Genomic DNA, 57372 nt, shown 5'->3' with positions numbered 1-57372 from the left:
AGCTCCAGGGCGCGCCACTCGTCGGCCTGGTTGTTCAACTGCTTGATCAGCGGCACGACGTGGCGCTGGTCCATCCAGTGCACGAAGCTCTGCACGCCGGCATCGATGATCGCCTCGGCCTGGGCCACGGCGGCCTGGCGGTTGGCGTGGCCCGTCTGCACCACGTGGGCGAGGTCGTCCACGGTGTACAGGTAGACGTCCTCCAGGGCCTTCACCTCGGGCTCGATGTCGCGCGGCACGGCCAGGTCCACCATGAACATGGGGCGGTGCTTGCGGACCTTGAGCGCGCGTTCCACCGCGCCCAGGCCGATGATCGGCAACTGGCTGGCCGTGGAACTGACGATCACGTCGAATTCGTGCAGGCGCGAGGGCAGGTCGGCCAGGCGCATCACCTCGCCGCCGAAACGGGTGGCGAGCTTCTCGCCGCGCTCCAGCGTGCGGTTGGCGATCGCGATGGCCTTCGGGCTCTTGGCGGCGAAGTGGGTCGCGGCCAGCTCGATCATCTCGCCGGCGCCGACGAACAGCACCTTGACCTGGCCCAGGTCTTCGAACAGGTTGCCGGCCAGGCGCACGGCGGCGGCCGACATGCTGATGGAATGGGCGCCGATCTCGGTGGAGGTGCGGACTTCCTTGGCGACGGCAAAGGAGCGCTGGAACAGCTGGTTGAGCGTGGTGCCCAGCGCGCCAGCCTCATCGGCGACGCGCACGGCGTCCTTCAGCTGGCCGAGGATCTGCGCTTCGCCCAGCACCATCGAGTCGAGCCCGCTGGCGACGCGGAAGGCATGCCGCGCGACGCCGGCATCCTGCAGCATGTAGCTGTGCTCGCGCAGCACACCGCTTTGCACCTGGCCGGACTGCGCCAGCCATTCGACGGTGGAGTCGATCTCGTGCTGGGTGCCCGCGCAGTAGATTTCGGTGCGGTTGCAGGTGGACAGGATCGCGGCTTCCGGCTGGCGCCCCAGGCGGTTGCCGATGTCGGTGCGAAGGGAGGTCAGCGTGGGTGCGATCTGGTCGAGCGCGAACGCAAACCGCCCCCGGAGATCCACGGGGGCTGTCGTATGGTTGATGCCGAGTGCCCAGACTGCCATGCGCCGAATTATAAAATTCGATGCCTATTCAAGCACTTACCATGGGTTCCCGTCCAGTTGTTCCAGATCAATTGAGCACGTCTTGGATTTTCTCGACCTTTTCGATCACTTGCTGAGCTTTGCCGCCCCGGCCCTGGCCGTGGCCCTCCTGGTCACCCTGGTGGCGCCCCTGGTCCTGCCTCGTACCGCCAGTGGGCCCGGCTGGTGGGCGCGTTTCGCTATCAATTCCGCAGCAGGCCTGGCCGCCCTGGGCGCCGGCCTGTGGTATTTCGGCCGGGACGGCAAGGTGGCCACGTATGCGGCGCTGGTGCTGGCCGTGGCCACCGCCCAGTGGCTGGCGGCCCGGGCCTGGCACAACTGACATGCTGTTCCTGCTCTCCCCCGCCAAGACGCTGGACTACGTCTCGCCCGTCCCCGAGGTCGCCCATACCCTGCCGGCCTTTGCCGCCGACGCCGCCCACCTGATCGAGGTGCTGCGGCGGTATTCGCCGCAGCAGGTTTCCAGCCTGATGGAGATCAGCGATCCGCTCGCAGCCCTCAACGTGGCGCGCTACCAGGCCTGGTCGCCCAAGTTCACCCGGCGCAACGCGCGCCAGGCGGTGCTCGCCTTCGACGGCGACGTCTACGACGGCCTGCAGGCGCGCCGCATGGGCGTGGCCGACCTGGAATGGGCCCAGCGGCACCTGCGGATCCTGAGCGGCCTCTATGGCGTGCTGCGGCCGCTGGACTGGATGCAGGCCTACCGGCTGGAAATGGGCACCGCGCTGAAGGTCGGAACCACGGCGAACCTGTACCAGTACTGGGGCAGCCGGATCTCCGAGTCCCTGAACGAGACGCTGGCCGCCGACAAGACGCCGGTGGTGATCAACCTCGCCTCGCAGGAATATTTCAAGGCGGTCGACCGCAGGGCGCTCAAGGCGCGCGTGATCGACTGCGTGTTCGAGGAGTGGAAAGGCGGAACCTGGAAGATCATCAGCTTCTCCGCCAAGAAGGCACGCGGGCTGATGGCCCGCTACGCGATCACCCGGCGGCTGGAGACTCCGCGCAAACTGGAAGCATTCGACCTGGAAGGCTACCGCTTCGACGCCGCTGCATCGCAGCCCGAGCGGATGGTCTTCCGGCGCAGGACCCCATCATGAGCATCACGGGAAGCACGCAGCAGGTCACGCCGGAGCTGCGCAAATGGATCGTGGAGCAGGCCGAGGCCGGCCACAGCGCCGACTCGGTGCTCAAGGCGATGATCGCCTCGGGCTGGAGCGAGGACGTGGCGATCGACGCCATGGAAGAAACGCTGCGCGGCCACCTGGAAGGCAAGGCGGTGGCGCAGGGCCTGCCGCCGGCGGTGCCGGTGCCGGATCCGCCGCTGGCCGAGTCGCCGCTGTACCTCGACGCCGGGGACCGCCGGGTCGCGGTGCTGCAGACGATGGTCGCTCCGCGCGTCGTGGTGTTCGGCAGCCTGCTGTCGGACGAGGAATGCGACGCCCTGATCGCGCTGGCGACCCCGCGGCTGGCGCGCTCGCTCACCGTGGCCACCAAGACCGGCGGCGAGGAGGTGAATGCCGACCGCACCAGCAACGGGATGTTCTTCCAGCGCGGCGAGAACGAACTGGTGCGGCGCATCGAGCAGCGCATCGCGCGGCTGGTGAACTGGCCGGAGGAGAACGGCGAAGGCCTGCAGATCCTGCAGTACGGGCCGGGGGCCGAATACAAGCCGCACTACGACTACTTCGACCCGGCCGAGCCGGGCACGCCCACCATCCTGCGCCGCGGCGGCCAGCGGGTCGCCACCATCGTCATGTACCTGGGCGAACCGGCCAAGGGCGGCGGCACGGTGTTCCCGGACGTGCACCTGGAAGTCGCGCCCAAGCGCGGCAACGCCGTCTTCTTCAGCTACGAGCGGCCGCATCCGACCACGCACACCCTCCATGGAGGCGCCCCGGTGCTCGAGGGCATCAAGTGGATCGCCACCAAGTGGCTGCGCGAGCGCCGCTTTGACTGAGCGGCGATGAAGGTCGCGGCGAACGGCCTGTCCTTCGAGGTGGAAGACAGCGGGCCGGCTGGCGCGGCCAGCCCGGTGCTGCTGGTCATGGGCCTGGGCATGCAGCTGACCGCCTGGCCGCAGTCGCTGGTCGACGCGCTGGTGGCCGCGGGCCACCGGGTGATCCGCTTCGACAACCGCGACATCGGCCTGTCCACCTGGCTGGATCACCTCGGGGTGCCCAACCTGCTGTGGGAGAGCATGAAGCTGCGACTCGGCTTGCCTGTCCGCGCGCCCTATGCGTTGACCGACCTCGCGGCCGATGCCTTCGGCGTGCTGGATGCGCTGGGAGTGGCGAGCGCGCACGTGGTGGGTGCCAGCATGGGCGGCATGATCGCGCAGCGCATGGCCCTGGCCGCGCCGCAGCGCGTGCGCACGCTTGCCAGCATCATGAGCAGCAGCGGCGCGCGGGGCCTGCCGGGGCCGCAGGCACGCGTCCTCCAGGTCATGATGAGCCGCCCCAAGGACCGCAGCGAGCCCGCCGTGCTGGCGCACTACGTGCGCCTGTTCCAGGCGATCGGCAGCCCCGGCTACCCGGAACCGGAACCGGTGCTGCGCCAGCGCATCCTCGACTCCGTGCGGCGCGGCGGCTACCACCCGGCCGGCTCCGCGCGCCAGCTGGCCGCCGTCGCAGCCGACACGACCCGGGCGCAAGCCCTGCGCGAGCTGCGGGTGCCCACGCTGGTGGTGCACGGCGCCGCCGATCCGCTGGTGCCCGTCGCCTGCGGCGAAGACACCGCGCGCCGCATCCCGGGCGCCCGGCTGGTGACCGTCCCCGGCATGGGGCATGACCTTCCGCAGGGGGTGGTCGAGCGGCTGCTGCCGCCCCTGCTGGAACATCTGCGGCTAGGCTCTCCCTGATGGATTCCCCTGAAGAGTCGCAGCTGGGCAAGCCGGTCCGCTACGCCGACCAGTACGACGCCAGCCTGCTGTTCCCGATCTCCCGGGCGCCCAAGCGCGAGGAGCTGGGGCTGGCCGGTGCGCCGCCCTTCTTCGGCGCCGACCTCTGGACGGCGTTCGAGCTGAGCTGGCTGAATCCCCGCGGCAAGCCGCAGGTCGCCATCGCGCACTTCACCGTGCCGTGCGAGACGCCCAACATCATCGAAAGCAAGTCGCTCAAGCTCTACCTGGGCAGCTACAGCGGCACGCCCTTCGCATCTCCCGACGAAGTTCGCCACAGGCTGCGCACCGACCTGAGCGAGGCGGTCTGGCGCGGCGCACCAGCGCCGGCGACGATCGGCGTCAAGCTCCTGCTGCCGGAGCTGTTCGACCAGGAGCCGGTGCAGGAACTCGATGGCCTCAACCTCGACCGGCTGGACATCGAATGCACCGACTACATGCCGGCGCCGCAGTGGCTCAAGACGGTGGCCGGCGAACCGCCGGTGGAAGAAGTGCTGACCAGCAACCTGCTGAAGAGCAATTGCCTGGTGACGGGGCAGCCGGACTGGGGCAGCGTGCAGATCCGCTACACGGGCGCGCAGATCGACCAGGAGGGGCTGCTGCGCTACCTGGTGAGCTTTCGCAACCACAACGAGTTCCACGAGCAGTGCGTGGAACGGATCTTCATGGACATCTGGCGGCGCTGCAAACCTTCGCGCCTGGCCGTGTACGCGCGCTATACGCGCCGCGGCGGCCTCGACATCAACCCCTTGCGCACCAGCCACCCGCTGCAACTGCCGGCGAACACCCGCACGGCCCGGCAGTAGGCGCTCAGCGCACGCCGATCCAGTCGCAGCGCAGGCGGCGCGCCCGGTGCGCGCGAGCCCGCCAGGTGACGTACATGGTGGGTGCCGACATGGCCACGGCCAGCAGCGGCGCGCTCCAGAGCGCGTCGAAGGTGAAGGCCGGGATCCAGCCGACCCAACCGACCATCCAGAGCGTCAGCATCACGTCCCAGATGTGGTACTCGACCGGATGGTCCTTCGCGTTGGCGACATGCCATCGCTTGATGCGCTGCAGTGCGTCCAGGTCCATTTTGAAGCTCTCCCGCTGCGCCACCGCTGCGGCGGGGCTCGAGGACCAGTGTAAGTTCCGCGTCAGGACGGTCAAGGCACCGGTTGGCGGGTTCGCCTGTCAGCCGACGTCCGGCGCGGGTCGTGCATCCTGGAACAGGTCGGGCGTATGTTCGGCCACGCGCGGGGAGCTTTCGTCCGACCCGGAAGGTGGCGCCGGCGTGGCAAGCGCTTCGGCCCGCGCCAGCTTGCCGACCCGCACCCCCAGCAGTCGAAGGCGCTGGCGCAGGTCGACCCGTTTGAGGCACTGGCCGGCCGTGCGGCGGATCAGGGCCGCATCGGCCGTGTAGTGCTCCAGCGTGTGGTCGCGGGTGGCGGTGCGGAAATCGTCGTAGCGCAGCTTGATGCCGATCGTCTTGCCCACGTAGCCCTTGCGCTGGAGGTCGTCGGCCACGCGGGTGCACAGGTCGGTGAAGATGGCGCCCAGTTCGGCGCGGTCGCGCACGGCGTGGAGGTCGCGCTCGAAGGTGGTTTCCCGGCTCATGGAGACCGGCTCGCTTTCGGTGACCACCGGCCGGTCGTCGCGGCCCCAGGCGGCGTCGTGCATCCAGGCGCCGTAGGCAGCGCCGAAGTTGTCGACCAGCCACTCGCGCGGCTGCGCGGCCAGTTCGCCGATGGTGTGGACGTGCAGGCCGGCGAGCTTTTCGCCCGACTTGGGGCCGATGCCGTTGATCTTGCGCACCGGCAGCGGCCAGATCCTGCTGGCGAGATCTTCCTCGAACACGACCGAAATGCCGTTCGGCTTGTCGAATTCGCTGGCCATCTTGGCGATCAGCTTGTTGGGCGCGACGCCGATCGAGCAGGTCAGGCCGGTCGCCTCGAAGATCGACTTCTGGATCAGGCGCGCCAGCACCCGGCCGCCTTCGCGCTGCCCGCCGGGCACCTCGGTGAAGTCGATGAACACCTCGTCGATCCCGCGGTCCTCCATCACCGGCGCGATCTCCCGGATCACCGCCTTGAAGGTGCGCGAAAAACGGCGCACCTCGTCGAAGTCCACCGGCAGCACGATGGCCTGCGGGCACAGGCGCGTCGCCTTCATCATGCCCATCGCCGAGCCGACGCCGAACTGGCGGGCCGGATAGGTGGCCGTGGTGATCACGCCGCGGCCGACGTAGTCGCGCAGCAGCGGGAAGGCTTCCACGGGGATCCTGGACAGCGGCCGGTCGGCGTAGCGTTGCAGCAGCGCGTCATCCGCGCCCCGCCGGCCGCCGCCGATCACCACCGGCAGGCCCTTCAACTGGGGGTACCGCAACAGCTCCACGGAGGCGAAGAACGCGTCCATGTCGAGGTGGGCGATGCGGCGGCGGGCGGTCACCCCCGCATTGTCCACGGCCGGAGATCTGGACCTTTCTGCTTACGCGCTTGACGTAACACAAACCGTTCTCGTTCCCTTGTCCGGATGATCCGCCCATGGATCCCTGGGACCAAGCACACGGCGCCGCGAGTGCCGAAGGGCCGGTGGCGCGCATCATGTACGCCAGCCAGGCCGCGATCCGCCACTCCGTGTACCAGGAGATGGAGCGGATCCGCGCCAGCGCCGTGAAGCACAACGAGCCGGCCGGCATCGCCACCGCGCTGCTGCACCAGTCCGGCTGGTTCGTGCAATGGAAGGAAGGTCCCGCGCCGGCCCTGCAGAAGATCATGGACCGCGTCGCCGGCGACGTCCGCCACTTCGACCTGCGCGTGGTGCACCGCAGCCGCGGCCCGCGCCTGCTGTCCGGCCCCTGGTCCATGGCCATCGTGCAGTGCGGGGAAACGCCCGCCGACATGGAAATGCGGGTGCAGCAACTGAAGCACCAGGTCGACGAAGGACTGCAGTTTTCCCCGGCCGCCGTCTGGCGCCGGCTCTCGACCCCGATGAAGCATCCCGGCGCGACGCGCCAGCAGGACCCCGACGCGTTCCAGCGCGTGCTGGTCTGCGGCGCCTCGGGCATGGGCTCGTTCGACCTGGTGGCCTGGCTGGGCGAGGAGCACCAGGTCGACGTGGTGCACCGCCGCTTCGCGGGCGCCGTCGAACGCGATGTCGGCACCGACTACGTCGACTTCGAGCAGGAAGGCCGGGTGTGGCGCGTGATCGCCATGGCGCGCCACGGCCTGCACCTGCCGCTCACGCGCGCCTTCATCCCCGACTACTCGCACTTCGTGCTGCTGCTGTCGATCGACCAGGAGCGCAACGAGCAGCTGCTGCAGCGCGTGCTGCGCGCCTACGAATTCCTGCCGCATCCGCCGGCGCTGATCGGCGTGGTGAGCCGCCCCGAGATGCATGCGCTGCCGGCGGCCCTGGCGCGCCGCCACGGCATTCCTTATCTGCGGGCGCTGGCGGATTCGCGCGACCCGCAGGCCAGCTGGGCGGAGGTGCAGCCGCTGCTGATGCACTGGCAGCAGGCGGCCAACAGCTCGCTCATGTCCGGCACCGGCGGGATGCGGATCGGTCAGTAGTTCGGCGGCAGCAGGATGCTGCGGTCGACCTCGCGGATGTCGGTGCGGCCGCAGAAGGCCATCGACAGGTCCAGCTCGTTGCGGATGATGGCCAGCGCCTTCTCCACGCCCTCCTGCCCCATCGCGCCCAAGCCATAGAGCATCGCGCGGCCGATGTAGGTGCCGCGTGCGCCCAGGGCCAGCGCCTTGAGCACATGCTGGCCGGAACGGATGCCGCCGTCCATGTGCACCTCGATGCGGCCGCCCACCGCGTCCACGATGTGGGGCAGGGCGGCGATCGACGAGGGCGCGCCATCGAGCTGGCGGCCGCCGTGGTTGGAGACGATGACCGCGTCGGCGCCGGAGTCGACGGCCAGGCGCGCATCCTCCTCGTCCTGCACGCCCTTGAGGATCAGCTTGCCGCCCCAGCGCTTCTTGATCCACTCCACGTCGTTCCACGACAGGCGCGGGTCGAACTGCTTGGCGGTCCACTCCGACAGCGAGCCCATGTCGCCCACGCCCTTGACGTGGCCGACGATGTTGCCGAACTGGCGCCGCTTCGTGCCCAGCATGCCCAGGCACCAGCGCGGCTTGGTCATCATGTTCAGGACATTGGGAACGGTCAGCTTGGGCGGAGCCGACAGGCCGTTCTTCAGGTCCTTGTGGCGCTGGCCGAGGATCTGCAGGTCCAGCGTGACCACCAGGGCGGAGCAGCCGGCTGCCTTGGCGCGATCGATCAGGTTCTCGATGAAGGCGCGGTCGCGCATCACGTACAGCTGGAACCAGAACGGGTGGCGATCGGTGCCTTCGGCGATGTCCTCGATCGAGCAGATGCTCATGGTGGACAGCGTGAACGGGATGCCGAACTTCTTCGCCGCGCGCGCCGCGAGGATCTCGCCGTCGGCATGCTGCATGCCGGTCAGCCCCGTCGGCGCGATCGCCACGGGCATCGCCACGTCCTGGCCGACCATCGTCGTGCGGGTGCTGCGGCCCTCCATGTTCACGGCCACCCGCTGGCGCAGCAGGATGCGGTCGAAATCCGCTTCGTTGGCGCGGTAGGTGCTCTCGGTCCACGAGCCGGAGTCGGCGTAGTCGTAGAACATGCGCGGCACCCGCCGCTGCGCGAGGACCCGCAGGTCCTCGATGTTGGTGATGACTGGCAAATCGGTCTCCTCCTCGGCGGACGGGCGCCATCGTAGCGGCTCGCCGCCGCGCTTCGCTGTTGCGTTGAAACAACCCCTGCCGCCGCCGGTCGCGCATCGCTGACCGCCTGGAACGCGCCTGCCTGTGTTTGCCAACAGTGTAGGTCGATCACTTAATCAAACTGACGTGAAATCACCCCCAAGGTAGAGGTGAACGTAAATTCCCGCCGAATTCAGCTTGCAATTGACACATGTCGTTACGTTCTCGTATCGTTCGCCTCCGCCGTGTGCCCGTCGCCCCTGCTCGCCGACTGTCCTTCATCGCAAATCCGGAGACCATCCTGTGACAAGCCATCGATCCACCCTCCGCGCGGCCTTGGTCGCGGGAGCCCTTGCGGCGCTCGGCTGCGCCGCCTGGGCGCAACCCAGCGTGCAGAGCCAGCTCGTCGCCGAGAAACTGGTTGCCGCGCCCTCCGGACAGCTTTCGAGGACGAAGGCGGACAGCGTCAAGCCTGGCGACCTGGTCGCGTACACCGCGACCTACCGCAACACCGGCAAGACCGCGGCCGACAAGCTCGCCGCCACGATCCCGATCCCCGCCGGCACGACCTTCGTCGAGGCCAGCACCGATCCCGCCGGCGCGCAGGCGTCGACCGATGGCGCGCGCTTCGCCGCCATGCCCTTGATGCGCACCGTGCGCCAGGCCGACGGCAGCACCCGCCAGGAGCCGGTGCCGCTGGCCGATTACCGCTTCGTGCGCTGGGACCTCGGCGCGCTGCCCGCCTCGGGCCAGCGTGCCGTCGCCCTGCGTGTTCGCATCGACGCTGCCGCGGAGACCGCGGCCGCCAAGCCCTGAACGGCAGGCACCCGCCAAACCGATTCCAACGATTCCCAGGAGAAACAAGACCATGCATGCTGTGCCTCTCAGCCCACCGCGCCCGGCGCCGTGGGCCCCGTTCATGCGCTGGATGGCGGTCGCCGTCCTGATGCTGCTGACGCTGTGGCTCGCGCCCACGCCAGCCCGCGCCGCCGCCCCGACGGCCGGCGTGTCGATCAGCAACCAGGCGTCCGCCACGTACTCGGACGGCTCCGGCGTTTCGCGCACCGTGAGCTCCAACGTGGTGCAGACGACGGTCACGCAGGTGTACAGCCTGCTGCTCGCCACTGACGGCGTGCAGACCGCCACCCCGGGCAGCGTCGTGTACTACCCGCACACCCTGACCAACACCGGCAACGGCAGCGACAAGTTCAGGCTGACCACGTCGCAGACGAACAGCCCCGCCATGTCGGCGATCGAGATCTATGCGGACAACGGCAGCGGCGCGCCCACCGGTGCACCGATCACGTCGACGCAGGACATCACCGTGGCCGCCGGTGCGACCTTCAAGTTCATCGTGCGCGGCACCGTGCCGACGACCGCGACGGCCGGCAACACCAACACGATCACCGTGACGGCGACCAGCCAGGGTGACACGGGCAAGACGGGCAGCAACACCGACACCACGACGGTGACCGGCAACGCCGTCATGCAGTTGACCAAGTCGATCAGCGTCTCCAGCGGCCCGGCCGGTACGAACAACATCCAGTACACGCTGACCTATACGAACAACGGCAACAGCGACGCCAGCACGGTCGTCATCACCGACATCCTGCCGTCCGGCATGTCGATGAATGGCGGCTCCGGCCTGTGGAGCGGCACGGGCACGACGGCCCTGACGGAAAACGTCACCGCCACCAGCGGCACCCAGACCCTGAAGTACACCTACGACGTGGCGAACCGGAAGTTCGTCGCCACCATCAACAAGGTGACGGTGGGCCAGTCCGGCCAGGTGAAGTTCACGGTGACGGTCGCCAGCGGCACCGCCCCCGGCGTCCTGAACAACACGGCGAGCGTGGACTACGCCACCGGCGGTACCCCGGCGTCGGCGACGTCCACGTCGAACAGCGTGGCGTTCACGGTGACCCAGACGGCGGACGTGTCCGTCGGCGACGCCACCTTCGCGCCCAGCCCCGCCCCTGCCGGCACGACGGTGACCACCACCAACGTGGTGACCAACAAGGGCAACGGCAGCGACACCTTCAACATCACGCTGTCGGGCAGCAACTTCCCGGCCGGCACGTCCTTCCAGCTGTTCAAGAGCGACGGCACGACGCCGCTGGTGGACACCAACAACGACGGCATCATCGACACCGGCCCGGTGAACGGCAACAACGGCACGTACAACGTGGTCGTGCGCGCCACGCTGCCGCCGAACGCCACCGGCACGTCGCTGCAGGTCAACGTGGTCGCCACGTCCACCCTGAACACGGGTGTGAGCGCCATGGGCAAGGACACCCTGGGCCAGATCACTGCTGCGTCCGTCGACCTCACCAACGATGCGGTCACCGGAAGCGGCGTGAAGGGCGCCGGCGTCAGCGACGCGACCGGCGGTGCCGTGCAGGTGAGCAAGGCCGCGGATCCGGGCACGACGGTGGTGTTCACCCTCGTCGCCAACAACACCGGCCTCGCGCCCGACACCTACAACTTCAGCGTCGGCACCACCGTCGGCGGTACCACGCTGCCTGCCGGCTGGACGGTCGAATTCCGCACCGCGGTGAGCAACAGCTGCAGCAGCACGGGCACGACCGTGACCAACACCGGCACGATCCTGGCCGGCGGCAATGCCTTCTTCTGCGCGGTGGTGTCCGTTCCGACCGGGTTCGCTCCCGGCGCGAAGGGCCTGTTCTTCCGCCTGCTGTCTCCCGCCTCGGGCGCCGCCGACGTGCTGCAGGACGAAGTGGTGGTCAACACCGTCCGCTCCGTCGCGCTGACGCCGAACGGAACGGGCCAGACCTACCCCGGCGGCTCCTACGTCTACGTCCACACGCTGACCAACAACGGCAACGTCGACGAAGGCGGCGCGCTGAGTTCGCTGACGCCCGACGTTCCCGCCACGGGTGGCTGGTCGTCCACGCTGTACGTGGACATGAACGGCAACGGCGCGCTGGATGCGAACGACACCATCGTGACCGGTCCGTTCAACCTCACGCTGGCCAAGGGTGCATCGATCACCGTCCTGCACCGTGTCATCGCGCCCAGCGGCGCGGTCCCGGGCAGCGTCTACGGCGCCACCATCACGGTGACGACGTCGAAGGGCACCTACACGGTTGCGGCACCGGCGGCCACCGTGGCCACCGACAGCACCACGGTGATCGCCGGCAACCTGACGCTCGTCAAGGAGCAGGCGCTCGACACGAACTGCGACGGCACGCCCGAGTTCGTCGCGCCGATCACCACCTGGACGCAGGCCACCCTGTCGGCCAAGCCGGACCAGTGCGTCCTGTACCGGGTGACGGTGACCAACGTGGGCGCCGCGGACGCGACCAACGTGGTGGTGTCCGACGCCACGCCGACCTTCACCAAGATCAGCACGGTCCCCAGCATCGCCTCGGGCCATGCCGACAGCAGGATCGTCGCCCCGCCGCTGGCGGTGGGAGCCACTGGCTCGATCAAGGCGCACATCGGCATGAACGCGAGCGACACCACCGGCGGCATCCTGCCGGCGGGCCAATCGGCGGTGATCACGTTCGGGGTGCGCATCGACAAGTGACCCCCGGGTAGGCAAGGGGAGGGGCCGAAGGCCCTTCCCCGCTTTCCCCAGGCCATCGCGGTGGCCTGCGGAAAGCTCTGCGACCCACCAGAGCAGGTACCCCCCTTCACCCCATGTCCCGTGGCTGGCTGCGCAATCTCCTCACCTGCTGGCTGCTGCTCCTGTACTGGGCCGCGGTCCAGGCCGGTGCGCCCGCGGCCGGGACGGTGATCCGCAACACGGCGCTCGCCTCCTTCGTCGACACCACCAGCGGCAATTCGGTCCGCCTCAGCTCGAACACCGTGGACACGGTGGTGCTTCCGCTCGAAGCCGTCACGCTCACGGCCGACCAGGCCCTCACGCTGGCCTCCGGCACGCCCTTCACGGCCGGCCACGTGCTCACCAATACCGGCAACGTGGCCGCGAAGTACCGCGTGGCCACCAGCGTGCAGGCGGGAAGCGCCTTCGTTCCCTCCGACGTTCAGGTCGTGCAGGACGTGAACCGCAACGCGCGCGTCGACGCGGGTGAGCCGCAGGTCGGGCCGGCGGGCATCGACCTGGAACCGGGCGCGACCGCCTACCTGCTGGTGACGGGCCTGGTGCCGGCGAGTGCCGGCGTCGGCCAGGCCGCGATGCTGGTGGTGGAGGCGATCACCGCCAAGGACGGCGCCCGGGCCCGCAACGTCGACACCCTCACCGCCACCAGCGGCGCGGCCCTGCAGGTGACGCTGGCCGCGTCCGTGGCCTCGACCCGCCCCGGCGACACGGTCGAATGGCTCGTCTCGGCCAGCAACACCGGCAACGCGGACGTCGGCCCGGTTGCGCTGACCGTCGATGGCGCCGAAGCGTCGCTGTGGCGGTTCCGCATGGCGATCCCGGTGAACACCACCTTCTCCAGCGCGCGGGCCGGCAGCCCCGCGGAGGCGCGCCTGCTGTACCACGTCGTCGGCGCGGCGATCGACAGCTACGTCAGCGCGCCGCCCGCGGCGGCCGCAGTGGACGCGGTGGCCTGGGCGCTGCCCGTGCTCGCGCCTGGGCGCGCGGCGCAGGGACGCTTCAGCGTGACGGTGCACGAGAATGCCGCCGGCACCCTGACCGGCGTGGCGCAGGCGGACTGGAGCGACCGGGGCACGCGCAAGCTGGCCGGCAGCAATACCGTACTGCTCGGGTTGCCGACGCGCGCGCCTGGCATCCGGTTCTTCGCGAGCGACCAGTACAGCGCCGCCGCCGTGCAGACCACCGCCGGTCGGCCGCTGTACGTGCAGGTCGACGCGGCGATGTGCAACACGGAATCGCTGCGGCCGGAAACGGTGCCGGTGAACGTGGTCAGCCAGCTGAGCGGCGACACCGAGGTCTTCATGGCGGTGGAGACGGGCGCGAACACGGGCCTGTTCCGCATCCTGCCCGACGTGCCGACGGCCAACGCCGCGCTGCACGTCGTGGCCACCGGCAACGGCGTGCTGGAGGTGCTGCGCAACGACATCGTGACCGCCAGCATCACGGCCTGCGGCGGCGTGTCCGTGCGGGCGACCACCGACCTGCTGGTCGACCCGAGCGGCGTGGTGTTCGACAGCCGCAGCAACCTGCCGCTGGCCGGCGCCACCGTGGAACTGATCGACGTGGCGGGCGCCGGCAACGGCGGCCAGCCCGGCGGGCCGGCCAGGGTGCTGGCGGAGGACGGCGTGTCCGCTGCGCCTTCGAAGATGGTGACCGGCGCCGACGGGGTGTTCTCCTTTCCCCTCCTGCAACCCAGCACGTACCGCCTGAAGGTGACGCCGGCGCGCGGCTTCACCTTCCCGTCGGCGCTGCCGCAGGTCCTGCAGCCGGCGGGCCGCATCATCAACAGCGCCGGCTCCTACGGCCGCGACTTCCGCCTCGACAGCCGCCCGGTGCGCTTCGACGTCCCGCTCGACACCGGAGACAGCGGCGGTCTCGTGGTGGAAAAGCGCGCCAGCAAGACGGTCGCCGAAGTCGGCGGCTTCGTCGATTACACGGTGCGCGTGGCCAACGTGCTGCAGGTGCCGCTGCCGCGGGTGGAAGTGCTGGACGCTCTGCCCGCCGGCTTCACGTATGTGCCGGGCAGCGCGCGGCTGGACGGTGCGCCGCTGGCCGACCCGCAAGCCGTCGCCGGCGGGCGCCAGCGCTTTGCCGTGGGCACCATCGGCCAGGGGAAGACCGTCGCCCTGCATTACCGGGTGCGCATCGGCGCCGGCAGCCTGGGTGGCTCCGGCATCAACACCGCCGAAGCGAGCGGCAGCGGCATCTCCTCCAACCGCGCCAGCGTCAAGGTGCAGGTGGTGGGCGGCGTGTTCGCCGACGACGCCTACGTGATCGGCAAGGTCTACGCCGACTGCAACCGCAACCGCCTGCAGGATGCCGGCGAGCCGGGCATCCCCGGCGTGCGGATCTACCTGGACGACGGCACTTACACCGTGACCGACGAGGAGGGCAAGTACAGCGTCTACGGCCTCGTGCCGCGCACCCACGTGGCCAAGGTGGACCGCACGACGCTGCCCGCGGGTACCAGGCTCGAAGTGCTCGACCAGCGCAATGGCGGCGATGCCGGAAGCCGCTTCGTCGACCTCACCCGCGGCGAACTGCACAAGGCGGACTTCGTGGTGTCGGGCTGCGGCCCGGCGCTGGACGCCCAGCTCACCGCGCGCCGCGCAGGCCTGAACCGGCCTTCGGAGATCACGCAGGCGGCATCGATGCTGCTGTCCACGACGCCGCCGTCCGCCGTCGACGCCCGCACCCTGCCGGCCAGCGGCACCCTGGGTCTCCCCGGTGCGGCGCCCGGCAGCCCGTCCCCGCGCAGCCCGCTCGGCGCCGTCGGCGACGCCGGCGGCTCGCAGGCGGCCGCTCTGCAAGGCACGCAGGCCCCCTTGTACGTGCAGCCGCCGCCCGCCGGGTCCGCAGCGGAGCCGCCGGCCGACGCGGCGCCCGCGCCGGCGCCGGCACAGGAGCCGCCGCTGGAGGAACTGCTGCCGCAACTCTCGCCCGAGGTCGCCGTCGTCAACCTGCGCGACGGCCAGGTCCTGCCCGCGGCCCAGACGCGGGTGCGCGTGAAGGGCCCGCTGGGCGCCACCTTCGAGCTGACCGTCAACGGCGTGGCGGTGCCCAGCCGGCAGGTCGGCAAGCGCAGCAGCCTGGAGCAGTCCGGCGTCACGGCATGGGAGTACATCGGGGTGGACTTGCGGCCGGGGCGCAACACCGTGGCCGTGGCGGTGCTCGATCCGTTCGGCAACGTGCGCGGGCGCTCGGAGCTCACCGTCCTGGCGCCAGGGCGGCTCGCGACCGTGCGGGTCGCGCTGCCGGCCAGCATCGTCGCCGACGCCGCCAGCGCGGTGCCGGTGGAACTCGCGCTGGAGGATGCGGACGGCGTTCCCGTGGTGGCGCGCACCCGCGTGACGCTGCACGCGAGTACGGGCCAGTGGCAGGTGACCGATGCCGACCCGGCGCAGCCCGGCATGCAGGTGTTCGTGGAGGGCGGTTCCGGCCGCTTCCTGCTGCTGCCGCCGGCGCAGCCGGGGCCGCTGGAGGTGACGGCCGACGTCGGGCTGGCCAAGGGCCGTGCCCAGGCCGAACTCGTGCCCAATCTGCGGCCGCTGATTGCCGCGGGCATCATCGAAGGCGCGATCAACCTGCGCAACCTGAGCCCCGCGGCGCTGCACCCGGCGCAAGGCGGGGACGTGTTCGAGCGCCAGATCCAGAGCCTGTCGCGCAGCTTCGACGGCGGCAGGAACGACGCCGGCGCCCGCGCCAGCCTGTTCCTCAAGGGCAAGGTCCTCGGATCCAGCCTCCTGACGCTGGCCTACGACTCGGACAAGCCCGACACGCGCCTGCTGCGCGACATCCAGCCGGATCGCTTCTATCCGGTGTACGGCGACTCCTCGGTGCGCGGCTTCGAGGCCCAGTCCAGCGGGCGCCTCTACGTGCTGCTGCAGAACGGCAGCAACTACGCCCTGGCCGGCGACTTCGCCACGCAGAGCGACAACCCCGCGCGCCAGCTCACGCAGTACGCCCGCGCGCTGCATGGCGTGAAGGGCCACTGGAGCAACGGCACCGTCACCGCGGAGGCCTTCGCCAGCCGCACCGCCGCCACCCAGGTGGTGCAGGAATTCCGCGCCAACGGCACCTCGGGACCCCTGCGCCTCGATGCCAACGCGGTGGCCAACAGCGAGCAGGTCCGCATCGTCACCCGCAGCCGCGACCAGCTCTCGCGCATCCTGAAAGAGACGCCACTGGAGCGCTTCACGGACTACTCCATCGACGCGCTCGGCGGGCTGCTGCTGCTGAAGGACCCGGTGCCGAGCGTCGATGCGGACCTCAACCCGGTGTTCGTGCGCGTGGGCTACGACGTCGACAACGGCGGCCCGCAGCACGCGGTGGAGGGTGCGGAGGTGCGCGTCCAGGTGCTCCCGGGCGTGACGGCCGGCGCGCTCGCCGTGCGCGACCAGGACCCGGCCAACCGGCAGCAGCTGCACGGCCTGACGCTGGAGGCGCGGCTGCGCGAGAAGACGGTGCTGACGGCGGAAGCCGCCCACAGCCGCACCGACCTGCAAGGCGAAGGCAGCGCGCAGCGGATCGAGCTGCGCCACGAGCAGGGAGGCCTGCAGGCCCACGCCTGGGCCTCGCGCAGCGATGAAGGATTCTTCAACCCGGGCAGCCCGCAGTCGGCTGGCCAGGCGCAGTACGGCGCCAAGGCGGCCTACACCATCGACGAGCGCAACCGCATCGTCGGCGAGGCCCTGCGCACCACCACCGGTGCCACGGGCGCCGAGCAGACCGGCGCCGAGCTGCGCCTGGAACACAGCCTGGGAGGCAACGCCAAGCTGGAGGTCGGCCTGCGCCACAGCAGCAGCAACGCGCAGGCGGCGGCCACCGGCCCGGCGCTGCCCGGCACCAGCAGCCCCGTCATCGAGCCCGTGGTCCCGCCCGCCGCCGGTGCGTCCACCGAACCATCCGGCTACACCAGCGCGCGGCTGAAGCTGACCGCGCCGGTGCCGGGCCTGCCGCAGGCGGAAGTCTTCGGCCTGGCCGAATTCGCCATCGACGGCAGCGGCGGGCGCGAGATCGGCATCGGCGCCAATTACGCGCTGAACGCGAGCAGCAAGGCGTACCTGCGGCACGACTTCATCAACAGCCTCAATGGACCGTACACGCTCAGCACCGACTTCTCGCGCTATTCGACCGTGGCGGGGATCGACACGACGCTGCCCGACTCCACCCAGCTGTTCAACGAATACCGGGTCGGCGACGCGATCGACGGCCGCAGCAGCGAAGCGGCCGTCGGCCTGCGCCGCACCGTGCGCCTCGACAGCGGGCTGGGGATCAGCGGCGCCTTCCAGCGCATCAAGCACCTGGCCGGCCGCGCCGCGAGCGACGACTCCACCGCCCTGAGCGTTGGCGTCGACTACACGTCGGCGGCGCACTGGAAGGCCTCCGCCCAGGCCCAGTGGCAGACTTCCGCCACCTCGCGCAGCTGGCTGCTGACGGCGGCCTCGGTGCAGAAGCTCGGTGCGGAGTGGACCCTCCTGAACCGGGCGCTGTACCACACCGACGAAAAGACCGACGGCAGCGGCGAGCGGCGGCTGGTGACGGCGCAGGCAGGAGCCGCCTATCGGCCGGTGGACAGCGACAAGTGGAACGCGCTCGCCCGCGTCGAGTACCGCGACGACCGCGACAATACGCAGGCTGCCGATGCGCGGCGCGACGAATCCTCCCTGATCTTCTCCACCCACCTCAATGTGCAGCCGAATGCCGACTGGACGATGCGCGTCCGGCTGGCCGCCAAGCGCGCCCAGGACCGCAGCGAAGGCCTCGCCAGCACCTCGCACACGCGCCTGGCCGGTGTGCGCTCCACCTGGGACCTGGGCTCCCGCTGGGACGTCGGCGTGCAGGGCTACCGCCTCTGGGGCGATGGCGCCGCCGAAAGCGCGCTCGGTCTGGAACTGGGCTACATGGTGATGAACAACCTGTGGCTGTCGGTAGGCTACAACTTCCGGGGTTTCAACGCCGCGGACCTGGCCGGCGAAGGCTACACGCAGCGCGGTGCCTACCTGCGCCTGCGCTACAAGTTCGACGAGAACCTGCTGGGCGCCGAGCAGGGCGCACCCGACGCGCCGCCCGCCAGGAAGCCATGAGCCGCGCCCCGCTCTTCGTCCGCTGCGCCTGGCGCGCCTTCCTGCTCGTCGCGGTGGCCCTGCTGCTGGCCCTGGGCGGCCCGGGCAGGGTCCAGGCCCAGACCGTCAGCACCTGCAACCCCGCGTTGCAGGCGGGCACGGCGCCGTCCGACTACCGCGACTACTGCTGGCTGGACTTCTCGGGCTACAACGACGGCACTGCCCGCGGCGCAGGGCAGTCCTTCCGCTTCGACCTGCCGGATGGCACCCGCATCTCGCTGAAGGTCGTGGTCGACAGCCTCAGTGGCGTCGGCAACAACGAGACCGCCGTGACCGCGGTGGGCGTGCCGTCGTGGAGCGACTCGGCGTTCGGCAACAAGGCGTTCATGGGCATCCCCGGCCAGCCCGTTCTGTACAACGCGAAGAACGCCAGCTCCGCGCGCGTCAATCTGACCAACATCGTGGTCACGCCGCCCACCGGCGGCACGGCCAACTACTCCATCATCGTGGCCGACGGCGAATCCTCCAACGCCGGCGAGACGCTGGTGTTCAATACGAACGGCAACGACTGGACGCGGGTCGCCCAGATCCGCAACGGAACCAGCAACACCTTCCCCACGCAGAGCATCACCAACGGCGGCCAGACCGTGACCCTGACCGGCGTCAGCGGCACGGTGGGCAGCAACATCTACCGTTCCGACGGCAACCCGACGACCATCCGCGCCACCATCGACGGCGGCGGCCTGCAGGGCGTGATCATCGGCGTGCGCTATGCATCGATCTCGGTGGTGTCGCAGTTCAACGGCAGCCGCTCCAATCCCGCGGACCAGCTCGCGTATTCCCTGCGGACGGGAACGGGCACCACGCTCGTCTCGGGTGCCACCTCGGGGACCACGCTCACGGGCTTCGCCCCGGCGGTGATGCCCACGGTGGCTGCCAGCTACCCGTTCCAGGTGGTGCAGTCCATGGCCCCCGGCAGCATCGGCACGCTGGCCAGCTACACGACGTCGCTCACCTGCGTCAACGCCAATACCTCGTCGACCACCCCGCTGCCGGTGAACCAGGCGGTGAACACGTACACCTTCAGCAGCCTGAAGTACGGCGATTCGATCGCCTGCACCTTCACCAGCACGCCGATCCCCGGTTCCGTCGGCGGCACGGTCTACAGCGATGCCAACCGCAACGGCGCGCAGGACGCGGCCGAGAGCGGCACCGGCGTGTCGGGCCTGTACGTCAAGCTGGTGCCGAACCCGGCCGGAACGTGCACCGGCCCGGCGAAGCAGGTGGCCACGGTGACGGCGGCGACGGGCGCGTTCAACTTCCCCAGCGTGCCGGGGGGCGACTACTGCCTGGTGCTCGATACCAACAACACCCTGAGCGACATCACGCCGACCCTGCCCACCGGCTGGATCGGCATTCAGAACGGCAGCGGCTCCGTGCCGATCAGCGTCGCCGGCGGCACCAATCCCGAGCCGCCGCAGTACTTCGGCCTGTTCAACGGCTCGCGCCTCACCGGTTCGGTCTTTGCCGACCTCGGCACCGGCGGCGGCATCGCGAACGACGGTGCGCGGCAGGCGAGCGAAGCCGGCATCGCCGGCCTCACGGTGCGCGCCCTCTCCGGTGGCACGATGGTCGCGAGCGCCGTCACGGCGGGCGACGGCAGCTTCACGCTCTGGTTGCCCGCAGGCACGGGAACGCTGGCCATCGGCCCGGCGCAGGTGCCCGCCGGCCAGATCGCCAGCGGCGGCAGTGCCGGCACGACCGGCGGCACCTTCACGCGCCCGAACCTCGTGTTCACCCCGGTCGCGGGCCAGCAGTACACCGGCGTCGCCATCGGGTTCGTCGCGTCTCCGGAGTTCGCACCCAACGGCACGCAGTCCGCCTTGCCGGGCACGGCGGTGTTCTACCCGCATACTTTCGACGCCGGCAGCGGCGGCCAGGTGGCGTTCTCGGTGAGCGCCGCGGCGCAGCCGGCGATCTCGGGCTGGACCAGCATCATCTACCGCGACACGAACTGCAGTGCGACGCTGGAGAACACCGAGCCGGTGCTGTCGGCCGCCATCAGCGTCAATGCGGGCGACCAGGTGTGCCTGATCGTCAAGCAGTTCGTCCCGGCGGGCGCGCCCCTCGGTGCCCAGAACACGCTGACCGTCACCGCGCAGTTCACCTTCACCAACGCCACTCCCGCCCTCGCGGCAACGGTGACCGTCACCGACTTCACCACCGTCGGCGAACCGGTGGCGCTGGTGCTGCAGAAACGCGTGAGCAACGTGACGCGCGGCGGCGGGCTGGCGACCCACGTCAACGCGACTCCGGGGGACGTCCTGCTCTACACGCTGATCGCCCAGAACCAGGGCAGCAGCCCGGTCACCACGCTGGCGATCCACGACAGCACGGCGGCCTTCACCACCTTCGTGGACGCGGCCTGCCCGGGAGTGCTGCCGCCCGGGGTCACCGCCTGCAGCGTCAGCAGCCAGCCGGCGGCCGGAACGGCGGGCGGCGTGCGCTGGACCTTCACCGGCGCGCTGCCGGCCGGGGCGCAGCTCTCCGTCACCTACCAGGTCCGGCTGGACCAGTGAGCGGCGGCGGACCGCTCGCCGGCGCGTTTCAGGCCGCCAGCCTTGTCCGGTGCCGCTCGATCTGCACCCGCACCTGCGCCGGCGCGGTGCCGCCCAGCGTGTTGCGCGCATTGAGCGAGCCGCGCAGCGACAGCGCGTCGTACACGTCCTTGTCGATCGCGGGATGGAACTGCTGCAGCACGGCCAGCGGCAGCTCCGACAGGTCGCACTGGTGCGCGATGGCGGCCTTGACCGCATGCGCCACCGTCTCGTGGGCGTCGCGGAAGGGCAGGCCCTTCTTCACCAGGTAGTCGGCCAGGTCGGTCGCCGTGGCATAGCCCTTCAGCGCGGCCTGCTCCATCGCCTGCGGCTGCACCGTGATGCCCTCGATCATCTCGGCGAAGATGCGCAGCGTGTCCTTGAGCGTGTCGACGGTGTCGAACAGCGGCTCCTTGTCTTCCTGGTTGTCCTTGTTGTAGGCCAGCGGCTGGCCCTTCATCAGCGTGATCAGCCCCATCAGGTGGCCGACCACGCGGCCGGTCTTGCCGCGTGCGAGTTCCGGCACGTCCGGGTTCTTCTTCTGCGGCATGATCGACGAGCCGGTGGTGAACCGGTCCGCAATCCTGATGAAGCCGAAGTTCTGCGACATCCAGAGGATCAGTTCCTCGGAGAAGCGGCTCACGTGCACCATCACGAGCGAGGCGGCGGCGGCGAACTCGATCGCGAAGTCGCGGTCGCTCACCGCATCCAGCGAGTTCTGGCACACGCCTTCCATGCCCAGCTCGCGGGCGACCGCCTCGCGATCGAGCGGGTAGGTGGTGCCGGCCAGCGCCGCGGCGCCGAGCGGCAGCCGGTTGACGCGCCGGCGCACGTCCAGCATGCGCTCGTGGTCGCGCGCGAACATCTCCACGTAGGCCAGCATGTGGTGGCCGAAGCTCACGGGCTGCGCCACCTGCAGGTGCGTGAAGCCTGGCAGCACCACGTCGGCGTTCTTCTCCGCGATCGCGACCAGCGCCTTCTGCAGGCCGACCAGCAGGTCCGCGATCAGGTCGATCTCGGCGCGCAGCCACAGGCGCACGTCGGTGGCGACCTGGTCGTTGCGGCTGCGCCCGGTGTGCAGGCGCTTGCCGGCATCGCCCACGAGCTGCGTCAGGCGGGCCTCGATATTCAGGTGCACGTCCTCCAGATCGAGCTTCCACTCGAACCCGCCGGAGCCGATTTCGCCGCGGATCTGCTCCATGCCGCGGCGGATGTCCGCGAGGTCCGTTGCGGAAATGACACCCTGTTGCGCCAGCATCGCGGCGTGCGCCAGCGAGCCCGTGATGTCCGCCTGCCACAGCCTCTTGTCGAAGAACACGCTGGCGGTGTAGCGTTTGACGAGGTCGCTCATGGGTTCGCTGAAGAGGGCGGACCAGGCCTCGGATTTGTGATCGAGTTGGCTCATGGGAGATGCACGTAAGCGCTGGCGGATGGGCAAGGGGGTGGAGCTTCACCAATAATGGCGGCCCAGGGAGGCCTTCGTCGCCGCGCGCCGCGCGGCCCCACAGGTGATGGACGACTCGCAACTATTATCCGCGTTCCAGGAACTGGCCCGCGAACAGCAGAAGAAGCTTGCGCCGCCACCCCCGCGGCACAAGGCGATCTTCGATGCCTGCCACATCGGGGTGGTGCTGCGCGCCGTGCTGTTCGTCGAGGCGGTGATGGGCGTGGCCGCCATGTTCGGTGCCGCCAGCATCGCGCAGTGGGTGCAGCGTGCCGCGGTGCTCAGCGCCGCCGCGCTGCCCGGGGCGCTGGGCTGGCTGGTGGTCACCTGCAGCTGCAAGTGGCTGCTCGCGCGGCTGCACCCGATCGGGCAGCAGGCCTTCGGCATCACCCTGGGCACCGTCTGCGGCCTGTATGGCTGCGGGATCCTGGCGCTGGTGGTGGGGCCGGGGCAGGTGTCGTGGATCGCTTCGGCCTTCACCGGCGCCTTGCTGTCGAGCGTGATGGTGGCCGTGCTGGTGCTGCGTGCCAAGGGCAGCATGCCCGCCGAGACCACGGCGCGCCTGGCCGAACTGCAGGCGCGCATCCGGCCGCACTTCCTTTTCAACAGCCTCAACAGCGCCATCGCCCTGGTGCGCGAGGACCCGGCGAAGGCCGAGACCTTGCTCGAAGACCTGAGCGAGCTGTTTCGCCATGCCCTCGTGAGCAAGGGCGACTGGGTGACCCTCGCCGAGGAAGTGCAGGTCGCGCGCCACTACCTGGATATCGAGCAGGTGCGCTTCGGCGAGCGGCTGCGGGTGGAATGGGCGATCGACCCGCGCGCAGGCACCGCGCGCGTGCCTGCATTGTTTTTGCAGCCGTTGGTGGAGAATGCGGTCAAGCACGGCGTGGAGCCGAGTCCGAGCGGAGCGGACGTGAAGGTCACCACGCAGCGGCGTGGCAGCGTGGTCGTCATCAAGGTGACGAACACCGTGCCGGCCGGCCAGGGGCGGCGCGGGCACGGCGTGGCACAGGAGAACGTGCGCGACCGGCTGCGGCTGCTGCACGACGTGCAGGCGCAGTTCCAGACTGCGCTGATCGACGGGCTGTACCAGGTGCGGATGGAGGTCCCGGCATGAACGCCCGCCGGGCCGCGCAGAGGGCGAGCAACGAGCCGGGGCGCGCCGCGCACCGGCCAGAGTGACGGAGGTAGGCGATGGCCTTGAAGATGCTGCTGGTCGACGACGAGCCGCTGGCGCGCTCGCGCATGCGGACCCTGCTGTCGGAGTGCAAGGCGCCGCCGGCGGAGGCCGCAGCGGAAGCGGCCAACGCCGCCCAGGCGATGGAACACCTGCGCCGCCAGCAATTCGACGCGGTGCTGCTCGACATCCACATGCCCGGCGCCGACGGGCTGGCGCTGGCCCAGGTCCTGCGCACGCTGCCCGACGCGCCTGCCGTCGTCTTCGTCACCGCGTACGCGGAGCACGCGGTCAGCGCCTTCGAGCTCGAGGCGGTCGATTACCTGACCAAGCCGGTGCGACTGGAGCGGCTGGAAACGGCGCTGGCCCGGGTGGAGAAGGTGCGCCAGGGCCGGGGCAACCCGGAGCCGGAACAGGAAGTGCTGGTGATCCAGGACCGCGGCCGCACCGAGCGGGTGCCGGTGGCGGAAGTGCTCTATTTCAAGGCCGAACTCAAATACATCACGGTGCGCACGGCCACGCGCAGCTATATTCTCGATGGCTCCCTGAGCGACCTGGAGGAGCGCCACGGCACGCAGTTCCTGCGGGTGCACCGCAATGCACTGGTGTCGCGGCGGGCCGTCCGGGCCCTCGAAAAACATTACGACGCGGAAGAGGGCGAAGGCTGGGCCGTGCGGCTGAACGGGGTGGACGAATCCCTGGCGGTTTCGCGGCGGCAGCTGAGCGCGGTCCGGGAGGCATTGGCCAGCTAGAGGAGACGAGGGGCTCGTGGAGGCTATCCTGCTTTGAGTTCCGAACCGTCCGAAACCTCCGGGGCCTCCGGGCCCGCCGATCCGTCGGACGTCGACGACATCCCCCGCCTGCCGGTGGACCCGAGGGGGCCGCCGCACGTGCTGCTGCACCTGCCGGTGTCCGGCGCGCGCAGCGCCGCGCTGGGCGTACTCATGGTGCTGGCCGTCCTGGCCGTGCTGCGGCTGGCCAGCGGCTTCTTCATCCCCCTGATGCTGGGGCTGGTCTTCACCTACGCCTTGTCGCCGCTGGTGGACTGGCTGCACCGGCGCGTGCGCATCCCGCGGGCGCTGAGCGCCGCGGTGCTGATCCTGGCCATCCTCGGTGGCACCGGCGCCGCCATGTATTCGCTGGCCGACGACGCCAATGACCTGATCTCGTCGCTGCCCGATGCCGCGCGCAAGCTGCGCGACTCGATCAACCGCCACCCCAAGAAGACGGACACGGCGCTCGACACGGTGCAGAAGGCCGCGGCCGAACTGCAGAAGGCCGCGGAGGAAGCCGGTGCCAGCGGCGTCGCCGCGCCGAACCGCGGCGTGGCGCGCGTGGTGGTGGAGAAGCCGCGCTTCGACCTGCGCGAGTACCTGTGGAGCGGCACCATCGGCCTGGCCAGCCTGCTTGGCCAGGGCGTCATCGTCACCTTCCTCACCTACTTCCTGCTGATTTCGGGCGACACCTTCCGCCGCAAGCTGGTGAAGATCGCCGGCCCCGGCCTGGCGGAAAAGCGCCTGACCGTGCAGGCCCTCGACGAAATCAATGCGCAGATCCAGCGCTACCTGGTGGTGCAGTTGCTCGCCAGCGTGGGCGTGGGCCTGGCCACGGGCCTGTGCTTCGCCTGGATCGGCCTGAAGCACGCCACGGTGTGGGGCATCGCGGCGGGCGTGCTGAACCTGGTGCCTTATGTCGGCAACGTCGCCGTCACCGCGGCGGCGGCACTGGTGGCCTTCCTGCAGTTCGGCGAGATGCGCATGGCGCTGGTGGTCGCGGGCAGCTCCATGGTGATCAACACCGTCGAAGGCTACCTGCTCGTGCCCTGGGCCACCAGCAAGGCCAGCAGCATGAACCCGGTGGCGGTGTTCATCGGCGTGCTGGCCTGGGGCTGGGTCTGGGGCGTGTGGGGCCTGCTGCTCGGGATCCCGATCCTGATGGCCGTGAAGGCGGTGTGCGACCGCATCGACCACCTGAAGCCGATCGGGGAACTGCTCGGGACCTGACCTGCCTATTCCCTCCCCTCAGCCCGTGTTCCGCAGACCCGCCGCGATCCCGTTGATCGCGATGTGGATGCCGCGCCGCTCGCGCTCGTCGGCGCTGCCCTGCCGCCAGCGCCGCACCAGTTCCACCTGCAGGTGGTGCAGCGGATCGATGTACGGAAAGCGATGGCGGATCGAACGGGCCAGCGAGGGGTTGCCGGCCAGCCGCTGCTTGTCGCCGGTGATCAGCGCCAGCGCTTCCACGGTGCGCTGCCACTCCGCCTCGATCGCGCCGAAGATGCGCCGGCGCAGCCGCGCGTCCGGCACCAATTCGGCATAGCGCGAGCCGAGCGCGAGGTCGCTCTTGGCCAGCACCATGTCCATGTTGGACAGGAGCGCCTTGAAGAAGGGCCACTGGCGGTACATGCGCTGCAGCAGCGCGACCTGCTCCTTGCGCTCGCCGGTGCCGATGAAGCTCGCCACCGCGGTGCCGAAGCCGAACCAGCCATTGAGCGTCAGGCGGGCCTGGCCCCAGCTGAAGCTCCAGGGAATGGCGCGCAGGTCCTCGATGCGCTGCGAGGGCTTGCGCGAAGCGGGCCGCGAGCCGATGTTCAACTCCGTGATCTCGCGGATCGGCGTGCCGCTGAAGAAGTAGTCGACGAAGCCGGGCGTCTCGTACACCAGGCCGCGGTAGGCCTTCATGCTGGCCTGCGACAACGCCTCGGCCGCCTGCAGGAAGGCCTTGGTCGCCGGCTTGGTGGGCTGCAGCAGCGTGGCCTCCAGCGTGGCGGCCACCAGCGTTTCCAGGTTGCGCCGTCCGATCTCCGGGTTTGCGTACTTGGAGGCGATCACCTCGCCCTGTTCGGTCAGGCGGATCTGGCCGCGCACGGTGCCGGGCGGCTGCGCCAGGATGGCCTGGTAGCTCGGGCCGCCGCCGCGCCCCACGGTGCCGCCGCGGCCATGGAACAGGCGCAGCTGGATGTCATGCGAGTTCGCCAGCTCGTCGAACAGTTCCACCAGCGCGATCTCGGCGCGGTACAGCTCCCAGTTGCTGGTGAAGATGCCGCCGTCCTTGTTGCTGTCGCTGTAGCCCAGCATGATGTCCTGCTCGGCGCCCGAGCGCTGCACCATCCTGGCGACGCCCTGCAGCCCGTAGAAGGCGCGCATGATGGGTGCGGCATTGCGCAGGTCCTCGATGGTCTCGAACAGCGGCACGACGATCAGGTCCGCGGTGGCGGCGTCGTCCAGGGTGCCGCGCAGCAGGCCTACTTCCTTTTGCAGCAGCATCGCCTCCAGCAGGTCGCTGACCGCCTCGGTGTGGCTGATGATGTAGTGGCGGATCGCCTGCGGACCGAACTGCGCGCGCAGCCGCATGGCCGCCTCGAAGATCGCCAGTTCCCTGCGCGCATGCTCGCTGTAGCCGTGCCCGAGCACGCGCAGCGTGCGGGCGTCGCACAGCAGGCGCAGCAGCACCTCGCGCTTGGCCGCTTCGTCCAGCTTGCGGTAGTCCGGCGCTATGCGCGCCACTGCCAGCAGTTCGGCGACGACTTCCTCGTGCTGCTCGGAGTTCTGCCGCAGGTCCACGGTGGCAAGGTGGAAACCGAACACCTCCACCGCGCGGATCAGGGGCTTGAGCCGTTGCTGCACCAGGGCGGAGGCGTGGTGCGCCAGCAGCGAATCGCGCAGCGTGCGCAGGTCCGCGAGCAGTTCCTCCGCGCTCGCGTAGGGGTTCTGCGCCGGCAGCACGTGGCGGGCCGCATCCCCGCCGGTGGCGGCCTTCAGCGTGGCGGCCAGGCGCGCGTACATCCAGTTGACGGCGCGCCGGTAAGGCTCGTCGGTGCGATGTTCGCCGTGGTCCGGCGAGCTGTCCGCCAGCGCCTGCATGGCCGGCGTCACCTGCACCAGCAGCGCCGACATCGAGAACTCGCTTCCGAGCCAGAACAGCTCGGTGAGGTAGTGGCGCAGCGCCACCTCGCACTGGCGGCGCAGCGCGTAATCCAGCGTGTCCGCCGTCACGTTCGGGTTGCCGTCGCGGTCGCCGCCGATCCACTGCCCCATGCGCAGGAAGCTCGCGACGGGATGCGTCTGCCCGAGCTCCTGTTCCAGCTGCCCATACAGCTTCGGGATCTCGCGCAGGAAGGTCGCTTCGTAGTAACTGAGCGAGGTCTCGATCTCGTCGGCGACCGTCAGCTTCGTGAAGCGCAGCAGCCGCGTCTGCCACAGTTGCAGCACGCGCGCCCGCATCTGCGCCTCGTTGGCGGCCAGCTCGCGCGGCGCCAGCGCGTCGCGCGGCAGGGCGCGGGCGCGGATCTCGTCGCGCTCCGTCAGCAGGCGGGCGAGGTCGCGTTCGGCATCGAGGATGCTCTTGCGCTGGACTTCCGTCGGGTGCGCCGTGAGCACGGGCGACAGGTAGCTGTGGGCCAGGGCCTGCGCCACGGCGCGCGGCTGGATGCCGGCCCAGCGCAGCCGCGCCAGCGCCACCTCGATGCTGCCCTCCTGCGTGTCGCCGGCGCGTTCGTGCACCTGGCGGCGGCGGATGTGGTGGCGGTCCTCCGCCAGGTTGGCCAGGTGGCTGAAATAGGTGAAGGCGCGGATCACGCGCACCGCCTCCTCGCCCGAGAGCGACTTCAGCAGCGACTTCAGCTCGCGGTCGGCGGCCTGGTCGGCGTGGCGGCGGAAGGAGACCGACAGCTTGCGGATGCGTTCGACGAGCTCGAAGGTGGCCACGCCCTCCTGCTCGCGGATCACGTCGCCCAGGATGCGGCCCAGCAGCCGGATGTCCTCCACCAACGGTCGTTCGTTTTCCTTGGCGCGCCGGACGGGCGGCTGCTCGGTGGGGGGCATGGCGACTCTCGTTTCTGGGAAGCCGGGGGATGCTAGCATCGACCTTCCCCATCGAAGACAAGCAGGTTACGAAGTGAGCCAGTTCACCATCGCGACGCGCGAAAGCCGGCTCGCCCTCTGGCAGGCCGAACACGTGAAGGCCTTGCTGGAGCAGCGCGGGCACCAGGTCGGCTTGCTGGGCATGACGACCAAGGGCGACCAGATCCTCGACCGCTCCCTCTCCAAGGTGGGGGGCAAGGGCCTGTTCGTGAAGGAACTGGAAGTGGCCCTGGAGGAAGGGCGCGCCGACCTCGCCGTCCACTCGCTCAAGGACGTGCCCATGGACCTGCCGGAGGGCTTCGCGCTGGCCTGCGTCATGGAGCGCGAGGATCCGCGCGATGCCTTCGTCTCCAACAAGTACGGCAAGCTCTCCGAGCTGCCGCAGGGCGCCGTGGTCGGCACCTCGAGCCTGCGCCGCGTGGTGCTGCTGCGGGCGCTGCGACCGGACCTGAAGATCGAGCCGCTGCGCGGCAACCTCGATACGCGCCTGCGCAAGCTCGACGACGGCCAGTACGACGCGATCGTCCTGGCTGCCGCCGGCCTCAAGCGCCTGGGCCTGGGCCCGCGCATCCGCGACATCTTCGAGACCAGCGACATGCTGCCCGCCGCGGGGCAGGGCGCTCTGGGCATCGAGACGCGCTCGGAGCGGCCCGACGTGGCTGCCGCCTTGTCGGAACTGGCGCACCAGACCACCTGGCTGTGCGTAGCCGCCGAACGCGCCGTCAGCCGCGCGATGGGGGGAAGCTGCTCGATGCCGCTGGCCGCCCACGCGACGCTCGAGGGCGAATACCTGCAACTGCGCGCTGCCTGGGGCGACCCCGACCAGGCCGGCGCGCTGGTCACCGCGCGCGGCGCGGAGATCGTGGCCGACCTGGCCGAAGCCGCGAAGCTCGGCGAGGAAGTGGCCGCCAAGCTGCGCGCCGGCGGCGCCCACTGACGTCTCCCATGCGGGTGGTGCTGACCCGGCCACGGCAGGAGGCCGAGCGCTGGGCCGCGCGGCTGCACGCGCGGGGCCATGAAGCGCTGGTGCTGCCCCTCCTGGCCATCGTCGCGCCGCAGGACCTGCAGCCGCTGCGTGCAGCGGCCGCCGCCCTCGCCCGCTATGCCGCCGTGATGTTCGTGAGCGCCAATGCGGTGCAGGGCCTGCTCGCCGTGGCGCCGGCCTTCGAAGGTCCGCGCGCGTGGGCCCCTGGCCTGGCGACGCGCGACGCGCTGCGGGGCGCCGGCGTGCCGGCCGAACGCATCGACACGCCGGCGGCCGACGCCGAACAGTTCGATTCCGAAAGCCTCTGGCGCGAAGTGGGCGGGCAGCTGCAGCCCGGCGACCGTCTGCTGCTGGTGCGCGGCGGCGACAGCGAAGGCCGCAGCCAGGGCCGCGACTGGCTCGCGCAGCAGCTGGCCGCGCGCGGCGTCGCCGTCGATACCGTCGTGGCGTACCTCCGGCAGTGCCCCTCGTGGAGCGAAGAAGAGCAGGGGTGCGCACGGCGCGCGGCCGGCGACGGATCGCCGTGGCTCTTCAGCAGCTCGGAGGCCGTGGGCAACCTCGCCACGCTCCTGCCCGGCCAGTCCTGGGCCGGCGCCCGCGCCATCGCGACGCATCCGCGCATCGCCCAGGCGGTGCGTGCGCTGGGCTTCGGCACCGTGCGCGAATCGCGCCCGGCGTTCGATGAGGTGGTGGCCTCGATAGAATTGCTCGGATGAGTTCGCTGCCTCCCGCGCCCCCGCCCGAGCTGCCCCCCGTGCTGCCGGCGCAGGTCCCGGTGACGCACCTGCCGCCGCCGGAGCCGCGCGCCTCCGGGCTGGCGCGCGCGACCCTGTTCGCGCTGGCGCTGATCGCCGCCGCCGCACTGCTGTCCAGCGTGATGCTGTGGCAGCGCCTCTCCGCCATCCAGGAACAGCTCGCGCGCCAGAGCGCCGATACCGGTGCCAACGCGATCGAGGCGCGGGCGCTCGCGCGCCAGGCGCAGGACGTCGCGCGCGACACCGCCGCGCGCCAGGTGGTGCTCGAGTCGCGCCTGACGGAAGTCGCCCTGCAACGCACGCAGCTCGAGGAGCTGATGCAGAGCCTCTCGCGCTCGCGCGACGAGAACCTGGTGGTGGACGTGGAATCGGCGCTGCGCCTTGCGCAGCAGCAGACCCAGCTGACCGGCAGCCCCGAGCCGCTGCTGGCGGCGCTGCGCACCGCGGACCAGCGCCTCGAGCGCGCCGCCCAACCGCGGCTGGCCCGCCTGCGCGCATCGATCGCCCGCGACATCGAGCGCATCCGCTCGGCGACCGTGACCGACGTGCCCGGCCTGCTGGCGCGCGTGGACGACATCGTGCGCCAGGTCGACGACCTGCCGGTGGCCAATGCGGTGCCGGCGCGGGCGCTGACGGAATCGCCCCGCCGCGGCAGCTCGCCCGCCGGTGCGGTGTGGTGGGAGCGCCTGCGCGATGCGGTGCTGGACGACGCCCGTTCCCTGGTGCGCGTGAGCCGCATCGACCAGCCCGAAGCCATGCTGCTGGCCCCCGAGCAGGCCTTCTTCCTGCGCGAGAACCTCAAGCTCAAGCTGCTGAACGTGCGCCTGTCGCTGCTGGCGCGCCAGAACGATGCCGCCCGCAACGACGTTGCCGCGGCCACCGGGGCGCTGCACAAGTACTTCGATCCGGCGTCGCGCCGCACCCAGGCCGTCGCCACGCAACTGCAGCAGGTGCAGGCGCAGGTGCGGTCGGCGGAGCTGCCGCGCATCGACGAGACGCTGGCCGCGCTCGTGACGGCGGGCGCGGGGAAGTAGATGCGCGCCGCGCTCTGGCTCCTGGCGCTGTTCGGCATCGCGGTGGCGGTGGCGCTGTTCGCGGGCAACAACCAGGGTTCGGTCACGCTGTTCTGGCCGCCGTACCGCATCGACCTCTCGCTGAACCTGGTGCTGCTGCTGCTGGTGGCCGCGTTCTTCGTCGTCTACACGGCGATCCGCGCGCTGTCGGCGCTGTTCGACCTGCCGCAGCAGGCGCTGCGCTGGCGCACCCAGCAGAAGGAGCGGGCGATGCACGCGTCGCTGCTCGATTCGCTCTCGCACCTGCTGGCCGGGCGCTACATCCGCGCGCGCAAGTCCGCCGAGGCGGTGCTGGAGCAGGAAGGCTCGCTCACCACCTCCGGCCACAGGCCGGCGAACGCGGCGCAGCTGCGGGCGATCGCGCACGTGCTGGCCGCCGAATCCGCCCAGGCCCTGCAGGACCGCGCCGCGCGCGAGGAGCACCTGCGCCAGGCGCTGGAGCAGGCCTCCGCGCGCGATGCGCAGGAGACGCGCGACGGCGCATTGCTGCGGGCCGCGCGCTGGGCACTGGAAGACCGCGATCCGGACACCGCGATGAAGGTGCTGCAGGGCCTGCCGCAGGGCGCGGCGCGCCGCACGCTGGCCCTGCGCACGCGTCTGCGCGCCTCGCGCCAGGCCGGCCAGCCGCTCGAGGCGCTCGAGACGGCGCGGCTGCTGTCCAAGCACCACGCGTTCTCGGAGGTCGCGGCCGCCAGCATCCTGCGCGGGCTGGCCATCGACCTGCTCAATGGCGCGTACGACCTCGCGCAGCTCCAGCGCGCCTGGGCTTGCCTGGAGCCCGGCGAACGGCTGATGCCGGAGGTGGCGATCCATGCCGCGCAGCGGCTGATGGCGCTGCGCGGCGATCCACGGGTCGCGCGCGAATGGCTGCTGCCGGTGTGGGAAGCGCAGGCGGAGCTGGGTGAGAACCTGCGCGTCAAGCTGGTGTGCGCGCTGGAGGAGGGCCTGGACTCGATCGACGGGGCCTGGCTGGCGCGCATCGAGGCGGCGCAGAAGGCGCACCCGCGCGACGCCACGCTGCAGTACCTGGCCGGCATGGCGTGCATGAAGCGCCAGCTGTGGGGCAAGGCGCAGCAGCTGCTCACGCAATCGGCGCTGGGCCTGCACGACGGCGCGCTGCACCGCAACGCCTGGCGCGCGCTCGCCGCCCTGGCGGAGCAGCGGGAAGACGCATCGGCGGCGGCGCTGGCGTGGAAGAAGGCGGCGGGGGACGTGTAGGGGGCGGGCGTCGTCATTGCCGCGCAGGGGGAATGATCGTCGTCATTCCCGCGCAGGCGGGAATCCAGTGGGCCCGCGCGCGGGCCCACCCCGGACGCCCTGGGTCCCGCCTTCGCGGGGATGACGGAAGAAAGACAAAGGGCGCCGCGAGGCGCCCTTTCTGCGTCTGCCGCGTCGCTCAGAACGGCAACTGCAGGTTCCGCAGGTCGCGCCTGGTCTCCACCAGCACCAGCGGGCCTTCGTCCGACTCCGTCACCGGCGGCCGCTCGCGCGGCACGTGCACCGGCTTGGGCTCGGCGGCCATCGCGGCCTGGGCGGCGGCGATCTTCCCGGCGTCCGACATCACCCACTGCAGGCCGGAGCCCTGCGCCACGTTCATCAGGTCGTCGACCGGCAGCTGGAACGGCTGCACGCGCGGCACACTGTCGGCGTGGATCGCCTCCAGCGTCGCCGTGGCGGGCGGGCGGGGCTGCTGCACCGGCGCGCTCGCGTGCTGCTCCTGCGGCATCGGCGCGTGCCCGGCGAACACCTCCGCTTCGGCCGGAGAGACTTCGGCGCCGGCGGCGACGATCGTCTCGTCGGCCGCGCGCTCGCCGCGTTCGCCACGCTGGCGATCGCGCCCGTAGCGGTCGCGCGAGCGGCGCTCGCGGCGTTCACCGTCGTCGCCCTCGACGGGACGCGCCTCGTCGAAGTGCGTGTGCGACTCGAGCACCGGATCGGCCTGCGGCGGCCGTTGCAGGTCGCCCGACTCGGTCACCTCGCCGACCGAACCGGCAGCACCGGCCAGCGCATCGGCCGGCGTGTTGCCGGACGCCGCTTCGGCGGGTGCGCCTTCGCGCGGGCCGCGCTCGCGGCGATCCCCCCGGTCCCGGCGGCGGCCTTCGCCGCGCTCACCGCGCTCGCCGCGCGGCGGCCGGTCCTCGCGCTGCTCCGGCGTGCCGCCTTCGGCCACCGCTTCCAGCGGCAGCTGCGCTTCTTCTTCCGGACGGCCGCGTCCTTCGGCCACATCGCGCTCCTCGCGCTGCTGGCGCTCGGATTCGCGGCGCTGGCGCGCCTCGTGGCGCTCGCGGCTTTCACGCGGCTCGCGGTCGTCGCGCTGTTCGCGGCCTTCCCGCGGTTCGCGCGCCTCACGCGGCTCGCGCGCTTCGCGGGGCTCGCGCGCCTCACGTGCTTCGCGGGCTTCCCGCGGTTCGCGCTGTTCCCGGCCTTCGCGGGCCTCGCGCGGCTCGCGCCCCTCACGTGCTTCGCGCGGCTCGCGTCCTTCACGTGCTTCGCGCGGCTCACGGCCTTCGCGCGGCTCGCGTCCCTCGCGTTGCTCGCGCGCTTCGCGCCCTTCGCCCCGGCCACCTCGGTCGCGGCGGCCGTCGCGCTGTTCGCGGCCCTGCTGGCCTTCGCCACGCTGCTGGCCTTCGGCGCGTTGCCCGCTGCCTTCGGTACCTTCCGCCACCGCGCGCTCGCGGCGCGGCTCGCCGTCGCGGCGGCGATCGCGGCCACCGCGCTCGCCACGGCCTTCACCGCGGCGGCCGTCGCGGCGCTCGCCGCGGCCTTCGCCACGCTTTTCTTCCTTCTTCGCCTCGGGCACCGGGGCGGCCGCGGCGGCCGGCACCGGTTCGGCCACCGGGGCGAGGCCCAGCACGCTCTTGAACCAGGAGAAGAATCCCTTCTCGGCCGGCGCGGCTTGCGGCGCCACCGGAGCCGCCGCAACGGGGACGGCAGGGGCTGGCGCCGGTGCGGCCTTGGCCACCGGCTCGGGGGCGGCGGGGCGGGGCACCGGCATCGGCGCCGGCGCGTCGGGCAGCACGCCCTTGATCATCGGCTCCTGCTTGTTGGTGCGCTCGTGCGAGCGGCGCGTGACCTGCGTGGTCTCGTCGAAGTCCTCGGCCATGTGGTAGCTGGCCTTGAGGTTGTCGAGACGCGGGTCGTCGTGCTTCAGGCGCTCGAGCCGGTAGTTCGGCGTCTCGAGCGTCTTGTTCGGGATCATCAGGACGCTGATCTTCTGCTTCAGCTCGATCTTCGCGATCTCGGTCCGCTTCTCGTTCAGCAGGAAGGAAGCGACTTCCACCGGCACCTGCACCTGCACCGCGGCGGTGCTGTCCTTCATGGACTCTTCCTGGATGATGCGCAGGATCTGCAGCGCCGAGCTTTCCGTGTCGCGGATGTGGCCGTGGCCGCCGCAGCGCGGGCAGGGGATGGACGCGCCTTCGGACAGGGCCGGGCGCAGGCGCTGGCGGCTCATCTCCATCAGGCCGAACTTCGAGATCGAGCCGAACTGCACGCGGGCGCGGTCCTGCCGCAGGGCGTCGCGCAGGCGGTTCTCCACTTCGCGCCGGTTCTTCGACTCTTCCATGTCGATGAAGTCGATCACGATCAGGCCCCCCAGGTCGCGCAGGCGCATCTGGCGGGCGACCTCATCGGCAGCTTCCAGGTTGGTGCGGGTGGCGGTCTCCTCGATGTCGCCGCCCTTGATGGCGCGGGCCGAGTTGACGTCGATCGAGACCAGCGCTTCCGTGTGGTCGATCACCACGACGCCGCCGGAGGGCAGCTTGACCTCGCGGGCATAGGCCGACTCGATCTGGTGCTCGATCTGGAACCGGCTGAACAGCGGGGCGTCATCGCGGTAGCGCTTCACGCGCGCGGCATGCTCGGGCATGACGTGCGACATGAACTGGTGCGCCTGCTCGAAAATGTCGTCGGTATCGATCAGGATGTCGCCGATGTCGCTGTTGAAGTAGTCGCGGATCGCGCGGATCACCAGGCTCGATTCCTGGTAGATCAGGAAGGCGCCCTTGCCGCCCTTGGCCGCGCCTTCGACGGCGCTCCACAGCTTCAGCAGGTAGTTCAGGTCCCACTGGAGTTCGGGCGCGCTGCGGCCGATGCCGGCCGTGCGGGCGATGATGGACATCCCGTTCGGGTACTCCAGCTGGTCCATCGCCTCCTTGAGTTCGGCCCGGTCGTCGCCCTCGATGCGGCGGCTCACGCCACCGCCGCGCGGGTTGTTCGGCATCAGGACCACGTAGCGGCCCGCCAGCGAAATGAAGGTGGTCAGCGCGGCGCCCTTGTTGCCGCGCTCTTCCTTCTCGACCTGGACCAGCAGTTCCTGGCCTTCGCGGATCACCTCGTTGATGCGGGCCTGCGAGGGCGACACGCCGGGCGCGAAGTACTGCTTGGAGATTTCCTTGAACGGCAGGAAGCCGTGCCTGTCCTCGCCGTAGTCGACGAAACAGGCTTCGAGCGACGGCTCCACGCGCGTCACGACGGCCTTGTAGATGTTGCCCTTGCGCTGCTCGCGCCCTTCGATCTCGATTTCGTAGTCGAGGAGCTTCTGCCCGTCGACGATGGCCAGCCGGCGTTCTTCGGCCTGGGTGGCATTGATCAGCATCCGCTTCATTAGCGTCACCTTTTGTTCTTGGACACACCGCGCCCGGGGAAGGGCGCGAACTTCGGTGCCGGAACGACGCTTCGAAACGGACGGGAATGGCCGGTGTGCGACAGGACTTGCCGGAGCTCGCTAGCTCAGCAACCTACGCAAGGGCACAGGGATGGGGGCGAGCCGATGATGGCGCTGCACCGCAGGGGCTGCGGTGGGGATGATGCCGACGAGGGGCCACGGTGCTCGCATGGCGGGCGCGGGCAGCAGCCAGCGCCAGAAAACCATGAGGAGCACCATCAGCACCGCGTTGTCTCGCTTTGATCCGTCCGCCAGCGCCTTGCTGGCGGACTTGTTATTCCGTTCAGTGTTTCGAAGAGCCGGACCATGCCGGCGCCGAGCGCGCGCTCTGGAGGGCGAAAGACCCTGGAAATGCGTGCGTCGGTGCCGGCGGCATCGACCTGCCAGTGCTGCGATGGTGTGGGCGTGGACTAAACTGCCAGCCAAATCAACCACTTACAGCGTAACCCTGGTGAAACCGATTATAGGGGGCGGCTCGCCCCCTGCAAGCGCCGAGGTCCAATTTCTGACAGTCGGGGAGGAGTCCGCCGGTCAACGACTGGATAATTTCCTGATCCGGGTCCTCAAGGGCGTGCCGAAGACGCATGTGTACCGGATCATCCGCTCCGGCGAGGTGCGGGTGAACAAGGGCCGTGCTTCGGCCGATGCGCGGGTGGCGCTGGGCGACGTGGTGCGGCTGCCGCCCGTGCGCCGGTCCGAAGCCGCCGCCGCGAAGGCGGAGAAGCCGGCGCCGCCGCGCGAGTTCCCCCTCCTGTTCGAAGACGAACACCTGCTGGCGATCGACAAGCCGGCCGGGGTGGCGGTGCATGGGGGCAGCGGCGTGAGCTTCGGCGTGATCGAACAGCTGAGGCAGGCCCGGCCCGCGTCGAAATTCCTCGAACTGGTGCACCGGCTGGACCGCGAGACTTCCGGCATCCTGCTGGTGGCCAAGAAGCGTTCGGCCCTCACCCGGCTGCAGGACCAGTTCCGCGAGCGCGAGACCGGCAAGACCTACCTGGCCCTGGTGGCCGGCGCCTGGCCCGCCAACCGCAAGGTGATCGACCAGCCGCTGCACAAGTACCTGCAGGGCGACGGCGAGCGGCGCGTGCGCGTCGTCGCCAAGGACGACCCGGACGGCATGCGATCCATCACCCTGGTCAAGGTGGCCCAGCGGTTTTCACTCCCTCCCCCTCTGGCGGAGGGCGGAGGTGGGGGCGCTCCCGCCGCCAGGGAAGCCACCCTCCTCGAAGTCACCATCAAGACCGGCCGCACCCACCAGATCCGCGTCCACCTCGCCTCCGCCGGCCACCCGATCCTGGGCGACGACAAGTACGGCGACTTCGACCTGAACAAGGCGCTGGTCCGCCAGGGCCTCAGGCGCATGTTCCTGCATGCGTGGCGGTTACAGTTCGATCATCCCGCCACCGGCGAACGCGTCTCGCTGCAGGCGCCGCTGCCGGCCGAACTGCAGAAATTCACCGACCATGCCCGCATCCCGCCCCCGCCAGTACGACCTGATCGCCTTTGACTGGGACGGCACGCTGTTCGACTCCACCAAGATCATCGTCCGCTGCATCCAGCAGGCGGTGGCCGACGTCGGCGGCGCCGTCCCCAGCGAGCGCGATGCCGCCTACGTGATCGGCATGGGGCTGATGGAGGCCCTGGCCCACGCCGCGCCCGACGTGCCCCGCGAACGCTATGCGGAGCTCGGGGCCAACTACCGCAAGCACTACCTGGTGCACCAGGACGACATCACGCTGTTCGACGGCGTCCTGCCGATGCTGGCCGAACTGCGCGAGCGGCAGCACCGGCTTGCGGTGGCCACCGGCAAGTCGCGCCGGGGCCTCGACGAGGCCCTGCGGTCCGCGCAGCTCGCCGGCGTGTTCGACGGCTCCCGCACCGCGGACGAGACGGCCGGCAAGCCGGATCCCTGCATGCTGATCGAGCTGATGCAGGAGTTCGGCACCGAGCCGGAACGCACGCTGATGATCGGCGACACCACCCACGACCTGCAGATGGCGCTGAATGCCGGCTGCGCCAGCGTCGGCGTGAGCTACGGCGCCCATCCCACCGACGATTTCGAGGCGCTCGGTCCCCGGGCGGTGGTGCATTCCGTGCGCGAACTGCACGAGTGGCTGCTGCACCATGCCTGACGCCGCCGACGCCAGCCGCGTCCCCCTGTGCAACTCGCGGGACCTGGTGGACGGCGGAGTGGCCGTGCCCTTCGACGTCGTCTACGGCGGCCAGACCTGCCGCGCCTTCGCCATCCGCTTCCAGGGCCGGGTGCACGCCTACCTGAATCGCTGCACGCACGTCGCGATGGAGATGGACTGGCAGCCGGACCGCTTCTTCGACGACAGCGGCCGCTGGCTGCTGTGCGGCACCCACGGCGCCGTGTACCAGCCCGATACCGGTGCGTGCGCCAGCGGCCCGTGCCGCGGCGGCCTGGTGCGCATCGCGCTCACCGAGAGCGACGGCGTGGTGCACTGGCATACTGCCTTCAACCTGCAACCGGTCTCCTTCTAAATGAACAACGAATCCGACCTGCCGCCGTCGAATGCGCCTTCGGCCGGCGCGCCCGCCTCCCCGGTGGTTCGCGCGGAAGGGGCCCCGGGCTGGGAGCGCAGCACCATGGAGAAGCTGCTGTTCGCCACCATCGAGGAGCAGAAGGCGCAGCGCCGCTGGCGCACCTTCGTGCGGCTGGCGTGGCTGGCGTTCTTCATCTTCCTGATCTGGTCGCTCACGTACAAGGGCACGCCCGGAGCCGACAAGACCACGCCGCACACCGCGGTGATCGAGATCGACGGCGAGATCGGCCCCAAGAGCGAAGCGAGCGCGGAGTTCATCGTCGCGGCGGCCAAGGCCGCCTTCGAGGATGCCGGCGCCCAGGGCGTGGTGCTCCTGATCAACTCCCCCGGTGGCAGCCCGGTGCAGGCGGGCATCATCAACGACGAACTGCGCCGGCTCAAGGCCAGGTACAAGAAGCCGCTGTACGCCGTCGTCGAGGAGTCGTGCGCCTCGGCGGCCTATTACATCGCCGTCTCGGCCGACCGCATCTTCGTCGACAAGGCCAGCATGGTCGGCAGCATCGGCGTGCTGATGGAGGGCTTCGGCTTCGTGGGGCTGATGGACAAGCTGGGCGTCGAGCGCCGGCTGCTCACGGCCGGCGAGAACAAGGGCTTCCTCGATCCCTTCAGCCCGCAGACCCCGCGGCAGAAGGACCACGCGCAGCAAATGCTGAACGTGGTGCACCGCCAGTTCATCGACGTGGTGCGCACGGGCCGGGGCCAGCGCCTGAAGGAAACGCCGGAGCTGTTCAGCGGCCTGTTCTGGACCGGCCAGCAGGCGATCGACCTCGGCCTCGCCGACCAGTTGGGCAACCTGGACTACGTGGCCCGCGAAGTGATCAAGGCCGAAGAACTGGTGGACTACACGCGCCACGAGAACGTGGCGGAGAAGCTGGCCAAGCGCTTCGGTGCGGCGATTGGTGAAGGGGCGGTGAAGGCGATGCGGACGCTGCCGGCGCTGCGTTGACTCGCCAGACGGTCAACTCCCGCCAGGCCGTCATCCCCCGCCAGGCCGTCATCCCCCGCTAGGCCGTCATCCCCGCGCAGGCGGGGATCCAGAACCGCGCGCAGCGCGGCCGCGCTTCATCGGGAGCCCTGGATTCCCGCCTTCGCGGGAATGACGGATGCGGGGCGACGGCGGACGCTCACGGCCCGATCGCGAACACCGCCGGGGTGTCGTTCCTGACCGGCGACGGCCGCTGCTTCCACGCCGCCGCGCTCGCACTGCGGCAACTCGCCTCGGGCAAGGTCAAGCCCGTCCCGACCGCCAGCCGCGTCTGCGGCTTCAGGGTCTGCAACAGCGCCTGCCACACCGCCTCGTTGCGGTACGGCGTCTCGATGAACAACTGGGTCTGGCCGGTGCGCCAGGCCAGCGCCTCCAGTTCGCGCAGGCGCTGCGCCCGCGCTGGGGCATCCTGCGGCAGGTAACCCACGAACGCGAAGTCCTGGCCGTTGAGGCCGCTGGCCGCCAGGGTCAGCAGCAGCGACACCGGCCCGACCAGCGGCACCACCTCGATCCCGAGCTCGTGCGCGGCCCGCACCACCGACGAGCCCGGGTCGGCCACGGCCGGCATGCCGGCTTCGCTCAGCAGGCCCATGTCCTCGCCTGCGGCGGCCGCCTGCAGCAGGGGACGGGCATCGAAGGACGAGGGCTTGTGGTCGCCCTTCTTGTGCACCTGGCGCGGCAGCTCCGTGATGCGCTGCTGCTGCAGTGGCAGCGCTAGCGGCTGCACTTCGCCGACGCGCTTGAGGTAGGCGCGTGCGCTCTTGGCGTTCTCGCAGATCCAGTGGGACAGCCGCGCCGCGACCGCCAGCGTGCCCGCCGGCAGCACCTCGCCGAGCGCGACCGTCTGTTCGCAGCCGAAGTCCAGCGGCGCCGGAACGAGGTAGAGCCGGCCCGGCATCAGAACACGCGCAGGCCCGCGGCGCGCAGCATGCGGGAGGTGCGGATCAGCGGCAGGCCGATGAGCGCCGTCGGATCGTCGCTCTCGATCGCGTCGAGCAGGGCGATGCCCGCGCCTTCGCTGCGCGCGCTGCCGGCGCAGTCGTACGGCTGTTCCGCCCGCAGGTAGGCCTCGATCTCGGCGGCGTCCAGTGCGCGAAAGCGCACCTTCACCGGGGCAAGGTCATGCTGCGCGAAGCCGCTCTCGTGGCAGACCACGCTCAGTGCGGTGTGGAAGATGACGGTGCGGCCGCTCATCCGGCGCAGCTGCGCGGTCGCGTTCGCATGGTTGCCGGGCTTGCCCAGCGGCTCTCCGTCCAGGTCGGCAACCTGGTCGGAGCCGATCACGATCGCGGCGGGGTGCCGCCGAGCGACGGCAGCGGCCTTGGCCGCAGCCAGGCGGCGCGCCAGCGGCCCAGGCGCTTCCTCGCCCAGCGGCGTTTCGTCCACCTCCGGCGGCTCGACGCTGAACGGCAGGCGCAGCCGTGCCAGCAGCTCCCGGCGGTACGCCGACGTCGATCCGAGGACGAGCGGACGGGTGAACGGGGCCGCGGCAGGCAGTGTCATGGACCCGATTCTCTTACACTGAATTCATGGCCAAGGATTTCGACCCGCATCGCCTGGACGTCCGCCGCTTCGCCGAGGAGGGCGGCGAGATCGACGCCAGCGAGCACCTGCGCAGCTTCCGCAGGCTGGTCGCCGAGACGGACGACGGCGCCGATCTCGCCCGCAACGTGCGCTGGCAGGCGCGCGGCGAACTGCTCAATCCCGGCCACCTGCAGCCCCAGGTGTGGGTGCACCTGGAGGCCGACGCGACCTTGCCGCTGGTCTGCCAGCGCTGCCTCACGCCCGTGGACGTGCCGCTGCAGGTGCGCCGTGCCTTCCGCTTCGTCGCCGACGAAGCCACGGCGGCGGCCGAAGACGACGAGTCCGAGGAAGACCTGCTCGCCTTGAGCCGCAGCTTCGACCTGGTGGAACTGGTGGAAGACGAACTGCTCATGGAGCTGCCCGTCGCCCCGCGCCACGAGGTCTGCCCGCAGCCCGTGAAAATGTCGGCGGTGGACGTGGACTTCGAGGCGGCGGAGGCGGAAAAGGAGCATCCGTTCGCCCTCCTGGGCCGCCTCAAACCCGGCAAGTAGCGGAGCTGCCATCTTGGGCTATAATTGCGGGCTTCGCGCCAGAAGGCTTCGGCATTTGCCTGCCGGGGCAGCAGCGCCGGTCGCCTTGCAGGCAGGGCCGGTGCGCCCAGCGCGCCTCGTCAACCAACGCAACCCGCTGCCGCCGTCATGCACTGGCTGCGGCACAGAAATTCCAGGAGCCCGCCATGGCCGTCCAGCAAAACAAGAAGTCGCCTTCCAAGCGCGGCATGCACCGTTCGCACAACGCGCTCACCGTGCCGGGCATCGCGGTGGAGCCCACCACCGGCGAAACCCACCTGCGCCACCACATCAGCCCCACCGGCTTCTACCGTGGCCGCAAGGTGCTGAAGACCAAGAACGACGCCTGATCGCCCCGTACGCCAACAGGCCCGGTTTGCTGTGGCAGACCGGGCTTTTTTCTTGTGCGATCCTGTTCCGTCCAAGGGGCCGTCCGAAGGCCCTACAGTTGAGGCCATGACGACCACGCTGGCAGTCGATTGCATGGGGGGCGACCACGGCCCCCGCGTCACGCTGGTCGCGTGCCGCCATTTCCTGGAGGCCCACCCGGAGGCCCAGCTGTTGCTGGTGGGCGCCCCGGCCGCGCTCGCGCCGCTGCAGCACCCGCGCGCCCGCGTCGTGGCCGCCACCGAGGTGGTGGCCATGGACGATGCCGTCGAGATCGCCCTGCGCAAGAAGAAGGATTCGTCTATGCGCGTGGCGATCCAGCAGGTGAAGGAAGGCCAGGCCCAGGCGGCCGTCTCGGCCGGCAACACCGGCGCCCTGATGGCGCTGGCGCGCTACCTGCTCAAGACGGTCGAAGGCATCGATCGTCCGGCCATCGCCTCCGGCCTGCCGAACGCGAAGGGCGGCGCGACCACCGTGCTGGATCTCGGCGCCAACGTCGATTGCACCGAGCAGCACCTGCTGCAGTTCGCCGTGCTGGGTTCGGCGCTGGTGTCGGCGCTGACGGAGGACGAGAACCCCTCGGTGGGCCTCCTGAACATCGGCGAGGAAGCGATCAAGGGCAGCGAGATGATCAAGAAGGCCGGCGAGCTGCTGCGCGCCGCCGGCAGTGCAGGCGACCTCAATTTCTTCGGCAACGTCGAAGGCAACGACATCTTCAAGGGCACGACCGACATCGTGGTGTGCGACGGCTTCGTCGGCAACGTGATGCTCAAGACGAGCGAAGGCCTGGCGTCGATGGTCGGCGGCTTCCTGAAGCAGGAATTCGCGCGCACGCCGCTCACGAAGCTGGCGGCGGTGGCGGCCTATCCCGTGCTCGCCGCCTTCAAGAAGCGCGTCGACCACCGCCGCTACAACGGCGCGGCGCTGATGGGGCTGCGCGGCCTCGTCTTCAAGAGCCACGGGTCGGCGGACGAGCTCGCATTCGAGCAAGCCCTCATCCGAGCTTATGATGCGGCCCGGCACAACTTGCTGGACCGGGTCCAGGCGCGCATCGCGCATGCCCGCCCGCTGCTGGTCGGCGCCGACGAACCGGCGCAGGCGCAGCCGCAACCGGTCACAACCTACTAGAAATGACCCGACATTCCCGGATTGCGGGGACCGGCAGCTACCTGCCCCCGAAGCGCGTCACCAACGCGGACCTGGCGCAGCAGCTGGCCGCCCGCGGCCTCGAGACCTCCGACACGTGGATCGTGGAGCGCACCGGCATCCGCGCGCGCCACTTCGCCGAGCCCGACGTGCCCAGCAGCGACCTGGCCCTGCATGCGGCGCGCCAGGCGCTGGAGTCCGCCGGCCGCAAGGCCTCGGAGATCGACCTGATCATCGTCGCCACGTCCACGCCGGACATGGTGTTCCCCTCCACCGCGACCATCCTGCAGAACAAGCTGGGTGTCGCCGGCTGCCCCGCGTTCGACGTGCAGGCGGTCTGCAGCGGCTTCGTCTATGCGCTCACCGTCGCGGATTCCCTGATCCGCACCGGCACGGCGAAGTGCGCGCTGGTGATCGGCGCCGAAGTGTTCTCGCGCATCCTCGATTTCGACGACCGCACGACCTGCGTGCTGTTCGGCGACGGCGCCGGCGCCGTGGTGCTGGAAGCGTCGGAGACGCCCGGCATCCTGGCCACCGACCTGCATGCCGACGGCAAGCACGTGGAGATCCTGTGCGTGCCCGGCGGCGTGTCCGGCGGCAAGGTGCACGGCAACCCGCTGCTGCGCATGGACGGCCAGGCCGTCTTCAAGCTCGCCGTGGGCGTGCTGGAGGAAGCGGCGCGCGCCACGCTCGCCAAGGCCGGCAAGACCGAGGCCGACATCGACTGGCTGATCCCGCACCAGGCCAACATCCGGATCATGATGGGGACCGCGCGCAAGCTGAAGATGTCGCAGGACAAGGTGATCGTCACCGTCGACGAGCACGGCAACACCTCGGCGGCGTCGATCCCGCTCGCGCTCGACGTGGCGGTGCGCACGGGCAAGGTGAAGAAGGGTGACACGTTGATGCTCGAGGGCGTCGGCGGCGGTTTCACCTGGGGCGCGGTGCTGCTGGACTTCTGAAGGGAGAAGGGCGCGCGCCCATCCCTTCGATACGACACAAGAAACAACGACAGCCATGAAACCGTTCGCTTTCGTCTTTCCCGGCCAGGGCTCGCAGGCCGTCGGCATGCTCGACGCCTGGGGCGACCATCCCGCGGTGACGCAGACCCTGAAGGAAGCCTCCGATGCGCTCGGCGAAGACCTCGCGCGCCTGATCCACGAAGGTCCGAAGGAAGCGCTGGGGCTGACGGCGAACACCCAGCCGGCGATGCTGGTGGCGGGCATCGCGGCCTACCGGGCCTGGCTGGCCGAAGGCGGCCCGCAACCGGCGGTCGTCGCCGGCCACTCGCTCGGCGAATACGCGGCCCTGGTCGCGGCCGGCACGCTCACGCTGGCGGATGCGGCTCCCCTGGTGCGCTTTCGCGCCCAGGCGATGCAGGAGGCGGTGCCGGTGGGCACCGGCGGCATGGCGGCCATCCTCGGCCTGGACGCGCAGAAGGTGATCGAAGGCTGCGCCGAAGCCGTGCGCAGCTTCGGGACCAACACCGCCGAAGCGGTGGAAGCTGCGAACTTCAACGATCCGGCGCAGACGGTGATCGCCGGCAGCAAGGCCGCCGTCGACAAGGCCTGCGAGGTGCTCAAGGCCATGGGTGCCAAGCGCGCGCTGCCGCTGTCGGTCTCCGCCCCCTTCCATTCCAGCCTGATGAAGCCGGCGGCCGACAAGCTGCGCGAGCGCATGGCGCAGGTCGATTTCCAGCCGCCGCGCATCCCGGTGATCAACAACATCGAAGTGCAGGCCGAGACCGAACCCGACCGCATCCGTGCCGCGCTGTACGAGCAGGCCTTCGGCCCGGTGCGCTGGGTCGAGTGCATCCGGGCGATCCAGGGGCGCGGCGTCGCCGCCATCCTCGAATGCGGCCCCGGCAAGGTGCTGGCCGGCCTGGTGAAGCGCATCGACGCGTCGATCCCCGCCGCGGCGGTGTACGACCCCGCCTCCCTCAACGAAGCCAGGGCCCTCCTGCAATGAGCAACGACAAGAGCATGCAGGGCCAGGTCGCCCTGGTGACGGGTGCCTCGCGCGGCATCGGCCAGGCCATCGCCCAGGAGCTCGCGGTGCGCGGCATGAAGGTGGTCGGCACCGCCACCACCGACGACGGCGCGGCGAAGATCACGACGGCGCTGGCGCAGCACGCCGGCTGCAAGGGCGCGAAGCTGGACGTCAACGACGCCGCCGCCGCCGAAGCGCTGATCGACGCCATCGCCAAGGAGCACGGCGGCGTCCACGTGCTGGTGAACAACGCCGGCATCACCCGCGACACGCTCGCCATGCGCATGAAGGACGACGACTGGGATGCCGTGCTGGACACGAACCTGAAGGCCGTGTTCCGCATGAGCCGGGCCGTGATGCGCACGATGATGAAGCAGCGCTATGGCCGAATCGTCAGCATCACCAGCGTGGTCGGCGCCTCCGGCAACCCCGGCCAGGCGAATTACGCCGCAGCGAAGGCCGGCGTCGCGGGCATGACCCGGGCGCTGGCGCGCGAACTCGGCAGCCGCGGCATCACGGTGAATTGCGTGGCGCCCGGCTTCATCGAGACCGACATGACCGCGGCTCTGCCGGAAGAACAACAGAAGGCGCTGCTGGGCCAGATCCCGCTGGGCCACCTCGGCAAGCCGGCGGACATCGCGCATGCGGTGGCCTGGCTCGCCTCGCCCCAGGCCGGCTACGTGAGCGGCCAGGAGATCCACGTCAACGGCGGCATGTTCATGGCCTGAGCGGCGCTTTTGCGCGTCGCGGCAGGCCGCGCCACCCCAGCCGGAAACTCCGCCCGGCTTAAAATCGCGGATTCAAACCAAACCCTTAGAGGGAACCCATGAGCGATATCGAAGCACGTGTCAAGAAAATCATCGCCGAACAACTCGGCGTGGAAGAGTCCCAGGTCACCAATGAAAAGGCCTTCGTGGCCGACCTCGGCGCGGACTCTCTGGACACGGTGGAACTCGTGATGGCCCTCGAGGACGAGTTCGGCATCGAGATCCCGGACGAAGACGCCGAGAAGATCACGACGGTGCAGAACGCCATCGATTACGCCAACCAGCACCAGAAGGCCTGAGACCCGAGATGCGTCGCCGCGTCGTCGTGACGGGACTGGGCTGCGTGAGCCCGGTGGGAAATACGGTCGCCGAATCCTGGGCCAACCTGCTCGCGGGCAGGAGCGGCATCGACCTGGTCACGTCCTTCGATGCCAGCGCCCTTTCGGTGAGGTTCGCGGGGGAAGTGAAGAACTTCAACGTGGCGGACTACATGCCCGAGAAGGAAGCGCGCCACATGGACCGCTTCATCCACCTCGGGATGGCGGCTGCCGCGCAGGCGGTGCAGGATGCCGGCCTGCCCACCGGTGACCAGCTCGATCCCGAGCTTGCCACCCGCATCGGCGTGAACATCGGCTCCGGCATCGGCGGGCTGCCGATGATCGAGGAGACGCACGGCGAATACATGAACCGCGGCCCGCGCCGCATCTCGCCGTTTTTCGTGCCGGCCTCGATCATCAACATGATCTCGGGCCACGTGTCGATCCGCTACGGCTTCCAGGGCGCCAACATCGCCGTGGTCACCGCCTGCACGACCGGCCTGCATGCCATCGGCCTGTCCGCGCGCCTCATCGAGGCGGGGGACGCCGACGTGATGGTCGCCGGCGGCGCCGAATCGACGGTCTCGCCGCTGGGCATCGGCGGATTCGCCGCGGCCCGGGCGCTTTCCACCCGTAACGACGACCCCAAGACCGCGTCCCGCCCCTGGGACAAGGACCGCGACGGCTTCGTGCTGGGCGAAGGCGGCGGCGTGCTGGTGCTGGAAGAGTACGAGCACGCGAAGAAGCGCGGCGCCAGGATCTACGCGGAAGTGGCCGGTTTCGGCATGAGCGCCGACGCGTACCACATGACGGCCCCCAACGTCGACGGCCCGCGCCGCTCGATGACCGCCGCCCTGAAGAACGCCGGCATCAACCCCGACCAGGTGCAGTACCTCAACGCCCACGGCACTTCCACGCCGCTGGGCGACGTGAACGAGACCAACGCGATCAAGAACACGCTGGGTGAGCACGCGAAGAAGGTCGTGGTCAACTCGACGAAGTCCATGACGGGCCACCTGCTGGGGGGCGCCGGCGGGATCGAGTCGGTGTTCACGGTGCTGGCGATCCACGACCAGAAGAGTCCGCCCACCATCAACATCTTCAACCAGGACCCGGAATGCGACCTGGACTACTGCGCCAACGAGGCGCGGGACATGAAGATCGACGTGGCGCTGAAGAACAACTTCGGCTTCGGCGGCACCAACGGATCGCTCGTCTTCAGGCGCATCTAGCGCTTTCGGCCCGATATGCACGCGGCCCCATCGGTGAGCTATCCGGTGGGGCGCAGCGCGTTCGCCGCGGGCCTGCATGCCCTGGCGGCGCTCGCCGGGCTGGGCGTGGCCGTCGGCTGGAGCCTGCAATCCGACGCCTTCGGCTGGCGCCAGGCCCTCGGCCTGGCCGCTGCGCTCGGCGGCGGCCTGCTGGCGCTGGCGGCGTGGTGGCGCTCGCCGGCCGGCGTGCTGTGCTGGAACGGGGCCGGCTGGAGCTGGGAGGAGGGCGGCCTGGCGGGCGCCGGCCACCCCGAAATCGCTTTCGACCTGCAGAATCGGATGTTGCTGCGTTGGCAGCCGGAAACGGGCCGCGTGCGCTGGCTATGGCTGGAAAGCGCGCGCGATCCGGCGCACTGGGAGGCGCTGCGCCGTGCGGTATATTCGCGCGCCAGCGCGCCTGTGCCCCCAGCCGGTGAACCGCCGCCGGCCGAACAATGACCAAGACGCCTCCCGCTGCTCCCGCACCGTCGTCCGGCGACACCGACCTGATGCTGGTGGAGCGCACGGTGGCCGGCGACCAGAAGGCGTACGAGCTGCTGGTGATCAAGTACCAGCGCCGCATCGAACGCCTGATCGGCCGCATGGTGCGCGATACCGACCTGATCGAGGACATCGCGCAGGAAACCTTCATCCGCGCCTACCGCGCCCTCTCGCAGTTCCGCGGCGAGGCGCAGTTCTACACCTGGCTGTACCGGATCGCAGTCAATACCGCGAAAAAAGCCCTGGTCGACCTCAAGCGCGATCCGGTGGTTTCCGAGAGCGCCCTCAAAGGTGGCGATGATGAGGAAGAAACTTCCGGCGTCGAGAACGAACTAACCAGCGCCGAGACGCCGGAAACGGTCCTCGCGGCCAAGGAAATCGCCGCCACGGTCAACTCGGCCATGGAGGCCTTGCCCGACGAACTGCGACAGGCCGTGACGCTGCGCGAGATCGAGGGCCTGAGCTACGAGGAGATCGCGGAAGTGATGAACTGCCCGATCGGCACGGTGCGATCCCGGATCTTCCGGGCCCGCGAGGCGATTTCGGCGAAGGTCAAGCCCATGCTGGAGAACCAGTCGGGCAAGCGGTGGTGACGGCGCGGACATGAAGCAATGGACAACAGGATGGACAACCAGGAACTGATTTCGGCACTCGCCGACGGGCAGCTGCAGGGTGAGGCGTTCGCCCGTGGCGTGCAGGCGGCAAGCGCCGATGCCCGCGCGCGAACCACCTGGTGTGCCTATCACGTCGCGGGCGAGGTCCTGCGCTCCGGGAGCACCGCCCGCGGCACTCCGCCCGAGGCCTTCCTGGCGCGCCTGCGCGAGCGGCTCAAGCAGGAAGCGCCGCAGGCCGCCCCTGCGCGGGCGGCAGCGCAGGTGCAGCGGCAGGAGCAGCGGCCGGCTGCCAACGACTGGCTGTGGAAGCTCACCGCCGGCGTCGCCTCCATGGCCGCCGTGGCGGCCGTCGGCTGGAACGTGTGGAGCGGCAGCGCCGCGCCCGCTGCACAGCCCCAGCTCGCCGTGGCACCGGCGCCGGTGGCGCCGGCGGCCGGCGACGTGGTGAACGCCACCCTCATCCGCGACCCGCGCCTCGACCAGCTGCTGCAGGCGCACCGCCAGCTCGCCGGCACGACGGTGCTGCAGACGCCCTCGGGCTTCCTGCGCAACGCCACCTTCGAGGCTCCGGGCCGGTGACCGCCTGAGGATGACCCGCCACGCTCCCGCCCTTGCCCGCCGGCGCCTGGCGCGTGGCGCCCTGGCGCTGGCTTCCGGCGCCCTCACCCTGCTCGTCACGCAGGCGCTCGCCGCCCCGGCGCTGCCCGATCCGCGGCCGTCGGAACGCCACGAGCGCACCGTCACGGAATGGCTCTCGCGCATGCAGGAGGCCTCGCTGCAGCGCAACTACGTGGGCACGTTCGTCGTGTCTTCCAGCAACGGCAGCATGGCCAGCGCCCGCATCTGGCACGCCTGCGACGGGCAGCGCCAGGTGGAGCGCATCGACGCGCTCTCCGGCGAGAAGCGTTCCACCTTCCGGCGCGACGACGAAGTCCTGACCTTCCTGCCGGAGTCCCGCACGGTGCGCAGCGAACGGCGCGAGGCGATCGGCCTCTTTCCCGAGCTGCTCAAGCCCGAAGACAACGCGATCGCCGATTTCTACACCGCCCGCCGGGTCGGTGCCGACCGCGTCGCCGGCTTCGACGCCGACATCGTGCAGGTGCTGCCGCGGGACGGCCTGCGCTTCGGCTACCGGGTCTGGAGCGAGAAGAAAAGCGGGTTGATGGTCAAGCTGCAGACGCTGGACGAACAGGGCCACGTGCTGGAACAGGCGGCCTTCTCCGAACTGCAGCTCGACGCGCCGGTGCGCATGGACAGGCTCTCGCACATGATGGCGGTGCCCGAAGGCTGGCGGGTGGAAAAGGCCGACGCGGTCAAGACCACGCCCGCCGCCGAAGGCTGGGGCCTGCGGCAGCCGGTGGCCGGCTTCAAGCCGGTGAACTGCTACAAGCGCCGCGCCGAAGGCGTGCTGCAGTGGATCTTCTCGGACGGCCTCGCCTCCGTCTCGCTCTTCGTCGAGGACTTCGACCGCGAGCGCCACCTGCGCGAAGGCGTGTTCGCCAGCGGCGCGACGCACACGCTCACGCGCCGGGTGCAGGACTGGTGGGTCACGGCGGTCGGCGAAGTGCCGCCCGCCACCCTGCGCGCCTTCGCGGCCAGCCTTGAGCGCCGCAGATAAGTCCCCATCTGTGGCCAGCCGCGGTGCGCCGTCCGGCGGTGTAACCCGAGCGTAAAGAGCAGATACGTCTTTGGCTGACGCGGAAACTTTTCGCGCGGGCGTATTCTCAGCTATTAGTCTTGTCTGGCGCTTCTGGAGAGGTCCCTATGTTCCGCACGGATTGGAAGAACAACCTGCGTGGCTGCGGCCTGGCGACGGCCCTGGCCTTCGCCGGCGTGGCCGCATTCACGCCGTCGCTGCCCGCGCTGGCGCAGTCGGCACCGCAGCCCCGCACCGGCCTGCCTGATTTCACCGAACTGGTGGACCAGGTCGGTCCCGCGGTGGTGAACATCCGCACGCTGGAGCGCGCGCGGCCCGGCGCCCGCCAGGGCGGCAACGGCAACGGCGAGATGGACGAGGAGATGCAGGAGTTCTTCCGGCGCTTCTTCGGCGTGCCCATGCCCAACGTGCCGCGCGGCCAGCGGCCCAACCCGCCGCGAGGCGGTGGCGGCGGTGGCGGTGGCGGCGGCGAGGAGGAGCAGCCGCGCGGCGTCGGCTCCGGCTTCATCCTCACGCAGGACGGCTTCGTGATGACGAATGCCCACGTGGTGGAAGGCGCCGACGAAGTGGTCGTCACGCTGCCGGACAAGCGCGAGTTCAAGGCCAAGATCATCGGCTCCGACAAGCGCACCGACGTCGCCGTGGTGAAGATCGACGCCACCGGCCTGCCGGCCGTGCGCGTGGGCGACGTGAGCAAGCTCAAGGTCGGCGAATGGGTGATGGCGATCGGCTCGCCCTTCGGCCTGGAGAACACCGTCACGGCCGGCATCGTCAGCGCCAAGGGCCGCGACACCGGCGACTACCTGCCCTTCATCCAGACCGACGTGGCGATCAACCCCGGCAACTCCGGCGGCCCGCTGATCAACATGCGCGGCGAGGTGATCGGCATCAACAGCCAGATCTATTCGCGCTCGGGCGGCTTCATGGGCATCTCGTTCGCGATCCCGATCGACGAGGCCAGCCGCGTCGCCGAGCAGCTGCGCGTCTCGGGGCGCGTGCAGCGCGGCCGCATCGGCGTGCAGATCGACCAGGTCACTCGCGACGTCGCCGAATCGATCGGCCTCGGCCGCCCGCAGGGCGCGCTGGTGCGCAGCGTGGAAAGTGGCTCGCCGGCGGACAAGGCGGGCATCGAGGCCGGCGACATCATCACCAAGTTCAACGGCTCGGCGATCGAGCGCGCCTCCGACCTGCCGCGCATGGTGGGCAACACCAAGCCGGGCAGCAAGGCGAACCTGACGGTGTTCCGCCGCGGCGGCTCGCGCGACCTGCAGATCACCGTCGCCGAGTTCGAGCAGGAAGCCACGGCGAAGGCGGGCGACAAGCCGGCCAAGCCGGAGATGAAGCCGCAGGTTTCGCCCGCGCAGCAGCAGATCGGCATCATCGTCACCGAGCTCACCGCGGCGCAGAAGAAGGAGTCCAAGGTCAAGGGCGGCGTGCGCGTCGAATCCGTCGCCGAAGGCGCCGCGGCGCGGGCCGGCGTGCGCGAGGGCGACATCATCACCGCCATCGGCAACACCGAGATCAACAGCGTGAAGGACTTCGAGTCCGCCGTCGCGAAGTTGGACAAGAACAAGCCGATCCCGCTGCTGCTGCGGCGCGGGGAGTTGGCGAGCTACCTGGTGATCCGGCCGGCGCGCGGCTGACGCCTGGAGTGCTGGGGTGCGCTGGCGCGCATCCCGGCCTACGCGCGGAGCCGCGAGGGGCACGTGCTTTGGGGCCGCGCAGGCTGGGCTCCGCGAGCGGACACCAGCGATGCCGGGCTCCCCGAAACCCCAAGCCCCCGCTCAGGCATAGGGCTTTTCCCGCCGTCGGGTGGCCCAAAAAAGACAGGGGCGCTTGCGCCGCCGCCCAGCCGTCAGGCCTCGAAATCAGTTTGCGCTCGCTAACTTGCGCGAATCTCTAAGAACCGGATTCAGTAGAATTGGCGCCAGCAGCGCCGAACCGGTCATATCGGGACCGCGCTGAACCACGATGCGGGATGTCCGGCAGGCGTCCACCGCCGATCCACACCTAGCCCACATGTTGTCCTCGCGAACCCACTCGCGATTTGTTGAAAACCTGTGAACAACATTCCAGTTGCAGGCCTGCAACGGCCGAGTCCGCATGGCCTGGCGGCTGTACGCCCGGCCCGTTTTGCCTACAATGAAGCTCCAACCATCGCAGTTGCCATAGATTGTTGGTTCAGGGCGCGTCACCTTCATGACGCGCCCTTTTTTCTTGTGCGCGCCCTTGCGAATCAATCACTTGTACGTTCCCGTTGATGAACCACATCAGAAACTTCTCGATCATCGCGCACATCGATCACGGCAAATCGACGCTCGCTGACCGCATCATCCAGCGTTGCGGCGGCCTCTCCGATCGCGAGATGGAAGAGCAAGTGCTCGACTCGATGGATCTCGAAAAAGAGCGTGGGATAACCATCAAGGCGCAGACCGCTGCGCTCACGTACAAGGCGCGCGACGGACAGGTCTACACGCTCAATCTGATCGACACACCGGGCCACGTCGACTTCTCGTACGAAGTGTCTCGCTCGCTCTCCGCGTGCGAAGGCGCGCTGCTGGTGGTTGACGCGAGCCAGGGCGTCGAAGCGCAGACGGTCGCCAACTGCTACACCGCGCTCGATCTCGGCGTCGAGGTCGTGCCGGTCCTGAACAAGATGGACCTGCCGCAGGCGGACCCCGAGCGCGCCAAGGAAGAAGTCGAGGACGTGATCGGCATCGACGCGAGCCGCGCGATCCCGTGCTCCGCGAAGACCGGCATGGGCATCGAGGACATCCTCGAGGCGATCGTCGAACGCATTCCCGCGCCGCGCGGCAATCCCGACGGCCCGACGCGCGCGATGATCATCGACAGCTGGTTCGACAGCTACGTCGGCGTCGTGATGCTGGTGCGGGTGGTGGACGGCCGCCTGGCCAAGGGCGACCGCATCAAGATGATGGCGACCGAAGCCCAGTACGACGCCGACCAGCTCGGCGTGTTCACGCCCGCCAACGTCTCGCGCGACGTGCTGGAGGCCGGCGAGGTGGGCTACCTGATCGCCGGCATCAAGGAGCTGCAGGCGGCCAAGGTGGGCGACACCGTCACGCGCACGCGTGCGGGCAACAGCAACGTGGCGCCGGCGTCCGAGCCGCTGCCCGGCTTCAAGGAGATCCAGCCGCAGGTGTTCGCGGGCCTGTACCCGGTGGAGGCGAACCAGTACGACTCGCTGCGCGACAGCCTGGAGAAGCTCAAGCTGAACGACTCCTCGCTGCACTACGAGCCGGAAGTCAGCCAGGCCCTCGGCTTCGGCTTCCGCTGCGGCTTCCTGGGCCTGCTGCACATGGACATCGTGCAGGAGCGCCTCGAACGCGAGTTCGACCAGGACCTGATCACCACGGCCCCCAGCGTCGTCTACCAGGTGGTCAAGAACGACGGCGAGGTGATCATGGTCGAGAACCCGGCCAAGATGCCGGAGCAGGGCAGGATCCAGGAGATCCGCGAGCCGATCGTGACCGTGCACCTGTACATGCCGCAGGAGTACGTGGGCCCGGTGATGACGCTGGCCAACCAGAAGCGCGGCGTGCAGATCAACATGGCCTACCACGGCCGCCAGGTGATGCTCACCTACGAGCTGCCGCTCGGCGAGATCGTGCTGGACTTCTTCGACAAGCTGAAATCCGTCAGCCGGGGCTACGCCTCCATGGACTACGAGTTCAAGGAGTACCGCCCCTCCGACGTGGTGAAGGTCGACATCCTGCTGAACGGCGACAAGGTCGACGCGCTGTCGATCATCGTGCACCGCAGCCAGTCGCAATACCGCGGCCGCGCGGTGGTTGCCAAGATGCGTGAGATCATCAGCCGCCAGATGTTCGACGTGGCCATCCAGGCGGCGATCGGCGCCAACGTGATCGCCCGTGAAACCGTCAAGGCGCTGCGCAAGAACGTGCTGGCAAAATGCTACGGCGGCGATATCACCCGCAAGCGCAAGCTGCTCGAAAAACAGAAGGCTGGCAAGAAACGCATGAAGCAGATCGGCTCCGTGGAGGTGCCCCAGGAAGCGTTCCTCGCCATTCTCCAGGTCGAAGAATAAAACGATGATGCCCTTCCTCACGGCCGCGATCCTCGCGGCCTTCGTCGGCTATGCCGGCGCGTGGTATTTCGAGATGGTCGAGGGCAACTTCGCGCTCCTGCTGTTCCTGGCGACGCTCGTCACCGGGATCTACTGGGTCGCGGAGCGCCTGTGGTACCTGCCGCGGCGCCGGCGAGCCGCCGCCGAACTGGAGTCGCACGCCGGCGAGCGCAACGCGCGCCTGGCCGGGCAGGGCGTGGCCCCGCCCCCCGAGGCCGACGTCGCCGAGGCCCGGCACAGGATCCTGGCGCAGCCCTGGTGGCTGGACTGGACGGCCGGCCTGTTCCCGGTGATCCTGGCCGTGTTCGTGCTGCGGTCCTTCCTGTTCGAGCCCTTCAAGATCCCCTCCGGCTCGATGATCCCCACGCTGCTGGTCGGCGACCTCATCCTGGTCAACAAGTTCACCTACGGCCTGCGCCTGCCGGTGGTGAACACCAAGCTCACCGACGGCACGCCGCCCAAGCGCGGCGACGTGATGGTGTTCCGCTATCCGCCCAAGCCCTCGCTGGACTACATCAAGCGCGTGGTGGGCGTGCCGGGCGACGAGGTCGCCTACCTGAACAAGAAGCTCACCATCAACGGCCAGCCGGTGACCACGAGCAAGGTGCAGGACTACTTCGACCCCGACGCGATGCGCTACTTCAAGCAGTTCGAGGAGCGCCTGGGCGAGAAGAACCACCGCCTCCTGAACGACGACGAGCGCCCCGCGTTCGTCGCCGGCGTCGACGACTTCCCGTTCAAGGAGAACTGCCGCTACAGCGTGGAAGGCGTCGTCTGCCGGGTGCCGCAGGGGCACTATTTCATGATGGGTGACAATCGGGATAATTCGCTCGACTCGCGCTACTGGGGTTTCGTGCCGGACAAGAACATCGTCGGCAAGGCGTTCCTGATCTGGATGAACTTCGCCAACCTGTCGCGGGTCGGGTCATTCGAATAAAAGAGGCATGAGTCGGAGGGGTTCCATGGCAGGCAAGTCGCGGCAGCGCGGTATCTCGTTGATCACGCTGATCTTCTTTCTCGCGGTGATCGGCGCCGTCGGAGCGGTGGGGATGCGCGCCTTCCCGTCGATCCTCGAATACCAGGCGGCGCTCAAGGCGATCAACCGCGCCAAGGACGAAGGCACGGTGGCCGCCGTGCGTGCCGCCTTCGACCGCTCGGCCGACATCGACAACATCACTTCCATCACGGGCAAGGACCTCGAGGTCACGAAGGAGGGCGAACGGGTGGTCGTCTCCTTCGCCTACGAGAAGGAATACCACCTGTTCGGACCCGCGTGGCTGACCCTCAAGTACGTGGGGAGCTCGAATCCCGGCCGCTAGCGCGAACACCGTGTCCGACCCCCTCGCGGGCCTGCAGCAGCGGCTGCAGCACCGCTTCCAGGATCCGCGGTTGCTGGCGCGGGCGCTCACCCATCGCAGCTTTTCGGCCGAGCACAACGAGCGGCTCGAATTCCTGGGCGACTCGGTCCTGAACCTGGCCGTCGCGGCACTGCTGTACCAGCGCCTGCAGGATCTGCCGGAAGGCGACCTCTCGCGCGTGCGCGCCAACCTGGTCAAGCAGGACACGCTGCATCGGCTGGCTGTCGGCCTCGGGTTGCCGGGGCTGGTGCGACTGGGCGAGGGCGAGGCGCGGTCCGGCGGCCACAAGAGGCCCTCGATCCTGGCCGACACGCTGGAGGCGCTGATCGGCGCCGTGCACCTGGATGCCGGCTATTCCGCCGCCGAGGCGCTGGTGCACCGCCTGTTCGCCGAGGTGGAGATCAATCCCGGCATGTCCGCTGCCGCCAAGGACCCGAAGACGGAACTGCAGGAAGTGCTCCAGGGCCGCAAGATGAAGCTGCCGGTGTACCGCGTGGTGGGCACGCTGGGCGCGGCCCACAGGCAGACCTTCGAGGTGGAATGCGAAGTCTCCGAGCTCGGCCTTGTGGAGCGCGGCATTGGCGCCTCCCGGCGTGCCGGCGAGCAGGCCGCTGCCCAGGCCATGCTGATCGTGCTGAAATCCCGGAAATGACCCACGGCCCCGATCCCGACCTTCCCGCAGAAGGGGAAGGACCCGTTCCAGCCGAAGCCGCCCCCGCAGCCGCGGGGCAGCGCTGCGGCCTGGTCGCCATCGTCGGCAAGCCCAACGTCGGCAAGTCGACGCTGCTCAATGCGCTGGTCGGCCAGAAGATCAGCATCACCTCGCGCAAGGCGCAGACCACGCGCCACCGCATCACCGGCGTGCGCTCCGAGGGCGGCACGCAGTTCGTGTTCGTCGACACGCCCGGCTTCCAGACGCGGCACAGCTCCGCGCTGAACCGCTCGCTCAATCGCGCGGTGACGGGCGTGATCGGTGACGTCGACGTCGTGCTGTTCGTCGTCGAGGCGGGCAACTTCACGCTGGGCGATGCCAAGGTGCTGGGGCTGCTCAAGCCGGACATCCCGGCCATCCTGGTGGCCAACAAGCTCGACCTGGTGCATCGCCGCGGCGAACTGGCGCCGTGGCTGCGCGACATGCAGGCGCGCCATCCCTTCTCCGAGTTCATGCCCGTGTCGGCGAAGAATTCCAAGGACGTCGAGCGGCTGCTGCAGGTGTGCGGCAAGTACCTGCCGGAGCAGCCCTGGTTCTACGGCGAAGACGAGCTCACCGACAAGAGCGAGCGCTTCATGGCCGGGGAGATGATCCGCGAGAAGCTGTTCCGCCTCACCGGCGAGGAGCTGCCCTACACGTCCACCGTGGTGGTGGAGAAGTTCGAGGAAGAGCCCAGCCCCAAGTTCAAGCGCATGGTGCGCATCGCGGCCACCGTCGTCGTCGAACGGGACAGCCACAAGGCGATGGTGATCGGCGAAGGCGGCGAGAAGCTCAAGCGCATCGGCACCGAGGCGCGCCAGGAACTCGAGACCCTGTTCGATGCCAAGGTGTTCCTGCAGATCTTCGTGAAGGTGCGCTCGGGGTGGGCGGACGACGAGGCGCGGGTGCGCAGCTTCGGCTACGAGTGACGGCCGTTGCTGCTCACCCTGGCGGGCGCATGAACACGCTGGTCGAACTGCTGCAGACCACGCCC

Annotated in this window: 49 protein-coding genes (2 of these 49 cut by a window edge); 40 read left to right on the top strand and 9 right to left on the bottom strand. The window is 69.8% G+C overall.

From position 1 onward, the window contains the following. Window positions 1–1088: the 5' portion of a glutamyl-tRNA reductase gene (hemA, locus tag JI746_RS13530; RefSeq protein ID WP_201690143.1), read on the bottom strand. It extends 184 nt beyond the left edge of the window; the window shows 1088 of its 1272 coding nt (coding positions 1–1088); the start codon lies at window positions 1086–1088; its stop codon lies off the left edge, out of view. Between the two features lie 109 nt (window positions 1089–1197). Here hemA and JI746_RS13525 point away from each other — a divergent pair, with 109 nt between their 5' ends. Genes JI746_RS13525 through queF form a run of 5 tightly spaced genes read left to right on the top strand, consistent with a single transcriptional unit; the run spans window position 1198 to window position 4832 of the window. Further along, window positions 1198–1449 carry a hypothetical protein gene (locus tag JI746_RS13525; protein ID WP_236599824.1) on the top strand — a complete coding sequence of 84 codons (252 nt, stop codon included), beginning with the start codon at window positions 1198–1200 and terminating at the stop codon, window positions 1447–1449. 1 nt (window position 1450) lies between these two features. Then, the gene (yaaA, locus tag JI746_RS13520) at window positions 1451–2227 is read left to right on the top strand and encodes a peroxide stress protein YaaA (RefSeq protein WP_201690141.1); all 777 of its coding nucleotides are present in this window, start codon (window positions 1451–1453) and stop codon (window positions 2225–2227) included. Beyond that, window positions 2224–3087 carry a 2OG-Fe(II) oxygenase gene (locus JI746_RS13515; RefSeq protein ID WP_201690140.1) on the top strand — a complete coding sequence of 288 codons (864 nt, stop codon included), beginning with the start codon at window positions 2224–2226 and terminating at the stop codon, window positions 3085–3087. Before yaaA ends, JI746_RS13515 begins: the two co-directional genes overlap by 4 nt. Window positions 3088–3093: 6 nt before the next feature. Then, the gene (locus JI746_RS13510; protein ID WP_201690139.1) at window positions 3094–3987 is read left to right on the top strand and encodes an alpha/beta fold hydrolase; all 894 of its coding nucleotides are present in this window, start codon (window positions 3094–3096) and stop codon (window positions 3985–3987) included. Next, complete coding sequence (gene queF, locus JI746_RS13505; protein ID WP_201690138.1) at window positions 3987–4832, top strand: NADPH-dependent 7-cyano-7-deazaguanine reductase QueF; 846 nt, start codon at window positions 3987–3989, stop codon at window positions 4830–4832. Before JI746_RS13510 ends, queF begins: the two co-directional genes overlap by 1 nt. A gap of 4 nt (window positions 4833–4836) precedes the next feature. Here queF and JI746_RS13500 read toward each other — a convergent pair whose 3' ends face one another. Together JI746_RS13500 and JI746_RS13495 are read right to left on the bottom strand one after the other, a co-directional pair. Beyond that, on the bottom strand, window positions 4837–5100 hold the full coding sequence (locus JI746_RS13500; RefSeq protein WP_201690137.1) for a hypothetical protein: 264 nt from the start codon (window positions 5098–5100) through the stop codon (window positions 4837–4839). 99 nt (window positions 5101–5199) lie between these two features. Next, window positions 5200–6420, bottom strand: a complete 1221-nt coding sequence (locus JI746_RS13495; protein ID WP_201690445.1) for a Y-family DNA polymerase — start codon at window positions 6418–6420, stop codon at window positions 5200–5202. 128 nt (window positions 6421–6548) lie between these two features. Here JI746_RS13495 and JI746_RS13490 point away from each other — a divergent pair, with 128 nt between their 5' ends. Beyond that, the gene (locus JI746_RS13490) at window positions 6549–7577 is read left to right on the top strand and encodes a BLUF domain-containing protein (RefSeq protein ID WP_201690136.1); all 1029 of its coding nucleotides are present in this window, start codon (window positions 6549–6551) and stop codon (window positions 7575–7577) included. Here JI746_RS13490 and JI746_RS13485 read toward each other — a convergent pair. Then, window positions 7571–8719, bottom strand: coding sequence for an alpha-hydroxy acid oxidase (locus JI746_RS13485; protein WP_201690134.1), 1149 nt, complete (start codon window positions 8717–8719; stop codon window positions 7571–7573). The two genes, JI746_RS13490 and JI746_RS13485, sit on opposite strands and share 7 nt — an antisense overlap. A 355-nt stretch (window positions 8720–9074) precedes the next feature. Here JI746_RS13485 and JI746_RS13480 point away from each other — a divergent pair, with 355 nt between their 5' ends. The 4 genes from JI746_RS13480 to JI746_RS13465 all read left to right on the top strand — a co-directional run bounded on the left by JI746_RS13480 (window position 9075) and on the right by JI746_RS13465 (window position 20968). Beyond that, window positions 9075–9554 carry a DUF11 domain-containing protein gene (locus tag JI746_RS13480; protein ID WP_201690133.1) on the top strand — a complete coding sequence of 160 codons (480 nt, stop codon included), beginning with the start codon at window positions 9075–9077 and terminating at the stop codon, window positions 9552–9554. Between the two features lie 52 nt (window positions 9555–9606). Beyond that, the gene (locus JI746_RS13475) at window positions 9607–12288 is read left to right on the top strand and encodes a beta strand repeat-containing protein (RefSeq protein ID WP_236599823.1); all 2682 of its coding nucleotides are present in this window, start codon (window positions 9607–9609) and stop codon (window positions 12286–12288) included. Between the two features lie 113 nt (window positions 12289–12401). Continuing rightward, window positions 12402–18410, top strand: a complete 6009-nt coding sequence (locus tag JI746_RS13470) for an SdrD B-like domain-containing protein (protein ID WP_201690131.1) — start codon at window positions 12402–12404, stop codon at window positions 18408–18410. Continuing rightward, window positions 18407–20968, top strand: a complete 2562-nt coding sequence (locus tag JI746_RS13465) for a CshA/CshB family fibrillar adhesin-related protein (protein ID WP_201690130.1) — start codon at window positions 18407–18409, stop codon at window positions 20966–20968. The genes JI746_RS13470 and JI746_RS13465 overlap by 4 nt, the downstream gene beginning before the upstream one ends. Window positions 20969–20996: 28 nt before the next feature. Here JI746_RS13465 and argH read toward each other — a convergent pair whose 3' ends face one another. Next, the gene (gene argH / locus JI746_RS13460; protein WP_201690129.1) at window positions 20997–22391 is read right to left on the bottom strand and encodes an argininosuccinate lyase; all 1395 of its coding nucleotides are present in this window, start codon (window positions 22389–22391) and stop codon (window positions 20997–20999) included. 106 nt (window positions 22392–22497) lie between these two features. Here argH and JI746_RS13455 point away from each other — a divergent pair, with 106 nt between their 5' ends. The 3 genes from JI746_RS13455 to JI746_RS13445 all read left to right on the top strand — a co-directional run bounded on the left by JI746_RS13455 (window position 22498) and on the right by JI746_RS13445 (window position 25610). Further along, window positions 22498–23547 (top strand): sensor histidine kinase, encoded by a 1050-nt coding sequence (locus JI746_RS13455; protein ID WP_201690128.1) that lies wholly within the window; start codon window positions 22498–22500, stop codon window positions 23545–23547. Between the two features lie 77 nt (window positions 23548–23624). Next, the gene (locus JI746_RS13450; RefSeq protein WP_201690127.1) at window positions 23625–24359 is read left to right on the top strand and encodes a LytR/AlgR family response regulator transcription factor; all 735 of its coding nucleotides are present in this window, start codon (window positions 23625–23627) and stop codon (window positions 24357–24359) included. 33 nt (window positions 24360–24392) lie between these two features. Next, window positions 24393–25610 carry an AI-2E family transporter gene (locus JI746_RS13445; RefSeq protein WP_236599822.1) on the top strand — a complete coding sequence of 406 codons (1218 nt, stop codon included), beginning with the start codon at window positions 24393–24395 and terminating at the stop codon, window positions 25608–25610. 18 nt (window positions 25611–25628) lie between these two features. Here the strand turns inward: JI746_RS13445 and ppc are convergent, their stop codons facing one another. After that, window positions 25629–28430 (bottom strand): phosphoenolpyruvate carboxylase, encoded by a 2802-nt coding sequence (gene ppc, locus JI746_RS13440; protein WP_201690125.1) that lies wholly within the window; start codon window positions 28428–28430, stop codon window positions 25629–25631. Between the two features lie 73 nt (window positions 28431–28503). Here ppc and hemC point away from each other — a divergent pair, with 73 nt between their 5' ends. The 4 genes from hemC to JI746_RS13420 are packed head-to-tail and all read left to right on the top strand — an operon-like array spanning window position 28504 to window position 32500. Beyond that, complete coding sequence (gene hemC / locus JI746_RS13435) at window positions 28504–29406, top strand: hydroxymethylbilane synthase (RefSeq protein WP_330892999.1); 903 nt, start codon at window positions 28504–28506, stop codon at window positions 29404–29406. A gap of 8 nt (window positions 29407–29414) precedes the next feature. Then, window positions 29415–30170 (top strand): uroporphyrinogen-III synthase, encoded by a 756-nt coding sequence (locus tag JI746_RS13430; protein ID WP_201690123.1) that lies wholly within the window; start codon window positions 29415–29417, stop codon window positions 30168–30170. Further along, entirely contained in the window at window positions 30167–31243 is a 1077-nt protein-coding gene (locus JI746_RS13425; RefSeq protein WP_201690122.1) for a uroporphyrinogen-III C-methyltransferase, read from the top strand. Before JI746_RS13430 ends, JI746_RS13425 begins: the two co-directional genes overlap by 4 nt. Then, window positions 31244–32500: a heme biosynthesis HemY N-terminal domain-containing protein gene (locus JI746_RS13420; protein WP_201690121.1), complete on the top strand. Its 1257-nt coding sequence runs from the start codon at window positions 31244–31246 to the stop codon at window positions 32498–32500. 178 nt (window positions 32501–32678) lie between these two features. Here JI746_RS13420 and JI746_RS13415 read toward each other — a convergent pair whose 3' ends face one another. Beyond that, on the bottom strand, window positions 32679–35888 hold the full coding sequence (locus JI746_RS13415; protein WP_201690120.1) for an Rne/Rng family ribonuclease: 3210 nt from the start codon (window positions 35886–35888) through the stop codon (window positions 32679–32681). A 511-nt stretch (window positions 35889–36399) separates the two neighbouring features. Between JI746_RS13415 and JI746_RS13410 the strand changes: the two genes are divergently transcribed. From JI746_RS13410 to JI746_RS13395, 4 genes are read left to right on the top strand one after another with little or no spacing between them, the layout of a single operon-like run. Further along, complete coding sequence (locus tag JI746_RS13410; protein ID WP_330892998.1) at window positions 36400–37455, top strand: RluA family pseudouridine synthase; 1056 nt, start codon at window positions 36400–36402, stop codon at window positions 37453–37455. After that, a complete protein-coding gene (locus JI746_RS13405) occupies window positions 37412–38080 on the top strand; it encodes an HAD family hydrolase (RefSeq protein WP_201690119.1) in 669 nt (222 codons plus the stop codon). Before JI746_RS13410 ends, JI746_RS13405 begins: the two co-directional genes overlap by 44 nt. Further along, the gene (locus JI746_RS13400) at window positions 38073–38453 is read left to right on the top strand and encodes a Rieske (2Fe-2S) protein (protein ID WP_201690118.1); all 381 of its coding nucleotides are present in this window, start codon (window positions 38073–38075) and stop codon (window positions 38451–38453) included. Before JI746_RS13405 ends, JI746_RS13400 begins: the two co-directional genes overlap by 8 nt. Beyond that, on the top strand, window positions 38454–39461 hold the full coding sequence (locus JI746_RS13395) for a S49 family peptidase (protein ID WP_201690117.1): 1008 nt from the start codon (window positions 38454–38456) through the stop codon (window positions 39459–39461). Window positions 39462–39639: 178 nt separating this feature from the next. Here JI746_RS13395 and JI746_RS13390 read toward each other — a convergent pair whose 3' ends face one another. Together JI746_RS13390 and JI746_RS13385 are read right to left on the bottom strand one after the other, a co-directional pair. Next, window positions 39640–40398 (bottom strand): SAM-dependent methyltransferase, encoded by a 759-nt coding sequence (locus JI746_RS13390; protein ID WP_201690116.1) that lies wholly within the window; start codon window positions 40396–40398, stop codon window positions 39640–39642. Further along, on the bottom strand, window positions 40398–41003 hold the full coding sequence (locus JI746_RS13385) for a Maf family nucleotide pyrophosphatase (RefSeq protein WP_201690115.1): 606 nt from the start codon (window positions 41001–41003) through the stop codon (window positions 40398–40400). Before JI746_RS13385 ends, JI746_RS13390 begins: the two co-directional genes overlap by 1 nt. A gap of 26 nt (window positions 41004–41029) precedes the next feature. Between JI746_RS13385 and JI746_RS13380 the strand changes: the two genes are divergently transcribed. From JI746_RS13380 to JI746_RS13290, 19 genes are all read left to right on the top strand, one after another. After that, window positions 41030–41575 carry a YceD family protein gene (locus tag JI746_RS13380; RefSeq protein ID WP_201690114.1) on the top strand — a complete coding sequence of 182 codons (546 nt, stop codon included), beginning with the start codon at window positions 41030–41032 and terminating at the stop codon, window positions 41573–41575. Between the two features lie 185 nt (window positions 41576–41760). Continuing rightward, window positions 41761–41943 (top strand): 50S ribosomal protein L32, encoded by a 183-nt coding sequence (gene rpmF / locus JI746_RS13375; RefSeq protein ID WP_027101192.1) that lies wholly within the window; start codon window positions 41761–41763, stop codon window positions 41941–41943. Window positions 41944–42049: 106 nt separating this feature from the next. Further along, window positions 42050–43108: a phosphate acyltransferase PlsX gene (gene plsX / locus JI746_RS13370; RefSeq protein WP_201690113.1), complete on the top strand. Its 1059-nt coding sequence runs from the start codon at window positions 42050–42052 to the stop codon at window positions 43106–43108. Between the two features lie 2 nt (window positions 43109–43110). After that, on the top strand, window positions 43111–44088 hold the full coding sequence (locus tag JI746_RS13365; protein ID WP_201690112.1) for a beta-ketoacyl-ACP synthase III: 978 nt from the start codon (window positions 43111–43113) through the stop codon (window positions 44086–44088). A gap of 55 nt (window positions 44089–44143) precedes the next feature. Further along, complete coding sequence (gene fabD, locus JI746_RS13360; RefSeq protein WP_201690111.1) at window positions 44144–45094, top strand: ACP S-malonyltransferase; 951 nt, start codon at window positions 44144–44146, stop codon at window positions 45092–45094. Then, a complete protein-coding gene (fabG, locus tag JI746_RS13355) occupies window positions 45091–45843 on the top strand; it encodes a 3-oxoacyl-ACP reductase FabG (RefSeq protein WP_201690109.1) in 753 nt (250 codons plus the stop codon). Before fabD ends, fabG begins: the two co-directional genes overlap by 4 nt. 98 nt (window positions 45844–45941) lie before the next feature. Further along, window positions 45942–46181: an acyl carrier protein gene (gene acpP, locus JI746_RS13350; RefSeq protein WP_201690107.1), complete on the top strand. Its 240-nt coding sequence runs from the start codon at window positions 45942–45944 to the stop codon at window positions 46179–46181. An 8-nt stretch (window positions 46182–46189) separates the two neighbouring features. Further along, on the top strand, window positions 46190–47431 hold the full coding sequence (gene fabF / locus JI746_RS13345) for a beta-ketoacyl-ACP synthase II (RefSeq protein ID WP_201690105.1): 1242 nt from the start codon (window positions 46190–46192) through the stop codon (window positions 47429–47431). Window positions 47432–47464: 33 nt separating this feature from the next. Continuing rightward, window positions 47465–47908 carry a hypothetical protein gene (locus JI746_RS13340; protein WP_236599821.1) on the top strand — a complete coding sequence of 148 codons (444 nt, stop codon included), beginning with the start codon at window positions 47465–47467 and terminating at the stop codon, window positions 47906–47908. Further along, window positions 47905–48543, top strand: a complete 639-nt coding sequence (gene rpoE, locus JI746_RS13335; protein ID WP_201690103.1) for an RNA polymerase sigma factor RpoE — start codon at window positions 47905–47907, stop codon at window positions 48541–48543. Before JI746_RS13340 ends, rpoE begins: the two co-directional genes overlap by 4 nt. Window positions 48544–48561: 18 nt before the next feature. Continuing rightward, window positions 48562–49143 (top strand): sigma-E factor negative regulatory protein, encoded by a 582-nt coding sequence (locus JI746_RS13330; RefSeq protein ID WP_201690102.1) that lies wholly within the window; start codon window positions 48562–48564, stop codon window positions 49141–49143. A gap of 10 nt (window positions 49144–49153) precedes the next feature. Beyond that, the gene (locus tag JI746_RS13325) at window positions 49154–50182 is read left to right on the top strand and encodes a MucB/RseB C-terminal domain-containing protein (protein WP_201690101.1); all 1029 of its coding nucleotides are present in this window, start codon (window positions 49154–49156) and stop codon (window positions 50180–50182) included. 146 nt (window positions 50183–50328) lie between these two features. Beyond that, window positions 50329–51864, top strand: coding sequence for a DegQ family serine endoprotease (locus JI746_RS13320; RefSeq protein ID WP_201690100.1), 1536 nt, complete (start codon window positions 50329–50331; stop codon window positions 51862–51864). A gap of 617 nt (window positions 51865–52481) precedes the next feature. After that, entirely contained in the window at window positions 52482–54290 is a 1809-nt protein-coding gene (lepA, locus tag JI746_RS13315; RefSeq protein ID WP_201690099.1) for a translation elongation factor 4, read from the top strand. Window positions 54291–54297: 7 nt separating this feature from the next. Further along, a complete protein-coding gene (gene lepB / locus JI746_RS13310; RefSeq protein WP_201690439.1) occupies window positions 54298–55266 on the top strand; it encodes a signal peptidase I in 969 nt (322 codons plus the stop codon). A 25-nt stretch (window positions 55267–55291) separates the two neighbouring features. Then, window positions 55292–55648 carry a DUF4845 domain-containing protein gene (locus JI746_RS13305; protein WP_236599820.1) on the top strand — a complete coding sequence of 119 codons (357 nt, stop codon included), beginning with the start codon at window positions 55292–55294 and terminating at the stop codon, window positions 55646–55648. Window positions 55649–55658: 10 nt separating this feature from the next. Continuing rightward, on the top strand, window positions 55659–56339 hold the full coding sequence (gene rnc / locus JI746_RS13300) for a ribonuclease III (protein WP_201690096.1): 681 nt from the start codon (window positions 55659–55661) through the stop codon (window positions 56337–56339). Further along, complete coding sequence (gene era, locus JI746_RS13295; protein WP_201690094.1) at window positions 56336–57307, top strand: GTPase Era; 972 nt, start codon at window positions 56336–56338, stop codon at window positions 57305–57307. Before rnc ends, era begins: the two co-directional genes overlap by 4 nt. 29 nt (window positions 57308–57336) lie before the next feature. Next, window positions 57337–57372, top strand: the 5' portion of a protein-coding gene (locus JI746_RS13290) for a Crp/Fnr family transcriptional regulator (protein WP_201690092.1). Its footprint extends 456 nt past the window's final position; only the first 36 of its 492 coding nucleotides appear in the window; its start codon is at window positions 57337–57339; the stop codon falls past the right edge of the window.

The sequence above is a fragment of the Ramlibacter alkalitolerans genome (assembly GCF_016722765.1).
Taxonomy (GTDB): Bacteria; Pseudomonadota; Gammaproteobacteria; order Burkholderiales; family Burkholderiaceae_C; genus Ramlibacter; species Ramlibacter alkalitolerans.
The sequence above is the reverse complement of the archived record's forward strand: the minus strand, read 5'-3'. Positions and strand labels throughout refer to the sequence as shown.

What these genes read in the sequence shown, in the direction of transcription:
- JI746_RS13420 (WP_201690121.1), top strand. Translation starts at nt 31,244, where the DNA reads ATGCGCGCCGCGCTCTGGCTCCTGGCGCTGTTCGGCATCGCGGTGGCG.
- JI746_RS13415 (WP_201690120.1), bottom strand. Translation starts at nt 35,888, where the DNA reads ATGAAGCGGATGCTGATCAATGCCACCCAGGCCGAAGAACGCCGGCTG.
- JI746_RS13470 (WP_201690131.1), top strand. Translation starts at nt 12,402, where the DNA reads ATGTCCCGTGGCTGGCTGCGCAATCTCCTCACCTGCTGGCTGCTGCTC.
- JI746_RS13365 (WP_201690112.1), top strand. Translation starts at nt 43,111, where the DNA reads ATGACCCGACATTCCCGGATTGCGGGGACCGGCAGCTACCTGCCCCCG.
- JI746_RS13510 (WP_201690139.1), top strand. Translation starts at nt 3,094, where the DNA reads ATGAAGGTCGCGGCGAACGGCCTGTCCTTCGAGGTGGAAGACAGCGGG.
- JI746_RS13330 (WP_201690102.1), top strand. Translation starts at nt 48,562, where the DNA reads ATGGACAACAGGATGGACAACCAGGAACTGATTTCGGCACTCGCCGAC.
- JI746_RS13455 (WP_201690128.1), top strand. Translation starts at nt 22,498, where the DNA reads ATGGACGACTCGCAACTATTATCCGCGTTCCAGGAACTGGCCCGCGAA.
- JI746_RS13395 (WP_201690117.1), top strand. Translation starts at nt 38,454, where the DNA reads ATGAACAACGAATCCGACCTGCCGCCGTCGAATGCGCCTTCGGCCGGC.
- queF (WP_201690138.1), top strand. Translation starts at nt 3,987, where the DNA reads ATGGATTCCCCTGAAGAGTCGCAGCTGGGCAAGCCGGTCCGCTACGCC.
- JI746_RS13385 (WP_201690115.1), bottom strand. Translation starts at nt 41,003, where the DNA reads ATGACACTGCCTGCCGCGGCCCCGTTCACCCGTCCGCTCGTCCTCGGA.
- JI746_RS13405 (WP_201690119.1), top strand. Translation starts at nt 37,412, where the DNA reads ATGCCCGCATCCCGCCCCCGCCAGTACGACCTGATCGCCTTTGACTGG.
- JI746_RS13430 (WP_201690123.1), top strand. Translation starts at nt 29,415, where the DNA reads ATGCGGGTGGTGCTGACCCGGCCACGGCAGGAGGCCGAGCGCTGGGCC.
- plsX (WP_201690113.1), top strand. Translation starts at nt 42,050, where the DNA reads ATGACGACCACGCTGGCAGTCGATTGCATGGGGGGCGACCACGGCCCC.
- era (WP_201690094.1), top strand. Translation starts at nt 56,336, where the DNA reads ATGACCCACGGCCCCGATCCCGACCTTCCCGCAGAAGGGGAAGGACCC.
- lepA (WP_201690099.1), top strand. Translation starts at nt 52,482, where the DNA reads ATGAACCACATCAGAAACTTCTCGATCATCGCGCACATCGATCACGGC.
- fabF (WP_201690105.1), top strand. Translation starts at nt 46,190, where the DNA reads ATGCGTCGCCGCGTCGTCGTGACGGGACTGGGCTGCGTGAGCCCGGTG.
- JI746_RS13380 (WP_201690114.1), top strand. Translation starts at nt 41,030, where the DNA reads ATGGCCAAGGATTTCGACCCGCATCGCCTGGACGTCCGCCGCTTCGCC.
- JI746_RS13425 (WP_201690122.1), top strand. Translation starts at nt 30,167, where the DNA reads ATGAGTTCGCTGCCTCCCGCGCCCCCGCCCGAGCTGCCCCCCGTGCTG.
- ppc (WP_201690125.1), bottom strand. Translation starts at nt 28,430, where the DNA reads ATGCCCCCCACCGAGCAGCCGCCCGTCCGGCGCGCCAAGGAAAACGAA.
- rpoE (WP_201690103.1), top strand. Translation starts at nt 47,905, where the DNA reads ATGACCAAGACGCCTCCCGCTGCTCCCGCACCGTCGTCCGGCGACACC.
- JI746_RS13400 (WP_201690118.1), top strand. Translation starts at nt 38,073, where the DNA reads ATGCCTGACGCCGCCGACGCCAGCCGCGTCCCCCTGTGCAACTCGCGG.
- JI746_RS13500 (WP_201690137.1), bottom strand. Translation starts at nt 5,100, where the DNA reads ATGGACCTGGACGCACTGCAGCGCATCAAGCGATGGCATGTCGCCAAC.
- JI746_RS13490 (WP_201690136.1), top strand. Translation starts at nt 6,549, where the DNA reads ATGGATCCCTGGGACCAAGCACACGGCGCCGCGAGTGCCGAAGGGCCG.
- JI746_RS13450 (WP_201690127.1), top strand. Translation starts at nt 23,625, where the DNA reads ATGGCCTTGAAGATGCTGCTGGTCGACGACGAGCCGCTGGCGCGCTCG.
- fabG (WP_201690109.1), top strand. Translation starts at nt 45,091, where the DNA reads ATGAGCAACGACAAGAGCATGCAGGGCCAGGTCGCCCTGGTGACGGGT.
- lepB (WP_201690439.1), top strand. Translation starts at nt 54,298, where the DNA reads ATGCCCTTCCTCACGGCCGCGATCCTCGCGGCCTTCGTCGGCTATGCC.
- JI746_RS13495 (WP_201690445.1), bottom strand. Translation starts at nt 6,420, where the DNA reads ATGGACGCGTTCTTCGCCTCCGTGGAGCTGTTGCGGTACCCCCAGTTG.
- JI746_RS13320 (WP_201690100.1), top strand. Translation starts at nt 50,329, where the DNA reads ATGTTCCGCACGGATTGGAAGAACAACCTGCGTGGCTGCGGCCTGGCG.
- JI746_RS13515 (WP_201690140.1), top strand. Translation starts at nt 2,224, where the DNA reads ATGAGCATCACGGGAAGCACGCAGCAGGTCACGCCGGAGCTGCGCAAA.
- JI746_RS13390 (WP_201690116.1), bottom strand. Translation starts at nt 40,398, where the DNA reads ATGCCGGGCCGGCTCTACCTCGTTCCGGCGCCGCTGGACTTCGGCTGC.
- rpmF (WP_027101192.1), top strand. Translation starts at nt 41,761, where the DNA reads ATGGCCGTCCAGCAAAACAAGAAGTCGCCTTCCAAGCGCGGCATGCAC.
- JI746_RS13465 (WP_201690130.1), top strand. Translation starts at nt 18,407, where the DNA reads ATGAGCCGCGCCCCGCTCTTCGTCCGCTGCGCCTGGCGCGCCTTCCTG.
- acpP (WP_201690107.1), top strand. Translation starts at nt 45,942, where the DNA reads ATGAGCGATATCGAAGCACGTGTCAAGAAAATCATCGCCGAACAACTC.
- argH (WP_201690129.1), bottom strand. Translation starts at nt 22,391, where the DNA reads ATGAGCCAACTCGATCACAAATCCGAGGCCTGGTCCGCCCTCTTCAGC.
- yaaA (WP_201690141.1), top strand. Translation starts at nt 1,451, where the DNA reads ATGCTGTTCCTGCTCTCCCCCGCCAAGACGCTGGACTACGTCTCGCCC.
- JI746_RS13305 (WP_236599820.1), top strand. Translation starts at nt 55,292, where the DNA reads ATGGCAGGCAAGTCGCGGCAGCGCGGTATCTCGTTGATCACGCTGATC.
- JI746_RS13325 (WP_201690101.1), top strand. Translation starts at nt 49,154, where the DNA reads ATGACCCGCCACGCTCCCGCCCTTGCCCGCCGGCGCCTGGCGCGTGGC.
- JI746_RS13475 (WP_236599823.1), top strand. Translation starts at nt 9,607, where the DNA reads ATGCATGCTGTGCCTCTCAGCCCACCGCGCCCGGCGCCGTGGGCCCCG.
- fabD (WP_201690111.1), top strand. Translation starts at nt 44,144, where the DNA reads ATGAAACCGTTCGCTTTCGTCTTTCCCGGCCAGGGCTCGCAGGCCGTC.